A 57,032-nucleotide genomic window follows, 5' to 3' on the forward strand; every position below is an offset into this window, starting at 1 on the left:
CACTCAAAACTCGACTCTTGGTCACATCACTGCTGATACCTCTTGAATGGTATCTTCAATCTCCGTTCCTCGGCGAGGGCGTTCCCGCCCTTCGCCTCGCAGTATCCGGTTCTGAAGGTTCCCGCCGTCCGGCCCCTCGCTCCCAGCTCGGCGCCGCGCGGCAGGGAGATATACTGCCACACGCCCCGGGCCCCGGGAAGGGGCGGATCCGGTCTCCACGGTTTGCACACAAGTCGGCAACATGGCGCGGCCTCCCCCGTCCCCGTCCATGCACCATGTGCGCATAACAAAGCGGGGCACCCGTAGGGCACCCCGCTCAGAATTCCTCATATATGAGATATGAGTCCTTAGGCCTCCAGCGCCTTCTTGGCGATGGCAGCAAGCTCGTTGAAGGACTCGATGTCCTCGTAGGCCATCTGAGCCAGGACCTTGCGGTCGAGCTCGATGCCGGCGAGCTTCAGGCCGTGCATGAACTGGCTGTAGGAGATGTCGTTCATGCGCGCAGCGGCGTTGATACGGGTGATCCAGAGGCTGCGGATCTCGCGCTTCTTGTTGCGACGATCGCGGTACTGGTACTGGAGCGAGTGCTGCACCTGCTCCTTGGCGTACTTATAGGTTCGCGAGGCGGCACCGTAGTACCCCTTCGCGCGATTCATGACGGTGCGGCGCTTCTTCTTGGCGTTCACGGCGCGCTTGACTCGTGCCATTGCTGATCAACTCCTCGTTGTTGGAACTATCGGTAAACGGGCGGCTTAGCGGCCAGCGAGACGGGCGTTGACGAGCTTCTTGTCAGCGCTGGAAATCTCGGTCTCCTGACGGAAGTTGCGCTTGCGCTTCGTGGTCTTCTTGGTGAGGATGTGGCTCTTGAAGGCCTTGGCGCGCATGAGCTTACCGGTGCCGGTGCGGCGGAAACGCTTCTTGGTGCCGCTGTGCGACTTCATCTTGGGCATGAAACTCTCCTTCGATTCCTGTAGTTACTTCTTCTTGCTATCGGTTTCACCATCGGCGGCGTCTTCGTTGTCGAAGGCGCCCTTGATGGGAGCGAGAAGCATGAGCATGTTACGGCCCTCAAGCTTGGGCTGGCTCTCGACCGTAGCGTAGGGCTTGAGATCCTGTGCCAGACGCTCGAGCACGTTGAGGCCCTGCTCCGGGTGCGCCATCTCGCGACCGCGGAACATGATGGTGATCTTGACGCGCGCGCCCTTCTTGAGAAAACGCAGCACGTGGCCCTTCTTGGTCTCGTAGTCGCCCACATCGATCTTGGGGCGGAACTTCATTTCCTTGACCTCGACGCGGGACTGGTTCTTACGAGCCTGCTTGGCCTTCATAGCCTGCTGGTACTTGAACTTGCCGTAGTCCATGACCTTGCACACCGGCGGCTCTGCGTTGGGCGCGATCTCGACCAGGTCGAGTCCCTGGTCATCGGCGATACGCTGGGCATCGCGAATGTCGAAGAGACCGAGCTGGGATCCATCGACGCCGATCAGGCGGCACCGCTTCGCGGTGATCTCGTCATTGATACGGGTGTCATCAGACTTAGCTATCTCGACTACCTCCTTCTTACCTGCCGAACGAATAAAACCCGGTGCCGCAAAGGCAACCGGGTTTCACATCTCGAGGACAGGGCTCACGAAGCGTGAGACGTCAGTCTGAAATTGTGGAACCAGGTAGCTGCCTTATTGGCGCCACGAGGTGGGAACCCGCGGGCTCCACTTCGCTTGCCGCTCCGGATAAACCGGAACAGCACTGCTGCATAATAGCACGAAGCACGTGGCTCCACGCTATCGCCATGGGTTTTTGAGCTGGTGCCCGAGGTGAGATTCGAACTCACACGATGTCGCCATCGGAGGATTTTGAGTCCCCTGCGTCTGCCGTTCCGCCACTCGGGCACATATGCGCTCGGCCATGGTAACACAAAACGCCGCAGGTCCGCGCTGAAGACCAGCGCCGTCTACGCGCGGAAGAGGTAGCGGACGTCGTAGGGCGCGAGTTCCAAGCTGCCCGAGAGCTCCACGGTCTCCTGTCCCAGCAGATCGGTCAGCGCACCCGAGAGCTCGCCGGCGTAGAGCGTGCACGGCTCGGCCACCGCGTTGACCGCCACGTAGACGGTCCCCTGTGCGGACGCGCGCTCGAAGAGCAGCTGCTTGTTCTGGATGACCACGTTGCGATATCCGCCGTGGCAGAGCGCATGGGCACCGGGCCCCTTGGTTCGGGCCTCGATGAGATGCTCGATGAATTCCGTGAGGCCACTCGGCTCCGGCTTCTCGAAGTCCGGGCGAAGTCCCCAGTCGCCGTCTGCCTTGCGGCCCTTCGCACCCCATTCGCTCCCGTAGTACAGGCAGGGCGCACCCGGCATGCCGAAGAGCACCCCGTAGGCGGGGCGGATGCACGAGGAATCGGTGAGGATGCTCGCCAAGCGCTCCACATCGTGGTTGTCGGCAAACGAGAGCAGGTGCCTGCCCTGGTAGATACACCAGGGATCGGAGCCGAACTGCCGGTGCAGCGAGTGCGCGATCTCGAACATGTTCTGGCTGTTGAAGCTCGAGTACAGGCCCTTGTAGCACTCGTAGTTGGTGCAGGAGTCGAGCATGTGGTCGTTCACGAGCTGGTTGTAGTCCCCGTGGAGCGTCTCGCCGATGAGGGCGAAGCCGTCTGGGCGAGGACCGTCGGGCCGGTCGAGCTCGCGCGCAAGGTCATGCAGCCGGTTGAGGAAGCCGTAATCCAGGCTATAGGCCACATCGAGGCGAAGCCCGTCGATGCCGAACTCGCTCACCCAGAAGCGCACGGTGTCGAGCAGGTAGTCGGCGACGGCGGGGTTCTGGAGGTTGAGTTTCACGAGCTCGAAGTGCCCCTCCCAGCCCTCGTACCAAAAGCCGTCGCCGTAGGCGGAGTCCCCATCGAAATTGGTGATGAACCACTCGCGATACGCGCTCTCCCAACGGTGCTCCTGCAGGTCGCGAAACGCCCAGAAGCCTCGCCCTACATGGTTGAACACGGCATCGAGCACCACACGGATCCCGTGGGCGTGAAGCTCGGAAACCACCCGGGCAAGGTCCCTGTTGCTACCCAGGCGCCGATCGATTGTGCGCAGGTCACTCGTATCGTAGCCATGCGAATCGGACTCGAACACCGGGTTCAGGATGACCGCGCCGATGCCCAGCCCCTCGAGATAGCCCGCCCACTCGGCCACCTTGGCCAGCGGGGCCGGAGACGCAGGCTCCGAAGGCGCGTCCACGGAAGCGTTCTCGCGCGGACAGCCGCAGAAGCCAAGCGGATAGATTTGGTAGAAGGCAACGTCATCGAGCCACATAGAGGTGCCTCCAAGCTAGAACGTGACCGCGCGAGGCTCACTGGCGAAGGAGTAGAACGTCGCCGTGGCGTTCGTCAACGCCAACACGGTGCAGTTCCCGTCGTCCGCAGCGTACATATCCTTGAGCTCGGGATAGTCGTCAAGCAATGCCTGGCGCGCCTGCAGGCGGTCATCCTCAACGGCGTCCGCTTCAATGCGCAGCCAACCGCCTTCGGCATCCATGGCGCACATCGCCACACGCGGATGAGCCGCCATCTGCTTGAAAACGCTCTTGCTGCGCCCCGTCTCGATATAGAGCTTGCCATCGAAGAGCGTCGCCGTACCGAATGGCCGCACCTGAGGGTTGCCCTCCTCGTCGACCGTTGCCAAGAAGTACGTCGGGTTCTTCTTGAGATATGCCAGGACTTCTTCGATCGCGCTCATCGATGCTCCTTTGTCTCGTAATGCGCAGGCGATGGAGATCCGCCCTGTCACCTGCACAGAAACCTAGATGCGCTCCGCCATCTCGAGCACGAGCTGCTCGGTCTTGTCCCAACCCAGGCAAGCGTCGGTGATGGACTTGCCGTAGACGCCGCCATCCACCGGCTGGTTGCCGTCCTCCAGGTAAGACTCGATCATGAAGCCCTTGACCAACTTGTTGATGGAGGCGCTGCGACGGCAGGAGTCCGCGACCTCCTTGCAGATGCGCAGCTGCTCGAGCGGGCGCTTGCCCGAGTTGTCGTGGTTGCAGTCGATCACGGCCGCGGGGTTCACGAGGTCGGCCGCCTCGTAGCGCGCAGCCAGGCGCTCGAGGTACTCGTAGTGGTAGTTAGGGTAGTTGATGCCGTCGAGGCCCTGGTAGCCGCGCAGCACGGCGTGCGCGAGCGGATTGCCCGTGGTCTCCACCTCCCAGTTGCGGAAAATGAAGGTCTGCGGGGCCTGCGCGGCGTAGATGGAGTTGAGCATGACGGCCGTGGAGCCACCCGTGGGGTTCTTCATGCCCACCGGGCACGGGATGCCGGAGGCCACCAGACGATGCTCTTGGTTCTCGACGGAGCGCGCACCCACGGCGATGTAGGAGAGCAGGTCGATCAGGTACTGGTAGTTGCTGGGATAAAGCATCTCGTCGGCGGTGAACATACCCGTCTCCTCCACCACGCGCAGGTGCATGTGGCGGATGGCCTTGACGCCCTCGAGCAGGTCGGGCGCCGCCTCGGGATCGGGGTTGTGGAGCAGGCCCTTGTAACCCGTGCCGCGGGTGCGGGGCTTATTGGTGTAGACGCGGGGGATGATGATGAACTTGTCCACCACGCGCTCGGAGAGCTTGGCCAGGCGGTGCATGTAGTCGAGCACCGAGTCCTCGCGGTCGGCCGAGCACGGGCCGATGATGAGCAGGCGACGCTCGGGGTCGGCTCCGGTCAGAACGTCCGCGACCTTGGCGTCGAAGGCGGGCTTGCGCGCGGCGGACTCCACTGAAAGCGGCATCTCCTCGCGAATCTCCTTGGGGATGGGCAGGCGGCGCTTGAATTCCATGGACATGGCAGATCCTCCGTGCAACGGGATGGCAAGAATCGAGTCGGCGCGTCAGGCCGAACGCTCGCCATTATCGCGCGAACCGCGGTCACTGCACAAGAGTAAAGCGGGGATTCCGGCAGTCATTGGCACCCTGCCGTGGTTTTCGGCTATCCCTGCATGAAGGGGTTCGTGGCGATCTCCCTGGCCATAGTCGTGGTCGGGCCGTGCCCGATCAGACAGAGCGTGTCGGCGGGCATGAGCCGCGCCATCTTGGCGAGGCTTTTGAGGATGGTCGCCTCGTCACCACCCGGAAGATCGGTGCGACCGTGGCTTCCGGGAAAGAGGGTGTCGCCTACGAACGCGACGTTCCCGCCGGTCGTCGCCGCAAAGTAGACCATGCCACCCCGCGTATGGCCGGGCACCGAGAACGCTTGCAGGCGGGCGTCCCCCACTTCGATCACGTCGCCCTCGTTCAGCAGGCGGTCCGGCTCGCCGGGATCGGGCGTGTCGATATCCCAGCTTCGCAGCTGTTTCTGGATGGATTCACCCACCGTCTCGACATCGCCCACCGGCAACAGATAGGGAACCTGCTCCCCCAGCACGCGGCGGAGTCCCGCCACGCCGCCTAGATGATCCGCATGGCCGTGGGTGCAGAGCAACGCCACCACGCGGACGCCGGGATGCTTGAGCGCGAATTGCCGCGCGAGCTCGACCCCGTCCCACGCCGGATCGATGATCACGGCCTCGTCACCCGAGACGGCAAAGTAGGTGTTGGTCGTGATGGGACCGTTCGTCACGCAGTCGATGGCGAGCGTGCCGCGAGGCGTGAGGTCGAGCGTGAAATCGGACATGGGAAGAGCTCCTCCGGAACCGGTGACGAATGATGGGCGCGATCGCGGGCGCTACCGCTGCTTCAACTGCTTGGCGCCCTCGCCCGGCATGATGCGGCGGGCGTCGTAGACGCTTTCCACGCGGCTGATGTTCGCGAGCAGCGGGTCCAGGCCGCTGGCATCTGAGATCTCGACCAGGAAGCGCAGCGTGGCGATGCCCTCGCGATTAGTTGCGGTGGCGGCGGAGAGAATGTTGCCGCCCGCCTCGCCAATGGCGATGGTAACGTCCTTCAGGAGCCCCATGCGGTCCAGGCACTCGACCACGATTTCTACCTGGAAGAGCGCGTCGGCCGAGCCGTCCCACTCGACCTCGATCATGCGCTCCGGATGCGCCATCAGGCCCTTCACGTTAGGGCAGTTGGCCCGGTGCACGGACACCCCGCGCCCGCGCGTGACGAAGCCCACGATGTCATCGCCCGCAACGGGGTTGCAGCAGTGCGCCAGGCGCACGAGCATCTCGACGTCGCCGCCCTTGACCAGCACGCCGGAGCTGCCGTGGCGGCGCTTCTCGTCCTTGCCCTGACCGCGCCGGCCGCTGCCGCGCACCTGAGCGCGCGCCTCGGCGACCACCTGCTCGGCCGTCTGCTCGGTGCGCGCCTCCTCGAGCTTGGGCTCGAGGATCGCCTCCACCTTGTTGCCGATGGCGCGCACCGCCTGCTTGCCCGCGCCGATAGCCGCGAACAGGTCTTCCAAGTGCCGGTAGTTCAGGCGCTCCACCACCTGGTTGAGCGCGCGCGTGGTGCGCTGCGTGGAGATGCCGAAGCCGCGCTTGCGCAGGTCCTTGGCGAGCATCTCGCGCCCCGCCGTGGCATCGTCGTCCTTGGTGGCCGCGGCGAAATAGCGGCGGATCTTGGCCCGGGCGCCCGGCGTCCGCACGATGGCGAGCCAGTCGCGCGAGGGCTTGGAGGCCTTGTTGGTGAGGATCTCCACGCGATCGCCCATGGCGAGCTCGTGCGAGAGCGGGGCCACGACGCCGTTCACCTTGGCGCCCACGCAATGGTTGCCCACCTCGGTGTGCACCGCGTAGGCAAAATCCAACGGCGTGGAGCCGGAGCGCAGGCTCATGACCTCGCCCTTGGGTGTGAAGACAAAGATCTCCTGATCGAAGAGGTCGGCCTTGAGCGAGTGGAGGAACTCCTTGGGGTCGCCCATGTCGTCGGACACGGCCCAGTCGAGCGAACGCTTGAGCCAGTTGATCTGGTCGTCCAGACGCTGGGCCTCGTTGGACTTGGTGGCCGTGGAACCACCGGAGCTCTTGTAGAGCCAGTGGGCCGCGATGCCGTACTCAGCCTGCTCGTGCATCTCGTAGGTGCGAATCTGAATCTCGAGCGGGCGTGCCGTGGGGCCGATCACCGTGGTGTGCAAGCTCTGGTAGTTGTTGAACTTGGGCGTGGCGATGTAATCCTTGAAGCGGCCCGGCATGGGGTGCCAGAGCGAGTGGACGGCGCCGAGCGCGGAATAGCAATCGCTCACGGTGTCGACGATGACGCGCAGCGCCACGAGGTCGTAGATCTCGGAGAACTCCTTGCCCTTGCGCTTCATCTTCTGGTAGATGGACCAGTAGTGCTTGGAGCGCCCACTGATCTGGTAGTGCGAGAGCCCCGCGCCCTTTAGCTCGTCGTCCAGCGTCTTGATGGTCTCGGCCAAAAAGCGCTCGCGTGCCTCGCGGCTCTCGGACACCATGCGGGCGATGCGCTGGTAGGCCTCGGGCTCCAAGTAGAAGAAGGAGAGGTCCTCGAGCTCCCATTTGATGCTCGAGATACCCAGGCGCTCGGCCAAGGGGGCGTAGACGTCCATGGTCTCGCGGGCCTTGAAGATGCGACGGTCCTCGCGCAGCGCCGCGAGGGTGCGCATGTTGTGCAGGCGGTCGGCAAGCTTCACGATGATCACGCGGATGTCGCGGCTCATGGCGAGAAACATCTTGCGCAGGTTGAGCGCCTGCTTCTCGTCCATGCTATCGACCTCGATGTTGGTGAGTTTGGTCACACCGTCCACGAGCTCGGCCACGGTGTCGCCAAAGAGCCCCGCCACGTCGGAAAGCGAGGTCTCCGTGTCCTCAACTGTGTCGTGCAGGAGCGCGGCGCACACCACGTCGCAGTCCATCTTGAGCTCGGCCAGAATGATGGCGACCTCGACGGGATGGTTGATGTACATCTCGCCGGAGCGGCGCTTCTGGTCGGAATGCTTCTCCGCGGCGAAGCAGTACGCCCGCTCCACCTTGGCGTAATCCTCACCGTCCATGTACTTGAGGCACAGGCTGCGCAGCTTGTCCCAGTTGTCGGCGCAGATCTCGGGCGGCAGGTCGTCGGCGGAGGGATAGTGGACCATCTGGTCCGTGCGACGCAAGGGGACTTCCTGGTCCACGTACTTGTGTCCCGGGCCCGCGGCACCGGTCTTCGATGCGTTCGATGCAGCGTCCATGGCCATCTCCTCTCAGTCCATGCGCGGAACGATCGGCCTGTTGATGCGATGAAGCATATCACGCGCGGATGCGCCGAGCGCCCAGCTCCTAAAGGCGTCAAACGCCATGCGGGCATGCAAGCCTTCCAGGTAGCGGATGCTCTGCGTAAGATCCACGCGCCCCGGTTCCTCCACCATCTCGATCGTACGGGAGTCCTCGATACCGGCCAGCCGCACGAAGCCGAGCTCCTCGAAGATCGCCAGGCCGCCCGGCACGGCGCGCTCATCCAAGGGCGCGCGGGTGTCGATGGCGAGGCACATACTGGCGATGTCGTGGTCGGAGGCGCTGAAGCGCGGCTCGCCCGTGGCGCCCCGATGCCGGCGCCACATGGTCTGCAGCGCCCGGTAGAGCGTCACCAGCTCCTCGCGCTCGGGCGCCTGATCGTCCAGCAGATGCTCGTTGATGCGGGCGTCGCGCGCGGAATAGAGCAGGTGGATGCGGGCGGGCGCCCCATCGCGTCCTGCACGGCCGCTCATCTGGTTGAACTCCGTGGCGGAGAACGGCATATGGTAGAGCACCACGTGGCGGATATCGGGCAGGTTGACGCCCTCGCCAAAGGCCGAGGTCGAGATGATGCAGGTCAGCTCACCCGAACGGAAGGCCTGCTCCACCCGGAAACGGTCGGCCCGCGAGAGACCGGCGTTGTAGTAGGCGATCGCGGCGCCGTATTCCGGCACCCGGCGGCGGAGCGTTCCCGCAAGGGACACGGACTGCTCGCGGGAGTTGACGTACACCACACACTTCTCGCCGGTCGCGACGATGGATACCAGACGGTTCTCGCGGTTGGAGAGATCGCGTTCGTCCTCGAGGTCGAGGTTCGCGCGAACGGCGTCGTCCACCACCAGCTGGACCGGCGGCAGGAGTTCGCGAATCGCGGCGAGCGTGCGATCGTCCGCGGTGGCCGTGCACGCGAGCACGCGGGGGTGCCCCAGCTTCTCCAGGACAGCAGGCAGCTCCTGGTAGGCGCTACGGTCCCCGCCCTTGGCACCCGCCAGGTGGTGCGCCTCGTCCACCACCACGAAGCCCACGCGCCCGCCGCGCGCGAAGCGGTCCGCGTGAATCGCCAGGAACTCGGGCGTGGTGAGCACGACGTCGAGCCCGCCCGCCGCGAGCCGCGAGAACGAGCGGTCGCGGAATGCCTGGGTGGTCTCGCCGGTCAGCACGCTCACCGAGAGGCCAAGCCGAGCGAATGCCTCGGCCAGCTGGAAGGATTGGTCGGCCACGAGCGCGCGCAGGGGGTACACGAACACGCTCGCGCGATGGTTCAGCACGGCCTCGCGCGCGGCGTGCACGTGGAAGATGAGCGACTTGCCGCGCCCCGTGCCCATGATGGCGAGCACGTTGCGCCCCGCGGCCAGCGCGGAGAGCGCCTCGCGCTGTGCCGCATGGGGCTCGGCATCGCCGATGAAGCTGTGGATGAGCGAGCGCGTGAGCTGGTCGTACGGGATACGGGCAAGCGCCTCGCGCCGATCGGTGCGCGGGGCGGGGGTTTCCGTTGCCTGCGAAGCGGCGGGCGAAGGCGAAGGGGCGGGTTCTTTTGCAGGGGCGTCCGCGGGCGCCTCGCCCTCCGGCGCCTGGGAGGCATCGGCGCAGAGGATGTCCTTCACCATGAGCTTGGTCTTGATGCGGCCCTGCCAGGGCTCCGGAACCGCCTCGAAGACCAGGTCGACGGCGCAATCGCAGGTGACCATGCGCTCGATGTCGGGCACGCGGAACATGATGGCCGGTACGCTCGCCCGCCCGTCCGTGGCGGTGAAGCGCATATGCTCACCCGTACGGCCCACCACGGCGCGCCCTTCCATGGTGACGCCCGAGGCGCCCAGCAGCGGCACGCGGTTACCCTGGCCGAAGGGCTCCAGGCAGGAGATCTGCTGCACGGTATCGATATCCAGCTCGGACAGGTGCACCATCGCCGCGACCTCCTCGCGGTCCTCGAAGTCCTCGGCGGGCAGCTCGGAGAGCACGGCGTCCAAGCGCTCGCGCAGCGCCGGCAGGTTCTCCGTCGGGCAGGTGACGCCCACCGCGCCGGCATGGCCGCCGAATCGGATCAAGAGGTCCTGGCAGCGCTCCACGGCCTCGAACAGATTGACCCTGCCCACGGAGCGGCCGGAGCCGCGCGCCACGTCGCCCTCGATGGAGAAGAGGAGCGAGGGCACATGGTAGCGATTGACCAGCCGGCTCGCGACGATGCCCTTCACGCCCTCGTGCCAGCCCTCGCCGCCCACCACGATCACGCGGCCGCCGTGGTAGGTCCGCTCCACGCACGCCAGCGCCTGCTTGGTGAGGTCTGCCTCGATGTCTCGGCGCTGCCGATTAACGTCCTCGATCTGGGAGGCGAGCCGGCCGGCCTCGTTCGCATCCGTTGCCATGAGCAGGTCGAGCGCGAGCGCCGGATCGGCCATGCGGCCCGCGGCGTTCAGGCGCGGGATGAGCGAGAAGGAGAGAGCATCCGCCTTGATGGTGGAGAGATCGGTCCGAGCGAGGGCGGCGAGGGCGACGTAGCCAGGACGCGTGGTGGTACGCATATGCGCCACGCCGTCGGCCACGAGCGCGCGGTTCTCGGGCGTGAGCGGCATCATGTCGGCCACGGTGCCGAGCGCCGCCACCTCGGTGTAGCGCCGCCACAGATTGGGCTTGCCCAGGCGGCGACCCAGCTCGTGCACCAGCTTGAGCGCCACGCCGGCACCCGCGAGCTCGCGGCTAGGGCCGTCCGCGATCAGTTTGGGATCGGTGAGCGGAACCCCCTGGGGCACGAGGTCGGCGGGCTCGTGATGGTCCGTCACCACCAGGTCGATACCGTGCTCGGCCAGATAGGGCACCTCGTCGCGCGCGGCGATGCCGTTGTCCACGGTGACGATGATGCTCGGAGAACACGCCTCGACCACGCGGTCAAGCGCCGCCTGGCTGATGCCGTAGCCCTCATCGAAGCGCCGGGGAATGAACGGGTGCGCCCGCCCGCCCAGCTCGCGCAGAGCCTCGGTGAGCAGCGTGGTGGACGTGATGCCGTCCACGTCGAAATCTCCGAACACCGCAATGGTCTCGTTTGCGGCGAGCGCCGCCTGGATGCGGTCGGCGACCTCGGCCATGCCGGGGATGACAAGCGGGTCGGCCCAGTCGCGCTCGAGCGAGGGCGTGAGGAAGAGCCGGCCCTCCTCCACCGAGCCGATGCCGTGCGCCACCATGATGCGGGCCACGAGCGGCGCCACGTTCAGGCCGTCTACCAGCTGTTGTTCGAGTTGCGAATGAGGTTGCGCCACCGTCCAGCGGTGCGTCGTCTTGAGCGATGCCATGAGAATCATTTCCAATGTGCGGGCCCGCTACGGCAGGCCGAAGGTGTTGAACGCCTTCATTATACGCATCGCGCGGACATCGCCGGTTGCCACTCGGTTAAGCGATCGCGGCGGGAGATGGGCCGAGATGGGCCTTCTGCGCCGAGCGTGTTACCAGACGTTTAACCGCGGGATGCGGACCCTATACTGTGGAGCCGTGCGCGTTCCCGAGTGAAAGGCTGGCGGTTGATGGAGACCTGGACGCGCATGGGCAAGGCCCTCGCCTCGCACATGCACCTCATCGTTCCCGGCTGTGTGGCCGCCGGTGTGCTGTTTCCCCAGATATTCGGCCCGATCACCGTTGCCGTGCCCACTCTCTTCGCCATCATGACCTTCCAGGGTGCCCTCAACAACACCTTGCAGCAGCTGGGACAGCAGTTTCGGCACCCCAGGCGCCTACTCGTCATCCTGGGCGTCACGCTCGTCTTCATGCCGTGCCTGGCGTGTGCCCTCGCCTTCATCCTCTTCAACGGCAACGCCAACCTGATCACCGGCGTGGTTCTGGAGTACAGCGTTCCCATCGGCGTGGTCAGCTTTATGTGGGTGGGCATCTTCTCGGGCAACGGGTCGCTGGCGCTCGCCGCCATCCTCACCTCCACCGTTCTCGCGCCGTTCTCCATCCCGCTCACGCTGCAGCTGCTGCTGGGCCACGTGGTGCATATCGACGCCGCGAACATGATGATCGAAATGATCTTCATGATCGCGCTGCCGGCCCTTGCGGGCATGGTCCTGAACAACGTGACCGATGGCTGGGGCCACCAGAAGCTCTCCCCCGCCCTGAGCCCGGCCTGCCGCATCATGCTCATCCTCATCATCACCGCCAACTCCACGCGCATGAGCGACTACGTGCTCCACATGACCTGGACGCGTGCGGGCGTTGCCCTCTTCATCCTGCTGTTTGCCAGCACGGGCTTTCTGTGGGGCATTCTGGCCGCCAAGCTGCTCCATCTCCCGCACGCGGACCTGGTGACGATGTGCTTTGACTGCGGGCTGCGGAATATCTCCTCGGGTGCCGTCATCGCAAGCCAGTACTTCCCCGGCGAGGTCGTCTTCCCCGTCATGTGCGGCACCATGTTCCAGCAGATACTCGCCTCGCTCTTCGGTAAGGCGATGAAGCACTTCTCGGACGACGCCAAAGGAGCGCGCGCATGCCCGACCGCATCCCAACGCTGACACGCGAGTTCTGCGCAGAGAACATGACGCACGTGCCCCGGGCAATCCAGGCGGGGGCCGCGCGCATCGAACTGTGCGACAACCTGGCCCAGAGCGGCACCACGCCGAGCGCGGGCGTCATCCGCGCGTGCGTGCGCCGCGCCCATGCCGGCAACGCACGCGTGATGGTGATGATTCGACCCCGCGGCGGAGATTTTTGCTATGCGGAGGAGGAGCTCCTCTCCATGGAGGCCGACATCGCGCTTGCGGCCAGCCTGGGCGTTGACGGCGTGGTCTTCGGCTGCCTGCGCCCGCTCGACGAGCCCCTCCACGCCGCCGCACGAGAATCCGCCCTCGTGGCGGGCGCCCTCCCCGGTGCGGGACCCCTCGCCTATACGGCCGGCTTTGAGCTCGATACCGATGCGACCCAGCGCCTTGCCGCCCTCGCCCACCAGCTCGGCATCGCCGACGTCACCTTTCATATGGCATTTGATGAGCTGGATGAGAAGTCCCAGCTCAGAGCAATCGATACCCTCGCAGGCATGGGCGTCTCGCGCATCCTCACGCACGGCGGCGTCGCCGGCACGCCCATCGAGGAGAGCTATCCTCGCCTGCACCGGCTCATCGACCACGCCGCGGGACGCCTGACCATCCTGCCCGGCGGCGGCATCACGTATCGCAACGCCGAGAGCGTGGCGGATGAGCTGGGCGTGTCCGAGGTGCATGGGACCAAGATCGTCGATCTGGCGAGCGGATCCGGTTCTCCCGCGGCAACCCCGGACGCACACGAGAACCACAGGGAGGTCTCGGCACATGGAAGCATCTCGTCCGCTCGTCTTTGAGAACCGCGCCGCCGCCGGAAAGCCCGACGATCATCGCAGGCCCTCCGGATACTGCCCCTTTTGCGATGTCGACCACCTCACCGACATCATCGCGCGCGAGGACGACCGCATCTGGCTCATGAACAAGTACCGGACGCTCCGCGACACGGTGCAGACGGTCGTGATCGAGTCCGCGGAACACGACGGCGAGCTTTCCCGCTATCCCCGCGAGCAGTGCCGCGCCATCATCCGCTTTGCGCTTTCGTGCTGGGACCAGATGATCGCTTCCGGCGAGTACCGGAGCGTTCTCATGTACAAGAACTTCGGCCCGCTCTCCGGCGGAAGCCTCAACCATCCGCACCTGCAGGTCGTGGGGCTGGTGCACGATGACGGCTACGCCAACGTGGTTCCGGAGAACCTCGACGGCCTGCCCGTCTTTGCCCATGGGGGCGTGGAGGTCACCGTCTCCACCAAGCCGATCATGGGCTTCTTCGAGGTGAATATCGCCATGCCGCGCGCGGCGGGCCCGCAAACGCGCGACGCCTTCGCAGACGCCATCCACGTGACGACGTGGTACCTGCTGAACGAGCACCATGGCGGCCGCGCCACCTCGTACAACCTGTTCTTCTACCACATGGCCGGCAAGACGATCTGCAAGGCGCTGCCCCGCTGGGTGGCCTCGCCCTACTTCATCGGCTACAAGCTCGCCCAGGTGAACAGCCCTGAATGTCTTGAGGATGATGCCCGTGCGCTCCGGCGGCTGCTGGAAACGGGTGTGCGCTGACGGGTGCCGTGCCGGCATGGGCCGCAACGGTTTGGCCGATGCGAAAGGAATTCGCCGCTACATCTTCGGGTAGACGGCGCGGCATGTCCCCCTTGTCGCCGATTTGTCTGGGGAATGGCCGCGCCGGAGCGCAATACCAGCAAGACACGGTGCTTGCCGAATGATTATCCGACCCGCGGGCATTCCTCAGGAGCATTGAGACCGGTGAATACTTCAGAATGTTCGGCATTGAAAACATGCTCGGAACGAACTTTTGAACTCGATGGTCCGCAAACTCATTAAGTAGAAGAACGGCTGGCGGTCTTACTTGAAACAGCAAGACCGCCAGCAGTTTTAAAAATATGTCAATTCTGGTTTAACAGAGACAAAACAAGCGCTGGCCACCAGCTGCCGCCAGGCCGCCAGGCCGCCAGCCCAGCGCTACAGCGTGCCGAAGATACGGTCGCCGGCGTCTCCCAGGCCGGGCACGATGTAGGCGTTCTCGTTCAGGCCCTCGTCGATGGCGCAGGTAAAGATACGCACGTCCGGATCGGCGGAGGTGACGGCCGCCAGGCCCTCGGGTGCGGCCACGAGCACGAGCAGGCGCAGGTCGCGCACGCCCTGACGGCGCAGATAGGCGATCGCCGCGTCGGCGGAGCCGCCCGTGGCGAGCATCGGGTCTACCACCAAGCAGGTGCGCTCGGCGATGTCGGGCGGCACCTTGGCGTAGTACTCGTGCGGCTCGCGCGTGACCTCGTCGCGATACATCCCCAGGTGCCCCACGCGCGCGGCGGGAATCAGGTCGAGGATACCGTCCACCATGCCGAGGCCCGCGCGCAGAATCGGAACGACGGCGACCTTGCGACCGGCCACCCGCTTGCAGACGGTCTCACAGATGGGCGTGGTCACCGGCACGTCTTCCAGCGGAAAGTCGCGCGTGGCCTCATAGCCCTCAAACAGCGCCAACTCGCGCACGAGCTCACGGAACTGCTTGGTGCCCGTGTCCTCGCTGCGCAGGATCGACAGCTTGTGCTGCACCATCGGATGGTCGACGAGCGTCACGCGTGCGGCGTCGTATGCGGCATGCCCAGCCATGGTTCCTCCCTAGGAGATTTCGACGATCTCGATGTCGAAGTTGAGGTCCTTGCCGGCCAGCTCGTGGTTCGCGTCCAGCTTGATGCCGGAATCGGTCTTCTCGACGACCACCACGGGCACGGGCTGCCCGCCGGGGCCCGTGAGGAAGAGCTTGTCGCCCACGGAGATGCCCTCCATATCGGGCACCTGCTCGGCCGGGAAGTCCAGCACCAGGTCGTCGCGACGCTCGCCGTAAGCCTCGGCGGCGGGGATATGGACCGTCTTCTTCTCGCCCACGGCCATGTCCTTCACCGCGGCGTCGAAGCCGGCGATCATCTGGTGGGCGCCGCAGGTGAACTCGATGGGCTCGCCGCGGTCGTAGCTGCTGTCGAACTGGGTGCCGTCGTCCAGCGTGCCGCGGTAATGGGCACGGATCTTCTTGCCTTCGTTAGACATGCGTTCTCGCTTTCATCGGGGTTGGTTCGCATACCGTTTCACTATAGTGGAGAAGACGATGGGTTGGCGCCGGGGATTCCGGATGGTCTTGAAGGGTGGCTGCGCGGTGGTGCGAGCGGCACGGACATACGAGCTTGAGGTGACGTTGCCGGGCGGCGGGGTCAAGCGCGTGGCCGTGACCGAGAAGCGCGTGCGTCGGCTGAACCTCCGCGTGCGGGCCGACGGCTCCGTCGCGCTGAGCGTGCCGGCGGGCACGGCACCTGCGAGCGCGCGGTCGTTCCTCGAGCACAGCGCCGCCTGGCTGGAACGCGCCCTCGCGCGGAGCGTGCGCAAGCGGGCGGCGGCGGAGGAACGGAGGCGGGAGCCGCTCATCTCCCGCACGGGTGCGGACGCCGGTACGCTCCCCCTCTGGGGCAGGCTCGTACCGGCCACCGAGGTGCTCGGCGCAGATGCGCCGCAGCTGGCCGACGACGAGCTCGCCCGGCGCATCGACGCCCTCTACCGCCGCGAGGTGGCACGGGCGCTGCCGGTCGCCGCCACACGCTACGAAGCCGCCCTCGGGGTTCACGCCGCGCGCTGGAGCGTGCGCACCATGGAGACGCGCTGGGGCTCGTGTACGCCCGCCACCGGGTCCATCCGCATGTGCTCGCGCCTGGCGGCCTACCCGCCCGCCTGCCTGGATTCCGTAGTTGCCCACGAGCTTGTCCATCTGCTGGAGCCGAGCCACAACGCGCGCTTCCACGCACTTCTGGACGAGGTTTGCCCTGGCAACCGCGATGCACGCCGCATCCTCAAGTGCTCGCCCCGCGAGGCCTGCGCAAACGGAGGAACCGCCTTGGGAAGCGAGCACGACGGCGAAACCACCCTCCACATATGAAGCGCAAAAGATGGACCTAAGAACCGCCTAAGAGGTCCGAACACGCAAAACGACGCGTAGAGCAGGGGTTATAACTCCTTCGGCCGCAAGGACGAGACGAAGGGGGCCCCATGGGCGCCTCTACACTCATAACCCGGCACAGCGTCGTCATGGCCGCCGGCTTGGCGCTCGCATCGGGCGCGGGCACGGGCGGCAACGCCGCGAACGGCAACAGCCAGGGCGAGCCGCCCGCGCTGCCCGACGGTTCCAGCAACCGTGAACGCGTAGGACCGCAAGCCCGAATAGCCCCAGAACGCGTCTAGACCAAGGACACCTCTCATCGGTTTTTCCGACTCATGAACGCTCCCTTCCCCATAAAAGCCGAGTAGTGAACGCACCGTTCACAACTCGGCTTTTCCCATGACCGTTTACCTGCGGTTTTTCTGCCAGCATGAATCCTCGCCGCTCAACGCTATTCACAACTCGGATAAACCAACGACAAACCGCCCATCATCGGCGAATCCGTGCACCCCGCAGCCACGAAAGGGTTAAGCTAAGGAGGGTGTGTGAATTCGACGGGCTCGTCGATCGCGCGATAGGAGTCCTAACGATGTTCGGAAAGAAAAACGACAGGCCACGCCTGCAGACGATCTTCGGAGCGGGCGCACAGGGCGGTGCAGCCACGGTGTTCAACACAAGCTCGAGCATGTTCACGGTGTCTGGCGCCGGCAACCATGATGGCACCTACTTCCGAAGCGGGAACCTCATCTCCGGTCCAGACGGCATGCATACCGTCATCGGCAGCGGCCCCGTGAAGACCGTCCTCGGACCGAACGGCGAGACGCGTACCGTGATCGAACACGGTTTCGGCGGAACGGTTTTCTAGAACCACACCCGGCAGCAGGCACGCCGGCTCGAACGGCACGCGGGGTCGCCGGCGGCGCCTTCCGAGCGAACTGAGGATTCCTTCCCGAGAAGGCGCGGGAACGGGCAGCGGTATTGGGCACGTAACTGACACGGCGCCCATCCTCGTTTTGCCCGTTCCCGCACCTTCTCGGGAAGGAATTCCAGTCTCGCGAGGACCAGCCGCTGGCGACCCCGCGTGCCGTCCGAGCCGGGCGCGACAGCCGCCGCTACCGTACGCGCAGAATCTCGACGCCGCAGGAGTGCAGCGGCAGCCCCACGGGCGCCCACGGCTTCTCGAGCCGCACGCGCACGCCCAGCACGCGCGCGTACCGGCGCAGCAGGAGCTCGGCAACCCCCTGCGCCGCTGCCTCGATCAACTTGAACGTGTGCTCGCGCAGGAACTCGTCCACGTCGTGGCACACGGCACCGTAGTCCACCGAGGCATCCAGATCGTCCTCGGCACCCGCATCATGTAGGTTGCAGTAGAGCGTGAGCGAGACCACGAACTTCTGGCCGAGCTCGTTCTCGGCGGGGTAGACGCCGTGGTTCGCGAAGACCTCGAGCCCCTCGATCAGCACCTTATCGGCCTGGAGCAGATCCTCGCGCGTCACGCGCACCACGCTCCGCTGCGTTACCGGCAGGCCCCGCTTCGCACGGGCAAGGCCCGCGCCCTCTGCGGGCGTGGCGTTCTCTGGCAGCTGTTTCTTATCCATAGATACATCGTCTCCCTAGACTCTCAGCTGCAGGTTCTTCTCCTCATCCGTCCACTTGCAGGTAGCACGCGCCGCGCAGGCGAAGCACGGGCGCGACGCGTGGTCGGCCCACGCGATCAACCCGGCAAGCTCGCCCTCCGGCTGCGGGGTACCGCGGCGATGCCCGCGCACCGCCGTCAGAATCTCCGCTTGCTCGGATGGGGAGAACCGCATCTCGCCCTCAACCGTACCCAGAATCTCGGCCGCAATCCGCTCACCCGCAACATCGTGCGGAGTCCCCACGTCGTATTGCTCGGCCCGGCCGATATCGTGCAGGAGCGCTGCGGCGTAGACCACCTCGCGATCAAGCCCCAGGCCGTCCTCGAGCCGGCGAATCCAGGCCACGCGGGCAACGTCCAGCAGATGCGAGAGCCCGTGCCGGCAGAACCGTCGGTCGCGCTCAAGCTCCCGCACCCGGTTCAGTTCCCGCATGAAACGCGGATGCGCGAGCACGGCGTCCACGCGGGACATGCCCTCCCCTACCACGGGCTAGCGCCCCAACAGGGCAAAGAAGCGCTGCTCCAGCGCGGGATCGGTCTCGAACACGCCGCGGCGGGCGCAGGTGGCCGTCTGGGCGCCGGGCTTCTGCACGCCGCGCATGGTCATGCACATGTGCTCGGCCTCCAGGTAGACGATCACGCCCTGCGGAGCGAGGTGCTCCATGAGGGCGTCCGCGATCTGGGAGGTCAACTGCTCCTGCAGCTGCAGGCGGCGCGCGAAGGTCTCGACCGTGCGCGCCAGCTTGGAGAGCCCCGCCACCCGGCCGTTCGGCACGTAGCCGATGGCGGCCTTGCCAAAGAACGGCAGCAGATGGTGCTCGCAAAGGGAATAGAACGTGATGTCGCGCTCCACTACCACATCGTTCGAGGCGACGGAGAAGGTCTTTGACAGGTGCTCGGAGGCGTCCGAATCCATTCCCGCAAGCAGCTCGGCGTACATCCGGGCCACGCGCTCCGGGGTCTCCAGCAGCCCCTCGCGCTCCGGGTCCTCGCCCATGCCCTCAAGCAGCAGGCGGCACGCCCGCTCGATCTTATCTTGGTCGACCATTCCGACCCCTCTCGCACGTGAAATGTCCGCCCGTCATGCTACCACGGCGAATGGCGCCCTACATCTCGTGCGTGGCGTAGATGGGATCGTCTTGCCAGAGGACCACCGAGCCCTGAGCGCGTGTGGCGGGCAGGTCGATGATCCGCTGGTTGGAGGAGCCACGGAACCGCAGCGTGATATCGTGCAGGTCCTGGACGAACGGCCCGTCCACCAAGACGTCGATACAGTCGAGCAGCCGGTCCGTGACGCCCTCCGCGTAGTGCCGCCCGCCGGGCACCAGCTCGGTATCGTACACGTCGCCGGTGTAGCACCAGATGGTCCGGCCGGACTCGCGTGGGAACTCCGCCCGCACGCGCTCCACAAAGTCCACGAGCCCCGCCTGGTTCTCGGGCTCCATGGGCTCGCCGCCCAGAAGCGAGAGCCCGTCCATATAGGAGGCCCGCAGGCTCTCGATGATCTTGTCCTCCACGGCGGGCGTGAAGGGCTCGCCCGCCGCAAAGCTCCACGCGCTCTCGTTAAAGCAGTTCTTGCACCCGCGCCGGCAGCCGGAGACGAAGAGCGAAGTCCGCACCCCCTCGCCGTTGGCGATATCGAAATACTTGATTGTGGCGTAGTTCATAAACCGTTCCTAAAGGTGCAGCACGCGGTCGCGGATCTCCTCGGTGCGGCCCTGGTTCCAGAACTGCGTGCCGATGTAGCCGCAGGTACGACGCGCCACGTTGAGCGTCTCCTGGTTGCGGTTGCCGCAGTTCGGGCACTCCCACACGAGCTTGCCGTCGTCCTCCACGATCTTGATCTCGCCGTCGTAGCCGCACTCCTGGCAGTAGTCGCTCTTGGTGTTGAGCTCGGCGTACATGATGTTGTCGTAGATGTACTGCATCACGCGCACCACGGCCTTGAGGTTGTCCTGCATGTTGGGAACCTCGACGTAGCTGATGGCACCGCCCGGCGAGAGCGGCTGGAACTGGCTCTCGAACTTGAGCTTGTCGAAGGCGTCGATCTCCTCGGTCACGTGCACGTGGTAGCTGTTGGTGATGTAGCCCTTGTCCGTGACGCCCGGGATGATGCCGAAGCGGCGCTGCAAGGCCTTCGCAAACTTGTAGGTGGTGGACTCCAGCGGCGTGCCGTAGATGGAGTAATCGATGTCTTCCGCGGCCTTCCACTCGTTGCACTTGTCGTTCATCTTCTGCATCACGGCGAGGGCGAACTCCTGGCCGCCGTTGGCGTCCGTGTGGCTGTGGCCCGTCATGTACTTCACGCACTCGTACAGGCCCGCGTAGCCCAGGCTGATGGTGGAGTAGCCGCCGTAGAGGAGCTTGTCGATGGTCTCGCCCTTCTTCAGACGGGCGAGTGCACCGTACTGCCAAAGGATCGGCGCGGCGTCGGAGAGCGTGCCGAGCAGGCGCTCGTGGCGGCAGCGCAGCGCGCGGTGGCAGAGCTCCAAGCGCTCGTCGAAGATCTCCCAGAACTTGTCCATATCCTGGTGTGAGGAGAGCGCCACGTCGGGCAGGTTGATGGTCACCACGCCCTGGTTGAAGCGGCCGTAGTACTTGGGCTTGCCCGGCTCGTAGTTACCGGCGTTGGCCACGTTGTCAAAGCCGTTGCCCGAGCGGTCCGGCGTGAGGAAGCTGCGGCAGCCCATGCAGGTGAAGCAATCGCCCTCGCCCGGCTTCTCGCCCTTGGAGAGCTTGAGCTCGCGCATCTTCTTCTCGGAGATGTAGTCGGGCACCATGCGCTTGGCGGTGCACTTGGCGGCCAACTCGGTCAGGTAGAAGTACGGGGAGTCCTCGTGGACGTTGTCCTCCTCGAGCACGTAGATGAGCTTGGGGAACGCCGGGGTGATCCACACGCCGGCCTCGTTCTTCACGCCCTCGTAGCGCTGGCGGAGCGTCTCCTCGATGATGATGGCGAGGTCGTGCTTCTCCTGGGGCGTGCGGGCCTCGTTGAGGTACATGAAGACCGTCACGAACGGCGCCTGACCGTTGGTGGTCATGAGGGTGACCACCTGGTACTGGATGGTCTGCACGCCGCGGCGGATCTCGTCGCGCAGGCGCTCCTCCACGATGGCGGAGACCTTCACCTCGGGCGCGTCCACGCCCAGCTCGGCCAGCTCGCGCTCAACGCTCGCGCGGATCTTCTTGCGCGAGACGTCCACGAAGGGCGCCAGGTGCGTGAGCGAGATGGACTGGCCGCCGTACTGGCAGCTCGCCACCTGGGCGATGATCTGCGTGGCGATGTTGCAGGCGGTGGAGAAGCTGTGCGGCTTCTCGATGAGCGTACCGGAGATGACGGTGCCGTTCTGCAGCATGTCCTCGAGGTTCACGAGGTCGCAGTTGTGCATGTGCTGCGCGAAGTAGTCGGAGTCGTGGAAGTGGATGATGCCCTCGTTGTGGGCCTCCACGACCTCGGCGGGCAGCAGCACGCGCTGCGTGAGGTCCTTGGAGACCTCACCGGCCATGTAGTCGCGCTGCACGGAGTTCACCGTGGGGTTCTTGTTGGAGTTCTCCTGCTTGACCTCTTCGTTGTTGCACTCGATGAGGGAGAGGATCTTGTCGTCCGTGGTGTTCTTCTGGCGCTTCAGACCCTGCAGGTAGCGGTAGATGATGTAGTGGCGGGCCACCTCGAACTTGTCCAGGCGCATGAGCTGGTCCTCGACCATGTCCTGAACTTCCTCCACCGAGACGGTGTGGCCAGCCTGCTCGCACTGCTCCGCCACGTTCTGCGCGGCGAACTCGATCTCGCGGGGGCGCAGGCGCTCGCCCTCCTGGACCTCGGCGTTGGCACCCTTGATGGCGTTGACGATCTTCTCGATGTCGAACGTGACCTCGGTACCGCTGCGCTTGATGATCTTCATGGTGCCTCGCTTCTCTTATGGCTGCTCGGTAGCTGCTCTTTGCGTCACTGTGTGCTGAACTATAGTAGCCCAGTTCCCCTCACTAGATACTGTGAGTTTTGCTTGACGCTGCACTACATGTTGTGTTTTTGCAGGTCAGCACCAATGATTTTCTCTGCTGCATTTTCCGGCGGGCGCCAAATCGGGCAAGCTTGGTTAAACCCTCTGCCAACGACCTGCGGCGCGCCGTTGCTTGTGCAGATTTCGAGATGGATGAAAATCCACCATTCAACGGCAGGTGAGCGGCAGGCGGTGGGTTGGACCCAGATATTGTGGCAAGGCGTGGGGCGTGGGCGTTGCGAGTGGGGCAACAGGCGGGTGGGCGCCGAGTACCCCATCGCCTGTAGGTTTTTCCGAGTTGTGAACACTCGAAGCCCATCAAATGCCGATACTACGAGACCACCGACACGATTACTTTACCGATTGAGAAAAAAAGCGGCCTCAAACTGAGACCGCTAGCTGCGCTGCTGGTGGGCGTTACAAGATTTGAACTTGTGACCTCTTCCGTGTCAGGGAAGCGCTCTCCCCCTGAGCTAAACGCCCAGCAGATGTGCAGTGCGCGTCAAGCGCAAGGGTTAATATACGAGAAAGTGTCGACCTTGGCAAGACGTTTTTTGAAATAGTTTGGATGGCCAGTCGGGGGCGGCAATGGCCGATCGGGGGCGGCAATGGCCGATCGGACCCAAGTGCGACGGAAACCAGCCAATCGCAACCGAATTCGACGACGATCTGATACAACCGGAAAAGAAAAGCGCGTGGAATCCCACCGGGGAAATCGCCCTCCCAATGCGGCGCACAACGAGATTCCTCTCAGCACACCCCCGAAATCCTCGGGGAATCCCGCTTCAGCCGGCCCGGGAAAACTTTTTTCAAATTTCCTCTTGCGCACCCCTCGGCATTCGCGTATAGTACTTCCTCGCAAGCGGACATGGCTCAGTTGGTAGAGCACAACCTTGCCAAGGTTGGGGTCGCGGGTTCGAGCCCCGTTGTCCGCTCCATTGCATGATTCGGGCCGGTTGAAAGATCGGCCCTTTTCATTCATGTTGGCGAAGTGGCCAAGTGGTAAGGCAGAGGCCTGCAAAGCCTTTACCCCCGGTTCGAATCCGGGCTTCGCCTCCAGACGGTTCAAGCGAGCCGATCGGTCTTCCGGTCGGCTCGCTTTTGTTTTGACCTTCTTATGAAAGCGGGCGACGTGCGCCGCCCGCCGCTCCCCTAGTACAGTCCGCGGAGCGAATACCAACCTCCGATGTGCTCCACCGCCAGCGGCACGCCGAAGAGCCCGGTCATCACCTCGTCGCGGAGCAGGTCCTCCTTGGCGCCGTCCGCATAGATATGCGCATCGCGGATGAGCAGCACGCGCTCGATGGCCGGAATGATGTCCTCGGGGTAGTGCGTCACCAAGATGACGGAGCGTCCCTCCGCGGCAAGCGTTCGCATGGTCTCGCGCACGTGGTACATGCCCTCGGGGTCCAGTCCCGTACACGGCTCATCGAACACCAGCACCGACGGATCGCGCACGAGTTCGCGCGCCACGAGCGCCCGGCGTACCTGGCCGGTTGAAAGCGTCATGATGTCGCGCTCAGCGATGCCCGCAATGCCCAGCCGGTCGAGCGCGTCCAAGGCGGTTGCCCGGTGCTCAGGCAGCACCTCCTCACGCAGCGGCAGGCCGAGCGTACCGAAGATGCCGCCGATGACGATCTCCACCACCGGCAGGTGCACGCGCACCTGGTCGTGCATGGTAGAGCTCACCACGCCGAGGGTGGAGCGAATCTGGTCCAGGCGCGGCCGTGCCTGCCCGCGAAACCGCACGGGCGGCTCGTCGCGGTAGAGCGGCATGACCTCGCGCGTGAGCAGCTGGATGAACGTGGACTTGCCGGCGCCGTTGGGGCCGAGCAGCGCCACGGACTCCCCCTCCGCGAGCGCGAAGTCGTCCACATGCAGGATGGTCCTGCCGGCGCGCACCACGTCGGCATCGTGAATCTGGAACAGCGGCGTCTCCTCCACGCGCTCCCCTTCCTCTATATAAGAAGCCGGGCCGCCCCGCCGCACCCGCGGCAACGCGCACCCGGCTTCCGGTCGCACGAACCTACAGCGACGTCTGCACCACGCGCGGGTCCAGGCCCGACTGCGCCAGCGCCTCCACGATCTGCGCCTTGTGCTCCTCGCCAAAGGCCTCGATCGTCACCTTGAGCTCCACCGCGGCGTTGCGGTTGGTGCTCACGAACTGGTTGTGCTCGAGCTTGATCACGTTGCCGTTCTGTTCCGCGATGATGCTCGCCACCTTCACCAGCATGCCGGGGCGGTCGGGCAGAAGCACGCTCATGGTGAAGATGCGACCGCGCTGGATGAGGCCGTGCTGCACCACGGAGCTCATGGTGATGACGTCCATGTTGCCGCCCGAGAGGATCGAGACCACGCGGCGACCGTCCGCAGGCAGGTGCTTCAGCGCGGCCACCGTCAGCAGACCGGAGTTCTCCACGATCATCTTGTGGTTCTCGACCATATCCAGGAAGGAGACGATGAGCTCCTCGTCCGGCACGGTGATGACGTCGTCCAGGTTCTCGCGCAGGTAGGGGAAGACCTGGTCGCCCACCTCGAGCACGGCGGTGCCGTCGGCGATGGTGTTGGCGGCGTCCAGGCGCACCGGGCACCCGGCCTCGAGCGCACGCGTGAGGCTGGGAGCGCCCGCCGGCTCCACGCCGATCACCTTGATGTGCGGGTTGTGCAGCTTGGCGAAGGTGGACACGCCGCACGCCAGGCCGCCGCCGCCCACCGGCACCAAGATGGTGTCCACGAGCGGCAGCTCCTGCACGATCTCCATGGCGATGGTGCCCTGCCCCGTGGCGATGACGGGGTCGTTGAAGGGGTGCACGAACGTGAGGCCGCGCTCGTCCGCGAGCTTGAGGGCGTAGTCGCACGCCTCGTCGTACACGTCGCCCGCGAGCACCACCTCGGCGCCGAAGGCCTTGGTGCGCTCCACCTTGATGAGCGGCGTGGTGGTGGGCATGACCACCGTGGCGGGCACGCCGGCCCGCTGCGCCGCGTACGCCACGCCCTGCGCGTGGTTGCCGGCGCTCGCGGTGATGAGTCCGCGCGAGAGCTCGTCGGCCCCCAGGGTCGAGATCTTGTAGTAGGCGCCGCGCACCTTGTAGGCGCCCGTGCGCTGCATGTTCTCGGGCTTCAGCCACACGCGGTTGCCGCACTGCGCCGAAAGGTACGGGCTCTCGACGAGCTTCGTCTCCTGCGTAACGTCCTTGACCTTAAGGGATGCCTCCTCAAAGGCCTCCAACGTAAGCATCTCGGTCATGCGCGATTCCCCCTACAAGTCCGGTAACGTCTCAACCCCGTCACCCCATCGGGTCCTATTGTTCTCTTTCACCAACGCGGCCGTGGCGGTCGGTCGGGTTTCCCTGGGGCGACCTCCGCAGCGAACTGAACAAACACCGAAGGCGTTTGCCAGTCTCGCGAGGACTGAACCCCGGGGAAATCCCGACCACCCCCCACGCCCAGGCCAGCGTTCTTACTTCTTGATCCAGCTGAACATGGAGCGGATCTTCTCGCCCGTCTTCTCGATCGGGTGGCTGTTGATGGCCTCGCGCTGCTCGAGCAGCCACTTGTGGCCGTTGTTGCAGTCGTCCACGAACTCCTGGGCGAAGGAGCCGTCCTGAATGCGGGCCAGAATCTCCTTCATGGCGCGGCGGCTCTCGGCGTTGATGACCTTGGGGCCGGCGTAGTACTCGCCGTACTCGGCGGTGTTGGAGATGGAATAGTTCATGAAGTGGATGCCGCTCTCGTACATGAGGTCGACGATCATCTTCATCTCGTGGTAGACCTCGAAGTAGGCCAGCTCCTCGGGGTAGCCCGCCTCGGTGAGGGTCTCGAAGCCCGCCTTGATCATCTCGACCAGGCCGCCGCAGAGCACGGCCTGCTCGCCGAAGAGGTCCTCCTCGGTCTCATCCTTGAAGGTGGACTTGATGAGACCGGAGCGCGCGCCGCCGAGGCCCCAGGCGTAGCTCATCGCCACATCCCAAGCGTCGCCGGTGGCGTCCTGCTGCACGCACACCAGGTCGGGCACACCGGAGCCCTCGGTGTACTGACGGCGGACGATGTGGCCCGGGCCCTTGGGGGCGACCATGATGACGTTCACGTCCTCGGGGGCCTTGATGTAGCCGTAGTGGATGTTGAAGCCGTGGGCGAAGGCCAGCGTGTCACCGGGCTTGAGGTGTTTGGCGATGTGCTCCTCGTACACCTTGGGCTGGGTCTCGTCCGGGGTGAGGATCATGATGACGTCGGCTTCCTCGGCCGCGGTGTCCACGTCCACCACCTTGAGGCCGGCCTCGCGCGCCTTCTCGGCGGAGGCGGAACTCTCGCGCAGGCCGACGCGCACGTCCACGCCGGAATCCATGAGGTTCAGCGCATGGGCGTGGCCCTGGGAGCCGTAGCCGATGATGGCCACCTTCTTGCCCTGGATGACCTCCGGCTTGCAGTCCTTCTCGTAAAAGATCTCAACGGCCATGGTAAATCTCCTTGTCTCTAGCCGTATGGAACCGAATTCTGGAGCGAGCGGGCGACTTGCCCGCCAGAATCTGCCTCAGTTGTCGTGGCTGCCGCGGGACATCGCGATCTTGCCCGTGCGGGTGAGTTGCTTGATGCCGTAGCCGCGGAAGAGGTCTTCCAGGGCGTCCAGCTTGCTCGAGGCGCCTGTGGCCTCCACGGTGAGGGTGTTCTTGCCCACGTCGACCACCTTGGCGCGGAACAGGTCCGCGATCTCGATGACCTCGTGGCGCCGCTCGGGCGTGGCGAGCACCTTGAAGAGCACGAGCTCGCGCTCCACGGTATCCGTGTCCGTGAGGTCGGACACCTTGAAGACCGAGACCAGCTTGTGCAGCTGCTTGGTGATCTGCTCGAAGCCCATGGGGTCGGCGTCCACGATGATGGTCATGCGCGAGAGCGTCTCGTCCTCGGTGGGTGCCACGGTCAGCGAGTCGATGTTGAAGCCGCGACGGCTGATCATGCCCGTCACGCGGGAGAGCACGCCGCTCTTGTTCTCAACGAGCACGGAGAGGATGTGCCTCATCTCACTCGCCTCCCTTCGCGGGCGCGGCGCCCGGCGCGGCGGCGCCGCCCTGGCCAAAGCCCTTCTCGCTCACGCGCACGCCGCCGAGCGTGACGTCCAGCGCGCCGATGATGTCGTCGATGGGCGCGCCCGGCGCCACCATGGGGTACACGGTCTGGTCCACGGGGATGGCCACGTCCAGCAGGTAGGGGCCGTCCGCGGCGAGCATCTCGTCGAGTGCGGCGTCCACCTCGGCGGGATCCTCGATGCGGCGGGCCTGCCAGCCGTAGGCATCGGCCAGCTTGACGAAGTCGGGGTTCGCCGCCAGCTCGGTGAAGCTGTAGCGCTCGTGGTAGAAGAGCCGCTGCCACTGGTGCACCATGCCGAGCGCGCGGTTGTCGATGACAAGCACCTTCACCGCCACGCCGTTGATGGCCGCCGTGGCCATCTCCTGCGTGTTCATCTGGAAGGACCCGTCGCCCGCGATGCAGACCACCTGGTCCTCCGGGCAGCCGATCTTGGCGCCGATGGCTGCAGGGAAGCCGAAGCCCATGGTACCGAGGCCGCCGCTCGAGATGAACGTGCGGGCGTGCTCGCGGTGGATCTGCTGGTGCGCCCACATCTGGTGCTGGCCCACCTCGGTGGTGACCACGCTCGCCTCGGGGTCGAGCTTCTCGGAGAGCTCGTGCAGCACCACCTCGGGCGCGATCTTGTCGGGATAGTCTTTGAACTCGTCGGTGTAGAACGGCCAGCGCTCGCGCCAGGAGAAGACCTCCTGCGTCCACGCCTCGCCCACCGGCTTGGCGTCCACCTTGGCCAGGCGCTCGTTGATGGCGGCAAGCACCACGCGGGCATCGCCCACGATGGGCACCGCCGGGTCGATGATCTTGCCGATCTCAGCCGGGTCGATGTCGATATGGATGACCTTGGCGTGCGGCGCGAACTCGGAAACCTTGCCTGTCACGCGGTCGGAGAAGCGCGCGCCCACGGCGATGAGCAGGTCGCACTCCGTCACCGCCATGTTGGCGTACTTGGAGCCGTGCATGCCCACGGGGCCGAGGTTCAGCGGGTTGGAGCAGCGCATGGCGCCCTTGCCCATGAGCGAGGTGACCACCGGCGCGCTGATGCGCTCGGCGAGCTCGGTCAGCTCCGCGCACGCATGGCTCGCCACGATGCCGCCGCCCGCGTAGATGAGCGGGCGCGTGCTGCCCTGGATGAGCTGGACCGCCTGGCGCACCTGACGGGCGTTGCCCTTGTAGGTGGGCCGGTAGCTGGGGATGCTCACGCTGTCGGGATAGTGGAACACCATCTCGGAACCCGAGAGGTCGGAGGGGACGTCGATGAGCACGGGGCCGGGACGACCGGTGCTCGCGATGTAGAACGCCTCGCGGAAGGTCTTCGTCAGGTCATCGGTGGACTGCAGGAGGAAGCTGTGCTTCACCACGGGCATGGTGATGCCCACGATGTCGGCCTCCTGGAAGGCGTCCGTGCCGATAACCCCGCGCGTGACCTGGCCGGTGATGATCACCATGGGCACCGAGTCCATGTAGGCCGTGGCAATGCCCGTCACCGTGTTGGTGGCGCCGGGACCGGAGGTGACAAGCACCACGCCCACCTTGCCCGTGGCGCGCGCGTAGCCGTCGGCCATGTGCGCGGCGCCCTGCTCGTGGCGCGCGAGGACGTGGTGGATCTTCTTGCTGTCGTAGAGCGCGTCGTAGATCTTGATAGCCTGGCCGCCGGGGTAGCCGAAGATCGTGTCCACGCCCTCGGCCTCCAGGCTGGCGATGATGGCCTGGGCGCCCGTCATCGTCTTGCCCTCGTGCTCGGTGTTGCTGCCGGGGCCGTTCGGCTTGCCCTCGATGGCGCGCTGCTTGCGCTCGAGCTTCTCCTGGGTGGTCATCATGAGAGGTACGCTCCCTTGTCGGCGCTGGTAACGAGCTTGGCGTAGCGCGAGAGCACGCCGGTGGTGTACTTGGGTGCGGGCGGCTGCCAGGCGACGCGGCGCTGGGCCAGAACGTCGTCCGCCACGTCGAGCTCGATCGAGCCGGCCTCGATGTCGATCTTGATGGTGTCGCCGTCCTCGACGAGCGCGATGGGGCCGCCTGCCGCGGCCTCGGGCGAGATGTGCCCGATGGCGGGGCCCTTGGTGGCGCCGGAGAAGCGGCCGTCCGTGATGAGCGCGCAGGAGTGGTCGAGTCCCATGCCGCAGATCACGCTCGTGGGCGTGAGCATCTCGCGCATGCCGGGGCCGCCGGCCGGGCCCTCGTAGCGGATGACCACCACGTCGCCCGCGTGGATCTGCCCGCCGAGGATGGCCTTGCAGGCCTCCTCCTCGGAGTCGAAGCAGCGCGCGGTGCCGGTGAACTGGTACATATCCGGGGAGACGGCGCTCTTCTTGACCACGCCGCAATCCGGCGCGAGGTTGCCGCGGAGCACCTTGAGGCCGCCCTGCTGCGAGTAGGCGTTCTCCACGTGGCGGACGACCTCGCCGTCGGCCGCGCTCGCCGCAGCGATCCACTCCGCCATGGTCCCGTGGCAGGTGAGCGCGCTGTCGTCCAGCTTGCCCGCACGTCCCAACTCGCCGATGATCGCCGAGATGCCGCCCACGTCGTTCAGGTCCTGGATGTGGAGCGGACCCGCCGGGGCGATGCGGACGATGTTGGGCGTCTCGGCGGCCACGCGGTCCCAGTCCTCCATGGTGACGGGATGGCCGGCGGCGTGCGCGATGGCCGTGAGGTGCAGCATCGTGTTGGTGGAGCCACCGAAGGCCATGTCGAGCGCCATGCCGTTGTGGATGGCGGCCGGCGTGATGAGGTCGAGCGCGGTGACGCCCTCCCGCAGGAGCTCCATCACCTTCATGCCCGCGTGCTTGGCCAGGCGGACGCGCTCGGAGTACACGGCGGGCACGGTGCCGTTACCGGGGAGCGCGATGCCGAGCGCCTCCGAGAGGCAGCAGATGGAGTTGGCGGTGAACATGCCCGAGCAGCTGCCGCAAGTGGGGCAGGCCGTGTTCTCGAGCCAGTGGCACTCCTCCTCGGTCATCTTGCCGGCGGTCACCTGGCCCACGGCGTCGAAGAGGGAGTTCAGGTCGGTCTGCTCGCCGTGGCGCCCGCGACCGGCGAGCATGGGGCCGCCGGAGACGAGCACGGTGGGGATGTTCAGACGGCACGCGGCGATGAGCATGCCGGGAACGATCTTGTCGCAGGAGGGGATGAGCACCATGGCGTCGAACTGATGTCCCTGCACGGCGCATTCCACGGAATCGGCGATGACCTCGCGCGAGGTCAAGCTGTAGCGCATACCCTCGTGGTTCATGGCGATGCCGTCGCACACGCCGATGGTGTTCACCTGCAGCGGGGTGCCGCCTGCCATGCTGATGCCGACCTTCACGGCCTCGGCGATCTTATCCAGGTGAATGTGGCCGGGAATGACCTCGTTCTGCGAGGAGACGACGGCGACGAGTGGGCGGTCGAGCTCCTCGTCCGTCAGGCCGTCCGCCTTGAGGAGGCTCCGGTGCGGGGCACGGGCCAGTCCTTTCTTGATGGCATCGCTGCGAAGCTGCATGTGCTTCTCCCTCTCTTCTCTGGACGCCCGGATGGTGCGGCTGAGAATTGCGAGGGCGAACCCGTACGGGGGCTTCCTCGATGCCTATAACGGTGGCGGCCGGCCCGGGGTACGCGAGCGCTGGCAACCGGGGGTGACCGGTGCGAGCGACGCTTCGCCCAAGCTGCTCGAGGGTGGTTCTGAGCCGTCCGACACAGGTTCTCAAACACTTCCTGCTCTCTGTGGGACGGATGCGGCCCGTACTGGTCCTGTCATCGCAGTTCTCGTGGGTCGGTACTTTACTCCACCAAAGCGGGGAGCGCAACAACGCAATCGGGGCAACTCGCGAACGGCGAATCGCCCCGTTGGTTCCTCGAGGTTTCTGGCGCTCCCGACCCTACAGGTACTCGATCTGCGCGCCGGCGGTATCGCAGGAGAGGATGTGCGTGGCGCAGGCGGGGAACTGCTCGTGCAGGCGCACCTGCAGGAACTTCGCCACGATGGTGTCGTCCGTCACGGCCATGAGGGTGGAGCCGGAACCCGAGATCCACATGGTCTTGGCGCCTCCCGTCAGGCAGGTCTCGCGGATGGCGTCGTAGTCGGGGATGAGCTTGCGGCGGTAGGGCTCCTGCAGGCGGTCGTCGTTGGCGGCGGCGATCAGGTCAGCGTCGCCCGTCTCGAGCCCGCGCGTGAGGCCGGCCACGCGGCCCATCTGCCACACGGCGGTGGAGAGCGGAATCTCGCGCGGCACCACCTTGCGCGCCTCGCTCGTGTGCACCTCGTAGGGAGGGATGACGGTGATGAACTGTAGCTTGTCGCTCACGTCGTAGCGCAGGCAGCGCGGGAGCTCCCCTTCCGGCGTGAACGAGCACACCGCTCCGCCGAGCAGCGCGGGCGCCACGTTATCGGGATGGCCCTCCACGCTCGTGGCGATGGCGACGAGCTCCTCGCGGCCCACGGTGTGCCCCGTGAGCGCCGCCGCGGCCATGATGCCCGCCACCACGCAGGTGGAGCTGGAGCCCAGACCGCGCGCCACGGGCACGTCGGTGGCGATGTCGATACTCACCGGGAACGGCTCCACGCCCCAGGCGGCGAGCGCGTCCACGAACGACACGTAGACCAGGTTGTCCTCGTTTTGGAACTCCTCGGGGCAGCCGGTGATGGTCAGCTCGTCCGCGCGGTCGAAGGTGAAGTGCGAGTACAGGCTCACCGCCATGCCGAGCGTGTCGTAGCCGATGCCCAGGTTGGCCGAGGTTGCCGGTACGGTGATCTTGATCATGTTGGAAGCTCCCTTGAAGGACGGGTCGGGAGCACCGCCCGTCGCTCGGTCAGTCCTGCCCGCACGGAGGCGCCCCAGGCGCCTCCGACTCGTGCGGAATCTACGACGGGCGGCGCTCCCGACCCGTCCGCCTCGTATCCCCTTCTACAGCCTCGCCGCGGCCTGCTCCACGTAGGCGCCCAGCTGGTCGATGTCCTCAACGTCCGCAAAGCGCACGGGCTTCTCGGAGAGCTCGGCGAGCTGGCGGGGCGGCACCGTGCCCGTAGCGCGGGCAAGCACGTCCATGCAGGCGAAGTCGTCGGCCGGCGCGTCCAGGCCGAGCGCCCCCGCCACCGCACGCGGGAACTTGTACGGGCTCGCCGTGGAGAGCAGCACGCGGGCGCGCGCCCCCTCGGCGGCGGACAGCTCCTCCAGCACGTGGAAACCGCAGGCGGTGTGCGGGTCTATCACGTAGCCGTTCTCGTCCCAGCAATGCTTGATGGCGCTCGCCACCTGCTCCTCGCTCGCCCAACCGCCGTCGAAGAGCGCGCGGATGCCCTGGTGAAGCTCCTCGGGCACCTGGTAGCAACCCTCGTTCGAGAGGTCGGCCATGAGCGAGGCCACAAGCGCCTCGTCTCCCCCGCTCACGTAGTAGAGCATGCGCTCCAGGTTGGAGGAGATGAGGATGTCCATGCTCGGCGAGGTGGTGGTGAAGAACTCGCGCCGGCGGTCGTAGGCGCCGGTCTTGAGGAAGTCGATCAGCACGTTGTTGCGGTCGCTCGCCACGTCCAGGCGCGCCACGGGAAGGCCCAGGCGCTGGGCGTAGTAGCCGGCGAGGATATCGCCGAAGTTGCCGGTGGGCACGCAGAACTCCACCGCGTCGCCCGGCTGGATCGCACCCGAGCGGAGCAACTGCGCGTAAGCGGCGAAGTAGTACACCACCTGCGGCACCAGGCGGCCGACGTTGATGGAGTTGGCGCTCGAGAGCACCACGCCCCGCTCGGCCAGGCGCTTCGCCAGCTCGCGGTCGCCGAAGATGCGTTTGACGGCACTCTGGGCGTCGTCGAAGTTCCCGCGCACGCCGCACACGGCCACGTTGCCGCCCTCCTGCGTGGACATCTGCAGCTCCTGCACGCGGGAGACCTTGCCCTCGGGATAGAAGACGGTGATGCCCGTGCCGGGCGCGTCGGCAAAACCGGCGAGCGCCGCCTTGCCCGTATCGCCCGAGGTGGCGGTGACGATCATGATCTTCTGGGCGGCCTCGCCCTCCGCGGTGCCCGTGCGGGCCATGAGGCGGGGCAGCATCTGCAGCGCTACGTCCTTGAAGGCGCTCGTGGGCCCGTGGAAGAGCTCGAGTACGTAGGTGGGAACGTCCCCGCCGTCGGGCGCGTGGTCCAGCCCCACGAGTGGCGTGACCTCAGGGCTCGCGAAGGTGCCCGTGTAGGCCTCGTCAACACAGGCGGCGACCTCCGCATCCGTGTAATCATCTAGCAACAAACCCAGCACGGTGCGGGCGATCTGGTGGTAAGAGAGATCCGCAAGCCCGGCTACGTCGAGTTTCTTCTCTCCCAGCTCATCGGAGACGAAGAGTCCGCCGTCGGGAGCGAGGCCGCGGCGTATGGCATCTTTGCTCGAGCAGGCTAACGTGCGGGAGCGTGTACTATGATAGGTGCCCATGTAACTACTCCTCTGTTGCTCATGGGTGTCGTTTGGCCCCCATGGTATCAGAGCGCGCCAAGCGAGTCGCAACAGCCCAGAAAGGTAACCGCGCCGACATGATAAAGATCGCAAAGTTCGGCGGCTCCTCCGTCGCCGACGCCGACCACTTCCGCAAAATCCGTGGCATCGTCGAGTCGGACTCCGCCCGCCGCTTTGTGGTGGTCTCTGCCTGCGGACGCCGCTTTAAAGAGGATTCCAAGGTCACCGACCTGCTCTACCTGGTAGACGCGCATGTGCGCTACCACGTGAGCTGCGACGACCTGCTCGCGGACATCGGCCAGCGCTACTTCGACATCGCCGACGAGCTGGGCCTCGCCTACCCCATCCGCCAGGAGTTTGCCGACTTCTCCGACCGCGCCCGCAAGGGCGAGTTCTCCACCGAGGAGCTCGTCTCCCGCGGCGAGTACTTCACCGCGCGCCTCATGGCCGAGTACCTGGGCCTGCCGTTCCTGGACGCCGCCGATGTGGTCGCCTTCCACCACGACGGCACCCTCTCCATGAACCGCACCAAGGAGCTCTTCGCCGAGCGCGCGCCCAAGGGCGGCTTCGTGCTCCCCGGCTTCTACGGCGCCACGCGCGAGGGCCAGGTCAAGCTGCTCGACCGCGGCGGCGGCGACATCTCCGGCGCCATCGCGGCCAACTGCCTGGGCGCGGACCTCTACGAGAACTGGACGGACGTCTCGGGCTTCCTCTCCGCCGACCCGCGGATCGTCGAGAACCCCGAGCCCATCGCCCGCATCACCTACTCCGAGATGCGCGAGCTCTCCTACATGGGCGCCTCGGTGCTGCACGAGGAGGCCATCTTCCCCGTGCGCGACGCCGACATCCCCATCGTCATCAAGAACACCAACCGCCCCGAGGACCCCGGCACCATCATCTCCGAGAGCGCCGGCGCCTCGGAGTCCGAGCCTATCATCACGGGCATCACCGGAAAGCGCGACTTCCTGGCCATCAACATCATGAAGACGCACCTGTGCCGCGAGGTCGGCATCATCCGCCGCACGCTCTCCGTCTTCGAGCGCTACGGCGTGTCCATCGAGCACATCCCCTCCGGCATCGACTCGTTCGGCGTGGTCGTGCAGGGCACCGATGTGAAGGATTCCATCTGGAGCATCATCGCCGACATCAAGGCCGAGATTCACCCCGACGAGATCCAGGTCGCGGATGGCCTAGCGCTCATCTCCACGGTGGGCCGCAACATGATCGGCCGCCCCGGCGTGTCCGGCTCGCTGTTCGCGGCGCTGGGCGCGGAAGGCATCTCCATCCGCATGATCGCCCAGGGCTCGGACGAGATCAACATCATCGTCGGCGTCTCCGAGAGCGACTTCGAACGCGCCATCCGCGTGATCTACGATGCGTTCTCCGACGGCGACCGCATCCTGGAGATTTCCGAGCTGGAAGCCACCGTGCGCGCCTCGAACGTGACGATGACGAACATCCTCGGCGGAGAGAACATCGACAAGTAACCCAAACATGGGGCAGGGCCGCGCAGGCCGCTCGCCCCATCGGAGAGGAGCTCTTATGTCCAAGCAGTACACCGTCGCGATTCTGGGTGCCACGGGCGCGGTGGGCACGCAGATGCTCCAGTGCCTGGTTGAGCAGGACTTTCCCGTGGGCGAGCTGCGCCTGCTGGCGAGCGCGCGCAGCGTGGGCAAGACGGTTGAGTTCGCCGGCCGTGAGGTTGCGATCCAGGAGGCCCGCCCCGAGGCCTTCGACGACTGCGACATCGTGCTCGGCGCCGCCGGCGACGACATCGCCAAGCAGCTGCTGCCCGAGGCCGTGAAGCGCGGCGCCGTGGTGGTGGACAACTCCCACGCCTTCCGCCTGGACGCCGATGTGCCCCTGGTGGTGCCCGAGATCAACGCCGACGACGTGAAGTGGCACCACGGCCTCATCGCTAACCCCAACTGCGCCACCATCATCGGGCTCGTACCCACCTGGCCCCTCCACCAGCTGGCCGGCGTGACGCGCATGGTCGTCTCCACCTACCAGGCCGCGAGCGGCGCCGGTGCGCCCGGCATGGCCGAGCTGGAGGAGCAGCTGGCGGCGCTCGGCCGCGGTGAGCAGATCCCCGAGCCCCACGCCTTCGCGGCGCAGCTGGCGAGCAACCTGATCCCGCAGATCGGCGGCGAGAAGTTCGCGGGCTTCACCTCCGAGGAGATGAAGCTGCAGAACGAGGGCCGCAAGATCATGCACCTGCCGGAGCTGCGCGTGAACTGCACCTGCGTGCGCGTGCCCGTGCTCCGCAGCCACTCCGAGAGCATCACGCTGGAGTTCGAGCGCGACATCACCGTCGAGGAGGCACGCGAGGCCCTCGCCGCCGCACCCGGCGTCAAGCTGGTGGACGACCTCACAGCCGAGAACGTGCACGACCGCTGGCCCATGCCGCTGGACACGTCCGATCAGGATCTGATCTACGTGGGCCGCGTGCGCCAGGACATCTCCAACCCACGGCCCGAGCACGGCATCACCTTCTGGTGCTGCGGCGACCAGATCCGCAAGGGTGCCGCCACGAACGCCGTGCAGATCGCCAAGCTGCTGGTCCAGTAGTTCGGAACGGATAGCACCGGCGCCAAACAAGCAGTGGGAACAACGAGCTGCGGGCCGCTACGCCTCCAGGTAGCGCGCCCGTAGCTCGTTTACATCCGCCATGGTGAACTCGAGCTCGTCGAGCACGTAGCCGAGCACACTGCCGTACACCTTCTCGAGCGCATCCACCGCGGCGTTGAACGAACGGAGGCTCGCCGGCGCCTCGCGGGTGAGCTGACGCGGCGCGAAGAGGTTCGTCGCCAGGTAGTCGTTAGCCATATCCTCGCGCGAGACGCCGAGGACTGCCTCGATGAGCATGGACGCCATGCCGCAGCGGTCGCGCCCCACATGGCAGTGCCAGAGCGCCGTACCCTCGTCGCATGCCAGCAACGAGTACAGGAAGCCCTGGTAGCCCTCGATACCGGAATCATCGAGCAGGAGATGCGGGTAGAGCAGCTCCATGAAGAGCACCGGGTCGTCCTCCTCGGCGGCACGGCGTTGCGCCTCCTGCACGCGCGCCACGGCATCCTGCGAGATTCCCGCCGCAGAGGCGCGCAGGATATCCGCCTGGACGAAGCGGACGTCGGGGAAGACGTCGAGCGGGTCGGGCGCCTCGATCAGCTCGTCATCGTTGCGCAGGTCGATGATGACGCGCAGGTCGTAGTCGCGTTTGAGCCGCGCGATATCCTGCGCCGAGCCAAGGCCCAGCGCGCCGGAACGGAGCAGCAGCCCACGCTTGATGCGTCGCCCGTCCAGGCCGGTCAACCCGCCCAGGTCGCGTGTGTTGGCCAGCGTGTCGAACGGGATCAGTCCGTAATCCGGACGCTCCGACGAAGCCTCCTCATCGGGAACCTCCACCTGCATGCCATCCATGTCGACCGTGCGCATCTTCGCTCCCTGCCTGCCGCCGCCTGTACCAAAATCGTCCTCAGTCTAGCGGTTTTACGCCCGCCGCACCGCAAAGTGGATGAAAGGTCTTGCGCATATCGCCGCCGGCGTTAAGACCGCGCCCCCATCCGCGAGCAGTGCGAACGGGGGCGCGGGAAACAGAAGCGCTCGCGATTAGAAGTCGCAGCTACCGACCGTGCGCGGATGCGGGATAACGTCGCGGATGTTGCCCACGCCGGTGAGGTACATCACCAGGCGCTCAAAGCCCAGGCCAAAGCCCGCATGGCGGCACGTGCCATAGCGGCGCAGGTCCAGGTAGTACTTGTACTGGCTCGCATCCATGCCCAGTTCGGCGATACGGCGCTCGAGCACGTCCAGGCGCTCCTCGCGCTGGCTGCCGCCGATGATCTCGCCGATGCCAGGCACCAGGCAGTCCGCCGCGGCGACGGTCTTGCCGTCGTCGTTCAGGCGCATATAGAAGGCCTTGATCTCGGTGGGGTAGTCGGTCACGAACGTGGGGCGCTTGAAGTGCTCCTCGGTGAGAAAGCGCTCGTGCTCGGTCTGGAGATCGATACCCCAGCTCACGGGATAGTCGAACTGATGCCCGGCGGCAACGGCGTCCTCCAGGATCCTGATGGCGTCGGTGTAGCTCACGCGCGCGAAGTCGCTGCTCGCCACATGCGTCAGGCGCTCGAGCAGGCCCTTGTCCACGAACTTGTTGAGCATGGAGAGCTCGTCGGGGCAACGGTCCATGACGTCGCGGATGACGCTGCGCAGCATGTCCTCGGCCAGGTTCATATCGTCCTCGAGGTCCGCGAAGGCGATCTCGGGCTCCACCATCCAGAACTCGGCGGCATGGCGCGTGGTGTTGGAGTTCTCGGCGCGGAACGTGGGGCCAAAGGTATAGACGTCGCCGAAGGCCATGGCGAAGTTCTCGGCGTTCAGCTGGCCGGAGACGGTGAGCGAGGCGGGCTTGCCGAAGAAGTCCTGGCCGTAGTCCACATTCCCCTGCTCGTCCACGGGCACGTTGGCGGGGTCGATGGTGGTGACGCGGAACATCTCGCCCGCGCCCTCGCAGTCGCTCGCGGTGATGATGGGCGTGTTCACGTAGCAGAACCCGCGATCCTGGAAGAAGCGGTGGATGCTCGCGGCGGCCACGCTCCGCACGCGGAACACGGCGCGGAACAGGTTGGTGCGCGGGCGCAGATGCTGCTGCGTGCGCAGGAACTCCACGGTGGCGCGCTTCTTCTGCAGCGGGTAGTCCGGCGCCGAGGCTCCCTCAACGCGAATCTCCGTCGCCTGGAGCTCGAAGGGCTGCGGGGCGTTGGGCGTGAGCTTGAGCTCACCCGTGCAGATGAGCGCCGCGGACACGTTCTGGCGCGCAATCTCGTCGTAGTTGGCCAGCGCCTCGCGGTTCATGACCACCTGCAGGTCCTTGAAGCAGCTGCCGTCGTTCAGCGTGACGAAGCCGAAGTTCTTCATATCGCGAATCGACTTGACCCAGCCCGCCACGGTGACGGTCTGACCGCCGAGCTGCTCCGCATCGGCGTGAAGCTGCGCGATCTTGGTGCGGTTCATGGATGTCCTTTCACTTGTGCACATGTGCCGCGAACCATCATAGCAAGGACGCCCGGGCCGAGCCGCAGGAACGCACTGAACGAATACGTCGTACGCGGTCGATGCCGCGACGGTACCGCAGTGCGTTCCCAGGCTTGGCCCGGGCGTCTTCTCAGTTCGCTCGGAAAGTCGCGCAGCGCCAGGGGACCCTTCGCTGCGCGGGTGCCGGTCAGGTCTTACTCGTCCACCCAGTCGGTCAGGCAGGCGTCCAGACCGGCAACGAGCGCGTCCTTGTCCATGTGACGGCCGATAAAGCAGATCTTGGTCATGCGGTCGCCGGTGACGGGATCCCACTCGGCTGCGATCTGCGGGTTCTCAGCCAGCAGCTCCTTCTGCTTGTCCTCGGGTGCAGAGGCAATGAAGAGCCCTTGCTCGGACAGGCTGAACTGCTTGCCGGCCTGCTCGAAGAGACAGCACATGTCGGGGTTCTCCGAGATCCAGGCCTGTCCCTTGGCGCGGATGATCTCGCGTGGCCACGTGGCAGCAAAGCCGTTCAGCAGCGAGAGGTCGAAGGGGCGACGGCGCTCGTACACGAACGTGCCGATGCCGTACTCCAGCAGCTCGTGGCTCTCGCCGTGATCATGGTCGTGGTGGTGATGGTGATGATGGCCGTGACCATGCTCATGATCGTGCTCGTCATGATCGTCGTCATCGTGGTCGTGATGCTCATGGTCGTCGTGGTCGTGGTCCTCCGGGTGCTCCATGGCGTCCATCCACACGGCGGAACCGTAGACCTTGTCGAAGTCGAAGCGGTTGGTGTCCAGCAGCTCGCTCATGGGAACGTTGCCCTGCGTGGCCTCCACGATCACGGCGTCCTTCTGCAGGCCGCGGACGATGGCACGCAGCTCGTCGATCTGCTCGCGCGTCACCTGGTCGCACTTGTTGAGGATGAGGGTGGAGCAGAACTCGATCTGCTGGATGAGCAGGGCCTCCAGGTCCTCCTCGTCCACATCCTCGGCCAGCAGGTCGCGACCGCCGTTGAACTCGTCCCACATGCGCGCGCAGTCCACCACGGCCACGATGTTATCGAGGTCGAGCGGAGCCGCGCCGTCCCACTTGGAGCGGTCGCAGAAGTTGGAGATGGTGTACGCGATGGGCACCGGCTCGCAGATGCCCGAGGCCTCGATGATGATGTAGTCGAAGTCACCCGAGGCTGCAATCTGCTCGAGCTGGCGCGAGAGATCGTCGGAAAGCGTGCAGCAGAGGCAACCGTTGGTCATGGGGATGAGCTCGCCGTCGACCTGCGAGAGGCCGCCCTTGGCGATCAGGTCGGCGTCCACGTTGATCTCGCCAATGTCGTTCACGAGCACCGCCGCGCGGATGCCCTGGTCGTTGGCGAGGATGTGGTTCAGCAACGTGGTCTTACCCGCGCCCAGGTAGCCCGTAATGAGGATAATCTTGGTCTGCTTGGGATGTCCGGCTTCGGTCATGGATGCTCCTTCTCAGCGGTCCCGAATAGTCCGCACCACCATATACCCAAAACAACGGGGAGGAAAAACCCGGGCCGATGATTCCGCGGAGAACGCAGCAGCGATGCGAAGCGGGTGGGCGGCGGGCGGCGGCCCGGTTTAGCGGCCCGCCGGGACGTCGCCGAGGATCGCGCGGGCCACGCGGATGCCGTCGGCCGCGGCCGACATGATACCGCCCGCGTACCCCGCGCCCTCGCCGCACGGGTAGAGGCCGGGCGCGCCCGCCGCCTCGCACGCACGGTCGCGCACCACGGTGACGGGCGAGCTCGAGCGGGACTCCACGGCGGTGAGCACGGCCTCGGCATCCCCGAAGGCACGGAGCTTGCGCGCGAGCAGGGGAATGCCGGCGCGCATGGTCTCGGCCACGTGTGCCGGCAGGCAGCCGTCGATGGCGCCCCACGAAACGCCACGCGGATAGGTGGGCTTCACGCGACCGGGGCCCGCGCTCGGACGACCGGCTAGGAAATCTCCCACGAGCTGTACCGGGGCCTGGTATCCTCCCCCGCCGAGCTCGAAGGCCGCCCGCTCGCACCGGCGCTGGAGCGCCACACCCGCGAGCACGTCGTCGCCGGGAAGGTCCTGCGGGTTGACGTTCACCAGGAGCGCGGCGTTGGCGTTGGCGCCCGCCCGCGCGTGCAGGCTCGCGCCGTTGGTGACCACGCCGCCCGGCTCGCTCGCCGCCGCCACCACCTCGCCGCCCGGGCACATGCAGAAGGTGTAGAGGCTGCGGCCCGCGGCACCGTGCGCCACCAGCTTGTAGGGCGCGGCGCCGAGCGAGGGATGTCCCGCCGCGGGGCCGTACTGGGCGCGGTCCACGTCGCGCTGCAGGTGCTCCACGCGCGCACCCATGGCGAAGGTCTTGCGCTGCAGCTCAAAGCCGCGGGCGTGCAGGAGCTCGAAGACGTCGCGGGCGGAGTGGCCGCAGGCGAGGACCACGGTATCGCAGGGGATTCGATCGGCCGTGACGGCACTGCCCGCAGGGTCGGCGGCCTCCACGGAGATGCCGCGTACCTCGCCCGACGACCCGCGCTCGATGTCCGTGAGCCGGCAGCGGAAGCGCACCGCGCCGCCCAGCGTCCGGATGCGCGCAACGATCGCCTCCACCACGTCGGGCAAGATGTCCGAGCCGATGTGCGGCTTGGCGTCCCAGAGGATCTCGCGCGGGGCGCCCGCCTCCACGAAGGTTTGCAGGATGAGCCGGTGATCGGGATTGCGCGTGCCCGTGGTGAGCTTGCCATCCGAGAACGTTCCGGCGCCGCCCAGACCGAATTGGATGTTGCACTCGGGGTCGAGTTCTCCCGTGCGATCGAAGCGCGTCACGCGGTCCGTGCGCCGACGGGCGTCGTCGCCCCGCTCGATGAGCAGCGGCTTGAGCCCCGCCTCGGCGAGGGCGAGCGCGCAGAAGAGGCCGGCGCAGCCGGCTCCCACCACCACGGGACGCTCCGCAAGGGCAGCACCGGACGGCTGGAGCCGGGGCCAGGCCGCGGGCGCGGCGTCGAGCACCGCCACGTGCGAAGCGTCGCGTGCGGGAACCTCGGCGACTACCGCGCCATCCGAGAGGCCGCGGCGCAGGGTCAGACGGGCGCTCGCAACAAAGTGGACGTCTTTCTTCTTACGCGCGTCCACGGACACGCGGGCGAGTTCCGCAGCCTCGACATCCGCCGGATGCAGGCCCAGGATCTTGAGCGCTCGCCGACGCGTGGCGGCGAGAAGCCCCTGCTCATCGCGACCGGCATCCAGCGCCACCCGTATGTTCGACACCTCGATCATGCAAAACCCCGTTTCCGTCAGCGCCTGCGTGCGCCTACTATCCTAGCGAATGAACTGCCTGGGGCGCAGACGCAGGCGGCGTTCGCCCATATGCCTCCGCCCGGCACCCAGCTCGAGACCGGCAATGCATCGAGCCTTATTTGGTCGGCTTGTCGGCGTCGTATTCCAAATCGGCGGGATAGCTTCTCGTGAGGCTCCGATACTTGTTATAGAACGCCAAGATGAACGCCGCCGCAGCCTCACGCTTCGCACCGTAGGGGTTACCCTTCGCAAAGCGCGAGACGGGTTTGATGATCTTCCCCACCGAGACGCCCTGATCGGGCACGCTCCCCGTCTCGAACGTTTCGGAGATGAGCTCGCGCGTCTCTTGTGGCTTGAGGTTCTGCTCGCTCACCGCCTCCTCGATCTCTTTCTCCATCGAACGGGCCACGAACTTCTTCCATTCCCCCTGGATATAAGCATGACGCGCCGCGGGGGTATCGCCCGCATCGACCATCAGCTTCTGCGACCCCTCGCCGCCGTCAAAGCCAACCGTCCGTAAGAACGCCTCGATCAAATCGGCCTTGTCGCGCAGCTCCGGTGAGGCGGCAACCGAGCTACGAATCTTCTCCGAGATCTCCTTGTCGCTGGCGTTACCGCCATGCAGGCGCTCCACGAGCATGAGGATGTAATCGATGTTGATGTCCACCTGGCTCACGAGCTCCATCTCGAACACCAGGTCATCAGCGATGCTCGAGAGCTCGGCTTTCTTCTGCCGCTTGTACTTATCGGCCAGGTCGAGATAGTGGCTCTGATAATCCTGCAGCTCGCGCTCACCCATGGGGTCATCCGCTTTATAGGCGTCGAAGCTCTGGAGGATGTTCCGCAACCGCAGGATCTGCCCAAAGAGGATGACGAACGCCCGCTCGGCCTTCTCCCCTAAAAGCATGAAGCCCGAAAGCGGAAACTCCGTGCGCAGCTCATCGAGCTTCTCCGCATACTCCTTGAAATACGACTCATACGGCCGGAGCAGCACGATACCGCCGGCATTCGGGTCGCCAAAGAGCCCGAGCGCCTCATCAACCTGCCGGGACAGGTCCCGGAAGCACACGATGTTGCCGTAGGTCTTAACCGAGTTGAGAATGCGGTTGGTGCGGCTGAACGCCTGGATGAGTCCGTGCATGCGGAGGTTCTTATCAACCCAAAGGGTGTTCAGCGTCTTGGCATCAAAGCCGGTGAGGAACATGTTGACCACGATGAGCAGGTCAAGGCACTGGTTCTCCGGCAGCTTCTTGACCCCGTCATCGCCCTTCAGGCGCATGGAGACGTCCTTGTAGTAGGTGTCGAATCCCTTGGCATCCGTTCCGCAGCTCGTGCCGAACATCGCGTTGTAGTCACCGATCGCGGCATCGAGGAACTCGCGGTCGGCGGCCGGCATGGCATCGGCGTCCATGGACTCATCGGCGAGCATGCCGTCGGCCTCGTCCCCGTTCGCCTCGAACGTGAAGATCGTGGCGACCTTGAGGTTGGGACCGGGACGCGAGGCATCGAGCTCGCGGATCTTCTTGTAATACGCCTGGGCGGTGGGAATGGAGTCACAGGCGAGTAACGCGTTGAAGCCGTTCCGCCGCGCGCTCCCGTACTGGTAGGCCGCCCCGTCACGCTTGGTCTTCTGGGCAAAGTGGTCGAGGATGTACTCGGAGACGAGCTCGATGCGCCGCGGATTCTGCCACGCCGTGTTGGTGTCGATGCCCTCCACCCGCTCGTCGGGCCTGCCGTCCGCATGGTGGAAGGTCTTAACGTAGTCCACCCGGAAGGGCAACACGTTACCGTCGTCGATGGCGTTCACAACCGTGTACTTGTGGAGGCACTCGCCAAAGGCTTGAGCGGTCGTGCGCAGCTCAGGGTCTCCGCCCGTGCCGGCGTTCTTGGCAAAGATGGGCGTCCCGGTAAAACCGAATAGGTGGTAGTTTCTAAAGTACTTGGTAATCGCCTGGTGCATCTTACCGAATTGCGAACGATGGCACTCGTCGAATATGAACACCACGTGACGCGAGAAGACCTCGCCACCGCGCTCGGCTTTCGACAGGTAGACGGCAAGCTTCTGGATGGTGGTGACGCAGATTCGCCGGTCCGCCGCCATGGACTCCAGGTTCCGGCTCAGGGCTTTGGTATCGGTGGAACCGTTGACCGCACCCTCCTGGAACTTGTTGTACTCCTTCATGGTCTGGTAATCCAGATCCTTGCGGTCCACCACAAAGAGCACCTTGTCCACCCCATCCATCCGCGATGCGAGGATGGCGGCCTTAAAGGAGGTGAGCGTCTTGCCCGAACCCGTGGTGTGCCACACGTACCCGCCGGCGTCGAGCGTACCCAGGCGCTTCTTATCGGACTCGGAGATGAGGATACGGTTGAGGATACGCTCGGTGGCGCAGATTTGGTACGGGCGCATCACGAGCAGATTCTCGCTCACGTCGAAGACGCAGTAATGGGTGAGCACCATGAGGAGCGTGCCGCGCGAGAGGAACGACGCCGCAAACGGGGCAAGGTCCATGATCTTGCGGTTCTCGGCATCGGTCCACCAGCTCGTGAACTGATAGGAAGCGCTCGTCTTGCGCCCGCGGTCGCCGTTGGTCTTTTGCCAGCGGGTCGTGTTGGAGTAGTACTTGGTGCGCGTTCCGTTGGAGATGATGAAGATCTGGACGTACTCAAAGAGTCCCGACTCGCTCCAGAAGCTCTCGCGCTGGTAACGCTCGATCTGATTGAACGCCTGGCGAAGCACCACGCCGCGGCGCTTGAGCTCGATGTGCACGAGCGGCAGGCCATTCACGAGGATGGTAACGTCGTAGCGGTTCTCGTGGGTGCCCTCGCCCGCCTCGTACTGGTTCATGACCTGCAGGCGATTGCGGTGGATGTGGTCCCGATCCAGCAGCATGACGTTTTTCAACGTGCCATCCGCCATCTGGAAGTCGATGATCGGCGCGTTCTGGATGCGCCGCGTCTTCTCGACGATGCCCTCGGCGCCGTTGGCGATGTGCTCACGGAAGAACGCATCCCAGTCGGCGTCCGCGAACCTGAAGCCGTTGAGCTCCTCGATGCGCTCGCGCAGGTTGGCGACGAGCCCGGCTTCGTCGTGCACGGTGAGTCTGCCATAGCCCTGGGCGACGAGCTGGTCGATAAGCGCGCGCTCGAGCTCTGCCTCGGATTGGTATGCCGCGGTATCGACGGGCGACGCGGGGTGCCCGGGCGCACACCGTCGCCTCCGGGCCCTCAAGGAGGACGGAGTATGTCATGGCGCCAGACGCGCACCCATCAAGTTCGCGAGACTCCATTGCCATCACCTTGTCCCTCGCGTCGCGACGAACCGTTGATTCTTGCTCTTCGGCTTCTCCGGAATCGTCATCGCGAGCTTTCCATTCGCTACCAAGGGGTTCAGATAGCGCGATCCCATGTAAGAGACACCGATTCCAAAGTGCTCCGCTACTTCGCGCCTGCTTCTGGGAACGGAGCAAAACGCGAGAATCTCCTCCAGAGAAACGCCCCCTGCGGTGACAGCCACACCCTCATGGCCCATCTCCTCCGGCTCGTTGAAGAGCTGCGCGGTAAACGTCCCGCGCACATCCCTAAAGACGGGTGGACGCAACCCGGCACGACGCATCTCGTCCCGAATGACGGGAATCCCCGAATGCCGATTCTCAGCCACCCCCTGGATCTCGAGAATGGACACGAGCGTGGGATTGCGCGTCTGGACGTTCACGTACCCCAAATCCTCCACGCTCTGGCCTCCGTAGATGCCACCCGGATTCCAGACCTCGAGCCTGTTGCTGAACAACATGAGGCGCGTGGGTGTTCCGTTGCTGTAGGGGCCGTAATCGCGATGCATGAGCGAGTTGGCGATGACCTCGCGAACCGCGTTCTCGGGATACTCGGGCACGTCCTCCCGCTTGCCGTCGACGACGACGGTCCGCGTCCTCGTGTTCCGCCGTACGAAGGCGAGCGCATCCTCGACCATCTGGCCGATCGTTCCCTCGAAACGTTTGTTATCCAAGAAGCGGTTCCCTCGTTCATCCTGGCCAAGCTCATTACCCGCCACGGCGACGGCCGTGACGCAGAGGTTGGGATACGCCTGCTGAGGATAGTCCGAGAGCGCGAGCATGCCCGCAAGCGTTGGCGCTCCGTTCCGCACCGCACCGGAAAGAGAGAGAACCTCGTCCGCCGAACGATGCGAGAGATGGGGACGCTCCGCCTTTGCATCCAGCACGAACTTTGCCACGAAATCGTCGCTCAGCATATCGATGGAGGAAGCGGGGCTCACGTCCAGGTCATCGCGAGCGCCGTTCTTGAACGCCTCGATCTCGTAGAGCTCGGGAGCGCCCATATGCAGGTCCTGGTCCCCCACACGCACGTAGGAACCCTTGGTGATGCCGGCGGTCCTGCGATACGCCGGCCGCTGGCCCATGGGAAGCCCCGCAACGTAGCAACCGACGATCACGACGCTCTGGTACTCGACCACCTCGAACACGGGCGACAGGGACGGTTCGATCTCCTTCGCCTGCTCCGCAACCGCCTTCTGCAGAGCCTGCGGGTCGTAGACGCCGACCGCGGCGAATGAGCTGTTCTCATCCAAACCGAAGACGATGACACCCCCGTCGCTTTGGTTCGAAAAACTCGAAAGGGTGTCGTATACCTTGGGGGCACCCTGGGTGGCAGCCTTTACCTCGACCGTCTGCTCCTCGCATTGGCGCCGCTGGATGGACTCGATAAGTTCGATGAGGTTTCGTCGTTCCATGCGTGCCTCCCTGCAATTGAGTTTTCAAAACACTTGAGTAATTTTAGCGAATAGTTGCGAAGTTTTTCTCATATCTTGGACAGTTTTACGCAAATGGTCCGGACGGTTTGCGTAGTTTTGTCTAGATTTGCGTAATTGATGATCTTGTGACGACAAAACCCATAATTTGACAGCTCGGAATGCCGAGCTGTCTGACATTGACGTTATGCAACCTTCCGCGGAAAGTCGAGGAGCTTATCGCGGTAGTGCTCGTACTGTTGGCGGCGCGCCTCGATCTCGGCGGGCAGGCCGTCCGAGAGCGATGTAGTGAGGGCCTCGAAGCGATCGAGGATGTCGACAATGCGGCGCTGCTCGGAGAGAGGTGGTACGGGGATCTCGAACTGTGTGATGCGCTCGGCCGAGAGACGTGTCATCTTCGCCTCGGTCGCATAACGCCTCTTGAAGCGGGCGAAGCGGTTGGTCTGGAACAGGTAGGAGACGTACTTGGGATCCAGCTTGTGATGAAACACGCAGCAGTCGTCATGGACGGCGACGGGCTCGTCGCCGAGCCACGCAACGGCCTTCGCGATGTCCTCGGCGTCCTCACCCGTGCACGCGATGACGAGGTCACCGGGCTGAGCGTAGCGAAGCGCATCTCTCTTCCCCTCGTCCACGAAGGCCACTGCCTTCGTCGCCCACGTGTCGAGCTTCGTGTAGATGTCGGCGTAATGGATTGAGGGAATGCCCTGCTCGCGGTAGTCTGCCTTTGTGAAGCGTCGACCCCGCATGAAGGTTCCCACCTCTCCCAGCTTTTGCCACGAGACGGACTCTCTCTCTGTAAAGTCGAGCAGTTTATCGCGGTAGTAAGCGTATTGCGCCCTACGTGCCTCCAGCTCCGCCTCCAGCTCCGCCTCCAGCTCCGCCTCCAGCTCCGCCTCCAGCTCCGCGAAGGAGTCTAGAATTCTCACGATCTCCTGCTGGATTTCCATGGGCGGGATAGGAATCTGAACCCGCTTAATGCGCTCTTTGGAGATGTTAAAGCGGGTAACTCCGTTAGCCGTTTTCCTAATTTGCTTCCTACAATCTTCTGCTCGAAAAATGTGTTTGCAGTACCCAGGATCCAACTGGATCGCATCGGTCGGTCTCCAGCCAAAGCAGAAACTATTTAGATAGATTGGAAAAGCTGGGGCATCCAACACGACTGAAGACATCCCACAATCGTCAGGGGTCTCCGATGATGCCGTGAACAAGACATCACCAGTCCGTATCTCTCTCTGCCTCTCGCCCTCATTGATGACGACGGGAGTCAGATTAGAATAGTCAACAGCGGAATTGTTATAGACGTTAACGTAAGAGACGAATCGCCCCTCACCCTTGCCAAAGTCAGCTTTCGTCTTACCGGTAAGGCCACCGTAGATAGAGCCAACCTCACCCAGCGCCTTGTACTCCACCCCATCCGGGCAGAGCTCGGCAATCAGCTCGTCGATCTTACCCATAGGATTCCTCCGTCCTCATGAGCCGCATGACGAGATCGATCATCAGGTCTTTCTCCTCTGGTCTGCTCGCAGCAATCAACAGGGTAACTGCCGCGAGATTGTTGTTGGTAACGTGTGGCTCGCATCCCGCATCGAATGACCTGGCATTTGCGTGCAGAAACGCCGCGAACAGCGCCGCGCCGGCTCGCTTGTTGCCATCGCAGAAAGGATGGTCCTTCACCATGAAATACAACAGATGGGCCGCCTTCTCCTCCACGGTCGGATAGGCATCTTGGCCGTCAAAGCCCTGGTAGATCGAGGCGATGATACGCTCCAAGTCATGCCCGCGCTCCACACCGAGCAAACTATCTGCCGGATACGTTTCGCGCAACCGCGCCACCACGGAGCGCGCCGCATCGAGTGTAAGCTCCCACACTGGTTTGGCCTCGGGCTTGGGATTCAAGGTGTGCGCATCGAAGTCGCGCAGGACGGTCAAGCCAGGCAGGTAACTCTGTACGACACCGGCAATACCCTCGGCAAGCGCATTGTCGGTTTGAGCCAGTACTCGCACCACGCGCCCGAGCTGCTCCAAGCGCTGCTCGCTTACGGCATAGCCCTGCGTAAGATACCGTCGCAGCACCTTGGTGGCCCAGCGGCGGAACTGCACGCCCTGCTGAGATTTAACCCTGTACCCCACCGAGATGATGACATCAAGGTCATAGAGGGTTATCGGCCTGTCTGAGCTGGCAATTTGCACTTTTTGCAAATTGCTCTGCCCATCTATCTCCCCTTCGTTCAAGGCGTTTGATATATGCCGCGACACGGCCGCAACCGACCGGCCAAACAGCTCCGCCATCTGCGCCTGCGTCAGCCATACCGTATCGCCGGACACACTCACCTCAAGTTGCACGCTACCGTCGTCGGCGCGGTACAGCTCGATTTGATTCCCCGTTCCTACGGCGTGTGCCGTCACTTCGTCAATCCCACTCATGTCACTTCCACGTCCTGCGGTACTTTTGGTTTCGGCTTCGCGGTTTGCCCAGAATGATGCGCTCTACGAGCCCGCTTTCCAGTGCTGGGTTGAGATAGTTCTTTGCAAAGCTGTTGCGGTCGGAAAGCTCGCCGATAGTGGCAACTCGAGCGAGCATCACAGGGATCAGGCTGCAGGGAGATTCGTACGCCATCCTTAGCCCTCCAGGTCCGCCACGATGGCGTCGATCTGGGAGCGGAGCTGCTGCTCACGCGCCACGATGCCGGCGATGCGCTCGTTCAGCTCGGCAATATCCACCTTTACGCGGGTGTCGCGCTTCTCGACCCAGGTACCCACAGACAGGTTGTAGTGGTTGGCCTCCCCACCGATCTCGGTGATGCCCACGAGCTTGGAGAAGTACTCCTCCTCCGTGCGATCGATAACGGCGTCGGCGATTTTCTCGATATGCTCCGGCATGAGAACGTTCTTGTTGCCCACGTGGCCGAAGAGCTCGCTCGCGTCAACGAAGAGCACCTGGTCGTCCGCCTTGTGTCGGGAAAGCACGATAACGCAGGTAGCGATGGTGACGCCAAAGAAGAGGTTCGCCGGCAGCTGGATGACAGCGTCCACGAAGTTGTTGTCCACAAGGTAGCGGCGGATCTTCTCCTCGGCGCCTCCTCGGTAAAGGACGCCGGGGAACTCGACGATAGCGGCCGTGCCCTCGGTGGAGAGCCATGAGAGCATGTGCATGGTGAACGCAAGGTCCGCGTAGCCCTTGGGCGCGAGCACGCCCGCCGGGCTGAAGCGCGGGTCGTTGATGAGGGTGGGATCGTTGTCGCCCACCCACTTCACCGAGTAGGGTGGATTGGAGACGATGGCATCGAACGGCTCGTCATCCCAATGCTGCGGATTGAGCAGGGTATCGCCACGAGCGATATCGAAGTCGCTGAAGTTCACGTGGTGCAGGAACATGTTGATGCGGGCCAGGTTGTAGGTAGTGGGGTTGATCTCCTGACCGAAGAACCCGCCACGCACGTTCTCGGGGCCCAGGATCTTGGCGAACTTGAGCAAGAGCGAACCGGAACCGCAGGCAGGGTCGTAGACCTTGTTGACGCTCGTACGATGACCGATGACGATGCGCGCGAGAAGCTCAGACACTTCCTGCGGGGTGAAGAACTCGCCGCCCGACTTACCCGCTTGGCTGGCGTACATGTTCATGAGGTACTCGTAGGCATCGCCGAACAGATCGATGCTTGCGTCCCGGACGCTACCAAAGTCGAGGTCTCGAATGCCCTCGATGATCTTGGCGAGGCGCGCGTTCCGCTCCACGAGGTCGCCACCGAGCTTGTTGGAGGTAACGTCCACGTCGTCGAACAAGCCCTTGAAGCTGTCTTCGGACGAGGTGCCCACGCTGGAACCCTCGATAGCCTCGAAGATCTCCTTGACGTGGATGTTGAGCTCAGGGTCCCTGTCCGGTGCCTTGGCGATATTCGCGAACAGCTGCGAGGGCAGGATGAAGTAGCCCATATCCTTGAGAAGATCGGCGCGAGCCGCCTCGGCATCATCGTCGGAAAGCTCGGCATAGGAGAAGGTGGGGTCGCCCGCCTCGTGCTCGCCGGTATCGATGTACTCGGCAAGGTCCTCGGAAATGAAGCGGTAGAACAAGAAGCAGAGGATATACGCCTTGAAGTCCCAGCCGTCCACCGCGCCGCGCACTTCGTCTGCAATTCCCCAGATGGCCTTGTGAAGCTCGGCACGTTGGGCCTGCCTGTCGGATTGAGCCATGGTCAGCTAACCTTTCCCCTGCTTTTAGGGTCGCTGATAATACGCCTGCTAGTCTAACCGATGGAACGGATAGCTGCATTGACCCACCCGCGCTGAAAAGTGGCACGCCGAGACTGTCCAGGCGTACCACTTTCGGGTGAGATCCCATTTACTCGTTCGGTCGTGCGGTGTTGATGGCCGCAGCGGCAGCGGCGCGGCCCGCGCGCAGGCCGGAGAGCCATGCCCATGCCAGGTTGAAGCCGCCGCAGTCCGCGTCTTGGTCGAGCATCTCGCCGCAGACGTGCACGGCGGGCACCACCCCGGAATCGACGGCCAGCGTCTCCAGGTCAACGGCATCGAGCGGCACGCCGCCGCGCCGCACCTGGGCCTGGCGCTCCTCGGTGCGGCCCCGCACTACGAGCGGTAACCGCTTGGCAAGCTTGGCCAGGCGCGTGAGCACATCCCCGCGCAAACCGTCGGAAACGCCCGCGCACGCGGCGGCATCCATCTCGAGCAGCAAACGGGAGACGGGGCGCGCCAGCAGGCCGTCCAACCAGGCGGGATCCCGCCCATCGAAGGTGCCAACCGCATCCTCGCGTGCTCGTAACAAGCCCATCAACTCGCCGGAGGTGAGTTGCGGGAACAGATCGAGCTCGAGCGTATCCCCCGGCGCCACGCGGCGGGAGATGTCGAACGCCACGATGCCCGAGATGCCGTAGGAACGGAAGAGCACCTCCCCCGCCTCGCGGTACACCGTCTCTCCGGAGCGAACGAGGGAGACATCGGCCTCCACACGCAAGCCGTCGAGCCCCCGCAGGCTCACCTGTGCCGGAGCGCAGGCGATGGGGCACAGCACGGGAGCCTCCACCACATGGGGCAGGCCGAAGAGATCAAAGGCGGGCGCGCTGGAACCGCCGGTCGCGAGCACCACGCGGCGTGCGCGCACGGTCTCCTCAACCCGGTGGGCCGCAGCCAGGGCCTTGCGCGCGCGACGCAAATCCCCTTCAAAGCGAACCGCGCGCTCGGGGCGCAGCACGCGGAGCCCCCATGCCGAGCCGTCGTAATCCGCGGTGGCAACCTCGCACCCGCAGGAGAGCTCCACGCCCGCGCGCGCGACCCCGCGGAGCAACACATCTCGCACGGACTCGGCCCGACGCGTCGCGGGATACAACCTGCCTTCGATCTCGCAGGCCAGAAGCCCCAAAGAGTCGAAGAAGCCGGTAACCGCGGCCTCGGGCGCCGGCCCCATCACCGCGCGGGCGGCGTCAGGGTCGTGGTAGCGCTGCGCATCCAGATGAACGTTGGACAAGTTGCAGCGCCCGTTGCCGGTGGAGAGAATCGGCAGGCCGCACGCCACGTCGCGCTCGAGCACGACCACGCGTGCCCCCGCGCGCGCCGCCGCAATGGCAGCCGCGAGCCCGGAGGCACCGCCGCCAATCACGGCAACGTCAAAGCACGGCGCTTCCGATTCCATGCGGCCCGACCGCTGCGTCACCGATTCCGCCCCTCAAGCCCTAGGCGCTCGCGCCTGCGTCATCCGCGTCGTCCACATCGCCCTCGTGCGCCGACACGGCGCGAATCTTGGCAACCGCCTCGGGCAACAGGCCCTCCGGCAGCTCGTTCTCAAAGGTGCCCGCATCGCAGGCGGCAGCGAGCGCCGGATCGATGGGCACGCAGCCGAGCACGTCGACCTGGTACTCCCCCGCCACAGCATCGAGCTTGCTCTTGCCGAAGACCTCGATCTTCTTGCCGCAATCCGGGCAGGTCACGTAGCTCATGTTCTCGACCACGCCGAGCACGGGCACGTTCATCTTCTCGGCCATGTTCACGGCCTTGGCCACGATCATGCTCACCAGGTCCTGCGGGCTCGTCACGATGACGATGCCGTCCACCGGGAGCGACTGGAACACGGTGAGGGCCACGTCGCCCGTTCCCGGAGGCATGTCGACCAGCAGGTAGTCGAGCGGGCCCCAACTCGTCTCGGACCAGAACTGACGGATGGCGCCGGCGATGACCGGACCGCGCCAGAGCACCGGGTCCGTCTCGTGCTCGAGGAGCAAGTTGGAGCTCATGACCTTGATGCCGTGCGCGGAGATCTCGGGCAGCAGCAGCTTGCCCAAAGCCCCCGCGTGGCGCCCGCTCATGCCCATCATCTTGGGGATGGAGGGGCCGGTGATGTCGGCATCCAGGATGCCCACCTTGGCGCCCCCGCGCGCGAGCTCCACCGCGAGCGCGCCCGTCACGAGCGACTTGCCCACGCCGCCCTTGCCCGAGAGCACGGCGATCACGCGCTTGACCTCGGACAGGTTATTCTCCTCAAACTGCATCGGAGCGCGCTTGCCGCCCGCCGCCGCTGCTTCTCCGCACCCCATGGCACGTCCTCTCTCTCGGAAACACGGCCCCATTGTACCCATGCGCGCACGGGCGTGTCAGATGCGCGCGTATGCGCCACGGCACCCCGAACGCCCGCGGGCAACGGGCGAAACCCTATCCGCTACCGGCGACGGAACAGCTCGCGCGCGCGGTCGGCCAGGTTCGTCGCGCGGATGACGCCCTCGTAGGGCAGCATGCGCAGGTTGGGGAAGGCGTTGAAGTAGCGCAGGTCGCGACGGCGCAGCCGCAGCTTGGGCACCGGGCGCGCGGGGCGGCGCGGGCGCTCCGGCATGCGCGGACGCGGCACCGAACTAACTAGGCGCTTCGCCGTCATGCGCAGGCCCTCGCTGCCCTCCACCACAAAGGCGGGAATCTCGAGCTTCTCGCGCAGCGCGTCCATCGCGGCGTCGGAGAGCGTGGCGAGCCAGGCGTTGATGGCGCGTCCCCGCGTGTGCGCGGTCTGCACGGAATCCACAGCCTGCTCGGGCACGTGCTCGAGCAGGCCGTCCGACACGTCACGCAGACCCTCGTTGATGCGCTCGGCCATCTCGGCGCGCAGGTCTTCCAGCTGGGCGGAGAGACGGCGCCAGCTCGCAAGCGCAAAGACGGCATCCACCGCGGTCAGGGCCACGAGCACCATGGCCACCGCCATGAGCGCGGGAGCCGGAACGTGCAGCATCGCATCCAGGAGCGCCGGCTGCGCCACGCGGCACACCAGCAACGCCGCGGTGCCAAAAACGAGCGCCCCGTACAGGCAGATGCGCCCGTGCAGGTTCAGCGGAAAGCGCGAGTAGTCCCAGAAGCGGGCGTTGGTGATCTGCTCGAGCGCCCATCCCACCACGTACTCGATGGCGCAGCACACCACCGCGGCGAGCGCGAACTGACTGGGCACGCTCTCCACGCCGCGCAGCGCGAGCCAGCACGCGATGCCGCCCACGCCGTAGATGGGACAGCACGGGCCGAGCAGGAACCCGCTGTTGGCAAAGCGCCCGTGCGCGAGCATGGCGCAGACGGTGGACTCGTACGCCCAGCCGATGAAGCCGTAGACGAAAAACGAGATGATGAGCGCGGAAAGCGGCGCGCCCGAGATGGTGGCACCGTTCAGGATGAGCGACGCAGCGGCCGCCCCCACCACCGGGGGCACCACGGGCAGGGCAGTGCGAATCATGCGCGGCTCCCGCGAGGATCGGAGCCGGTACGCGTGCGGCCGCGCAGGCGGCCCTCCACGGTCTCCCGCAGCGCGCAGTACTTGTCGGCCAGGCACACGATCCAGGCCTCGCGGCACGTAGGCGGAATCGGCACCAGAGGGAACATGTGGCGGACGATGATGTTGCGCTCGCGAGCCGTCAGCGAGAAGTCTGCCTCGGCATTGCGCAGCGCCGTGAACGGATGGCGGAACCCGTGCAGTCGATGGCTCGGATCGGGATCGTGCCAGTCGTAGAGAAAGTAGTCGTGCAGCAGCGCACCGCGGATGAGGGAAGAGCGGTCGGTGCCGATGCCCACGTGCGCAAGGGCATCGGCCATGCGAGCCGCTGTAACGGCAACGGCGTTGACGTGGGCAAAGACCGTCACATCGCCATGCTGGATGAACTGGCGCGTCAGGCCGAGGCGCCCCTGTTCCTCCAACGCGCTTGCCACCGCGTGAACCTCGGCGACCACGCCCGTTTTGCTCCGACCCATCGATCCTCCCCGCGGCGAGCGCTCCATGGGCCCGCCCTTTCCCGTTAATTGCGACCCATTATCTCCGCAGCACGCCGTGGGACGGCCAGCGCCGGCGCGGCCACACGGACACTACGGAACCCGGCGCCGCCCACACGTCAGCGCGGCGCCACGACCCGGAGCGCGGCGGGCACGACCTCCACGTTGAAATGCGTGCCCCGCAGGCGCTCGCCGTCCACCTGCACCGGCGGCTCCAGGGGAAAATCGAGTTCGATGCGCCGAACGCACCGCAGGCGCACGACGCGCGAACCCGCATGGGCACCGCGCCGCGCCAGGGCGAAGAGCGCCAGGATATGAGCGATCGACGGGCGACGCACGTTGTAGCACACGTCGAGCAAGCCGTCTGCCGGGTCGGCGGCGGGGCAGATACGGAACCCGCCTCCGTAGGTTGGGCCCACCTGCACGGCAAAGACCAGTTCGGAGAGCTCCTCCGGCTCACCCCCGTCAAAGCGGGCCGTGCAGGGCCAGCCCGTACGCGCCCGGCCCATCACCTTCAAGCCTGAGGTCATGAAGAGCGCCTCGCCCCGCTGCCGCGCACCCTCGGCGCGGCGCTCCACTGTGTCGAGCGCAATGGCGGAATCCAGGCCGAACGAAAGCGTCTGCATGAAGTACACGCCGTTCACGCAGCCTGCCTCGAACTCGCGGATACGCCCGTGGCAGAGTTGCTCCAGCGCGCGGCGCAGGCTGCCGCGCGCCATGCCGAGCGTGCGCGCGTAGTCGTTGCCCGACCCCATGGGGATGAGGCCCAGCGCCGGGCGCTCCGCGCGCGGGAGCTCCATGAGCCCGTTCACGATCTCGTGGACGATGCCGTCGCCCCCGAGCGCCACCACGGTGTCGAACCCCTCGACCGCCGCAGCCGCGGCCATGCGCTGGGCATCGCCCGCCGCCGCGGTCGAGCGCACCTCAAACCCGTGCGTCGCCTCGGGATGGGCGGCAAGGAACGCCTCGACCTCCCCGGCCGCGCGGGCACCCTCGCCGCTCCGCGCGGCGGGATTGGCGATGACGAGCGCACGTCCGAGCGCTGATGCCAACATGCAGGACCTTCTTCCTCACGACCGCCGCCGAGATGACGGGCGGCCGCCAACACCCTGGGGCTATTTCTTCTTCCAGCGCTCGGGAAGATGCAGATCGATGTTCACCCTGCCTCCGTGCATGAAGAACAGCACCGCGACCACGATGAGCGCCACGGGCAGCAGCTTGAGGGCGAGGCCCACGACCGCGCCCATGAGCGCCAGCGCCATGATGATGAACGCCAGGCAAAGGCAGGCTATGAAGAGCACGAGCACCAGGCTCATCGAGCGCCACCACCCTCGACGGCGTCCGCACCCACCGACACCTGGCGATAGCGGATGCCGCACGAGTCCAGAATGCGTCGCGAGATGCGGGCGTCATCGGTATCGGCGTATTTGTTGTCCAGGTAGACAACCTCGCCGATACCCACCTGCGCCATGATCTTGGCGCAGTCGTGACAGGGGAAGAGCGTGACGTACACGGTGGCGCCGCCCAGGTCCTTCAGCGAACCGCGGTAGTTGAGCACCGCGTTCGCCTCGGCATGCACCACGTAGTTGTGCTTGTCCTCCAAGGGATCGTCCGAGGTGCCCCAGGGAAAGTCATCGTCGTTCAGAGCTGAGGGCGTGCCGTTGTAGCCCACGGAGAGGATGCGGTGATTGGTGTCGGCGATGCAGGCGCCGACCTGCGTGTTGGGATCCTTGCTGCGCAGCTGCGCCGCGATGGCGACGCGCATGAAGAATTCGTCCCAAGAGATAACGTTCTCGCGTTTGCTCGACATGACCAGCCTCCCGGTTGGGCGTTGCTTGCGTTCACAATGAGGTATCTTCTACCCAGATGCAAGCAGGGCACGGGCGTCGCTTCAAAATCATCGCCGCGCAGGGACGGGAGCAGGGCATGGAGACCAACCAGCACACAGCGTA

At 65.3% G+C, this 57,032-nt stretch carries 50 protein-coding genes and 4 tRNA genes (1 of these 54 running past the window's edge); 11 read left to right on the forward strand and 43 right to left on the reverse strand.

All coding sequences use genetic code 11. From position 1 onward, the window contains the following. Window positions 1-347: 347 nt before the first annotated feature. From rplT to recJ, 10 genes are all read right to left on the reverse strand, one after another. Window positions 348-707, reverse strand: coding sequence for a 50S ribosomal protein L20 (gene rplT / locus GDJ97_RS01190; RefSeq protein ID WP_152069416.1), 360 nt, complete (start codon window positions 705-707; stop codon window positions 348-350). 45 nt (window positions 708-752) lie between these two features. After that, the gene (rpmI, locus tag GDJ97_RS01195) at window positions 753-950 is read right to left on the reverse strand and encodes a 50S ribosomal protein L35 (protein WP_152069417.1); all 198 of its coding nucleotides are present in this window, start codon (window positions 948-950) and stop codon (window positions 753-755) included. Between the two features lie 24 nt (window positions 951-974). Further along, window positions 975-1,577, reverse strand: a complete 603-nt coding sequence (infC, locus tag GDJ97_RS01200) for a translation initiation factor IF-3 (RefSeq protein WP_152069418.1) — start codon at window positions 1,575-1,577, stop codon at window positions 975-977. A 226-nt stretch (window positions 1,578-1,803) separates the two neighbouring features. Further along, a tRNA-Leu gene (locus tag GDJ97_RS01205) sits at window positions 1,804-1,889 on the reverse strand. Between the two features lie 62 nt (window positions 1,890-1,951). Continuing rightward, window positions 1,952-3,310, reverse strand: coding sequence for an alpha-amylase family glycosyl hydrolase (locus GDJ97_RS01210; RefSeq protein ID WP_152069419.1), 1,359 nt, complete (start codon window positions 3,308-3,310; stop codon window positions 1,952-1,954). 15 nt (window positions 3,311-3,325) lie between these two features. Beyond that, complete coding sequence (locus GDJ97_RS01215; RefSeq protein WP_226808696.1) at window positions 3,326-3,733, reverse strand: pyridoxamine 5'-phosphate oxidase family protein; 408 nt, start codon at window positions 3,731-3,733, stop codon at window positions 3,326-3,328. A gap of 63 nt (window positions 3,734-3,796) precedes the next feature. Then, window positions 3,797-4,828, reverse strand: a complete 1,032-nt coding sequence (locus GDJ97_RS01220) for a 3-deoxy-7-phosphoheptulonate synthase (protein ID WP_152069420.1) — start codon at window positions 4,826-4,828, stop codon at window positions 3,797-3,799. A gap of 143 nt (window positions 4,829-4,971) precedes the next feature. After that, on the reverse strand, window positions 4,972-5,655 hold the full coding sequence (locus GDJ97_RS01225) for an MBL fold metallo-hydrolase (RefSeq protein ID WP_152069421.1): 684 nt from the start codon (window positions 5,653-5,655) through the stop codon (window positions 4,972-4,974). A gap of 51 nt (window positions 5,656-5,706) precedes the next feature. After that, window positions 5,707-8,115, reverse strand: coding sequence for a bifunctional (p)ppGpp synthetase/guanosine-3',5'-bis(diphosphate) 3'-pyrophosphohydrolase (locus GDJ97_RS01230; RefSeq protein ID WP_152069422.1), 2,409 nt, complete (start codon window positions 8,113-8,115; stop codon window positions 5,707-5,709). A 12-nt stretch (window positions 8,116-8,127) separates the two neighbouring features. Continuing rightward, window positions 8,128-11,445, reverse strand: a complete 3,318-nt coding sequence (gene recJ / locus GDJ97_RS01235; RefSeq protein ID WP_152069423.1) for a single-stranded-DNA-specific exonuclease RecJ — start codon at window positions 11,443-11,445, stop codon at window positions 8,128-8,130. Window positions 11,446-11,691: 246 nt separating this feature from the next. Between recJ and GDJ97_RS01240 the strand changes: the two genes are divergently transcribed. Genes GDJ97_RS01240 through GDJ97_RS01250 form a run of 3 tightly spaced genes read left to right on the forward strand, consistent with a single transcriptional unit; the run spans window position 11,692 to window position 14,241 of the window. Then, on the forward strand, window positions 11,692-12,657 hold the full coding sequence (locus tag GDJ97_RS01240; RefSeq protein WP_226808698.1) for a bile acid:sodium symporter family protein: 966 nt from the start codon (window positions 11,692-11,694) through the stop codon (window positions 12,655-12,657). After that, complete coding sequence (locus tag GDJ97_RS01245; protein ID WP_152069425.1) at window positions 12,633-13,478, forward strand: copper homeostasis protein CutC; 846 nt, start codon at window positions 12,633-12,635, stop codon at window positions 13,476-13,478. The genes GDJ97_RS01240 and GDJ97_RS01245 overlap by 25 nt, the downstream gene beginning before the upstream one ends. Further along, entirely contained in the window at window positions 13,450-14,241 is a 792-nt protein-coding gene (locus GDJ97_RS01250; protein WP_152069426.1) for a DUF4931 domain-containing protein, read from the forward strand. Before GDJ97_RS01245 ends, GDJ97_RS01250 begins: the two co-directional genes overlap by 29 nt. A gap of 420 nt (window positions 14,242-14,661) precedes the next feature. Here the strand turns inward: GDJ97_RS01250 and upp are convergent, their stop codons facing one another. Next, window positions 14,662-15,315 (reverse strand): uracil phosphoribosyltransferase, encoded by a 654-nt coding sequence (gene upp, locus GDJ97_RS01255; RefSeq protein WP_152069427.1) that lies wholly within the window; start codon window positions 15,313-15,315, stop codon window positions 14,662-14,664. A gap of 9 nt (window positions 15,316-15,324) precedes the next feature. Continuing rightward, window positions 15,325-15,750 (reverse strand): peptidylprolyl isomerase, encoded by a 426-nt coding sequence (locus GDJ97_RS01260; protein ID WP_152069428.1) that lies wholly within the window; start codon window positions 15,748-15,750, stop codon window positions 15,325-15,327. A gap of 82 nt (window positions 15,751-15,832) precedes the next feature. Between GDJ97_RS01260 and GDJ97_RS01265 the strand changes: the two genes are divergently transcribed. From GDJ97_RS01265 to GDJ97_RS01275, 3 genes are all read left to right on the forward strand, one after another. After that, window positions 15,833-16,627 (forward strand): M48 family metallopeptidase, encoded by a 795-nt coding sequence (locus tag GDJ97_RS01265; protein WP_152069429.1) that lies wholly within the window; start codon window positions 15,833-15,835, stop codon window positions 16,625-16,627. A 110-nt stretch (window positions 16,628-16,737) separates the two neighbouring features. Next, complete coding sequence (locus tag GDJ97_RS01270; protein WP_152069430.1) at window positions 16,738-16,929, forward strand: hypothetical protein; 192 nt, start codon at window positions 16,738-16,740, stop codon at window positions 16,927-16,929. A 287-nt stretch (window positions 16,930-17,216) separates the two neighbouring features. Next, a complete protein-coding gene (locus GDJ97_RS01275) occupies window positions 17,217-17,492 on the forward strand; it encodes a hypothetical protein (RefSeq protein ID WP_152069431.1) in 276 nt (91 codons plus the stop codon). A gap of 247 nt (window positions 17,493-17,739) precedes the next feature. Here GDJ97_RS01275 and folB read toward each other — a convergent pair whose 3' ends face one another. From folB to GDJ97_RS01305, 6 genes are all read right to left on the reverse strand, one after another. Then, window positions 17,740-18,225, reverse strand: coding sequence for a dihydroneopterin aldolase (folB, locus tag GDJ97_RS01280; protein ID WP_152069432.1), 486 nt, complete (start codon window positions 18,223-18,225; stop codon window positions 17,740-17,742). Window positions 18,226-18,240: 15 nt separating this feature from the next. Continuing rightward, entirely contained in the window at window positions 18,241-18,735 is a 495-nt protein-coding gene (locus GDJ97_RS01285) for an HD domain-containing protein (RefSeq protein ID WP_152069433.1), read from the reverse strand. 18 nt (window positions 18,736-18,753) lie between these two features. Beyond that, complete coding sequence (gene folE, locus GDJ97_RS01290) at window positions 18,754-19,311, reverse strand: GTP cyclohydrolase I FolE (RefSeq protein WP_152069434.1); 558 nt, start codon at window positions 19,309-19,311, stop codon at window positions 18,754-18,756. A 58-nt stretch (window positions 19,312-19,369) separates the two neighbouring features. After that, window positions 19,370-19,930, reverse strand: coding sequence for an anaerobic ribonucleoside-triphosphate reductase activating protein (gene nrdG, locus GDJ97_RS01295; RefSeq protein WP_152069435.1), 561 nt, complete (start codon window positions 19,928-19,930; stop codon window positions 19,370-19,372). Between the two features lie 9 nt (window positions 19,931-19,939). Beyond that, complete coding sequence (gene nrdD / locus GDJ97_RS01300; RefSeq protein ID WP_152069436.1) at window positions 19,940-22,165, reverse strand: anaerobic ribonucleoside-triphosphate reductase; 2,226 nt, start codon at window positions 22,163-22,165, stop codon at window positions 19,940-19,942. A gap of 507 nt (window positions 22,166-22,672) precedes the next feature. Next, window positions 22,673-22,747, reverse strand: a tRNA-Val gene (locus tag GDJ97_RS01305). Window positions 22,748-23,126: 379 nt separating this feature from the next. Between GDJ97_RS01305 and GDJ97_RS01310 the strand changes: the two genes are divergently transcribed. Continuing rightward, window positions 23,127-23,202: transfer RNA gene (locus tag GDJ97_RS01310), tRNA-Gly, on the forward strand. Window positions 23,203-23,249: 47 nt separating this feature from the next. Beyond that, window positions 23,250-23,323 (forward strand) — tRNA-Cys (locus tag GDJ97_RS01315). A 93-nt stretch (window positions 23,324-23,416) separates the two neighbouring features. Here GDJ97_RS01315 and GDJ97_RS01320 read toward each other — a convergent pair. From GDJ97_RS01320 to thrC, 8 genes are all read right to left on the reverse strand, one after another. Further along, window positions 23,417-24,208, reverse strand: coding sequence for an ABC transporter ATP-binding protein (locus tag GDJ97_RS01320; protein ID WP_152069437.1), 792 nt, complete (start codon window positions 24,206-24,208; stop codon window positions 23,417-23,419). Window positions 24,209-24,290: 82 nt separating this feature from the next. Continuing rightward, window positions 24,291-25,511: a threonine ammonia-lyase gene (gene ilvA, locus GDJ97_RS01325; RefSeq protein WP_152069438.1), complete on the reverse strand. Its 1,221-nt coding sequence runs from the start codon at window positions 25,509-25,511 to the stop codon at window positions 24,291-24,293. A 213-nt stretch (window positions 25,512-25,724) separates the two neighbouring features. Beyond that, window positions 25,725-26,720, reverse strand: coding sequence for a ketol-acid reductoisomerase (gene ilvC, locus GDJ97_RS01330; protein WP_152069439.1), 996 nt, complete (start codon window positions 26,718-26,720; stop codon window positions 25,725-25,727). A gap of 75 nt (window positions 26,721-26,795) precedes the next feature. Then, the gene (ilvN, locus tag GDJ97_RS01335; RefSeq protein WP_152069440.1) at window positions 26,796-27,281 is read right to left on the reverse strand and encodes an acetolactate synthase small subunit; all 486 of its coding nucleotides are present in this window, start codon (window positions 27,279-27,281) and stop codon (window positions 26,796-26,798) included. A 1-nt stretch (window position 27,282) separates the two neighbouring features. After that, on the reverse strand, window positions 27,283-29,163 hold the full coding sequence (gene ilvB / locus GDJ97_RS01340) for a biosynthetic-type acetolactate synthase large subunit (protein ID WP_152069441.1): 1,881 nt from the start codon (window positions 29,161-29,163) through the stop codon (window positions 27,283-27,285). After that, window positions 29,160-30,824, reverse strand: a complete 1,665-nt coding sequence (gene ilvD, locus GDJ97_RS01345) for a dihydroxy-acid dehydratase (RefSeq protein ID WP_152069442.1) — start codon at window positions 30,822-30,824, stop codon at window positions 29,160-29,162. Before ilvD ends, ilvB begins: the two co-directional genes overlap by 4 nt. Window positions 30,825-31,200: 376 nt before the next feature. After that, complete coding sequence (gene thrB, locus GDJ97_RS01350) at window positions 31,201-32,082, reverse strand: homoserine kinase (protein ID WP_152069443.1); 882 nt, start codon at window positions 32,080-32,082, stop codon at window positions 31,201-31,203. A 144-nt stretch (window positions 32,083-32,226) separates the two neighbouring features. Continuing rightward, window positions 32,227-33,738, reverse strand: coding sequence for a threonine synthase (thrC, locus tag GDJ97_RS01355; protein ID WP_152069444.1), 1,512 nt, complete (start codon window positions 33,736-33,738; stop codon window positions 32,227-32,229). A 98-nt stretch (window positions 33,739-33,836) separates the two neighbouring features. On the opposite strand from thrC, the gene GDJ97_RS01360 reads away from it, so the two are divergent. Beyond that, on the forward strand, window positions 33,837-35,246 hold the full coding sequence (locus GDJ97_RS01360) for an aspartate kinase (RefSeq protein WP_152069445.1): 1,410 nt from the start codon (window positions 33,837-33,839) through the stop codon (window positions 35,244-35,246). Window positions 35,247-35,301: 55 nt separating this feature from the next. Next, window positions 35,302-36,330 carry an aspartate-semialdehyde dehydrogenase gene (locus GDJ97_RS01365; protein ID WP_152069446.1) on the forward strand — a complete coding sequence of 343 codons (1,029 nt, stop codon included), beginning with the start codon at window positions 35,302-35,304 and terminating at the stop codon, window positions 36,328-36,330. A gap of 57 nt (window positions 36,331-36,387) precedes the next feature. Here GDJ97_RS01365 and GDJ97_RS01370 read toward each other — a convergent pair whose 3' ends face one another. From GDJ97_RS01370 to GDJ97_RS01445, 17 genes are all read right to left on the reverse strand, one after another. Then, window positions 36,388-37,197 carry a tyrosine-protein phosphatase gene (locus GDJ97_RS01370; protein ID WP_152069447.1) on the reverse strand — a complete coding sequence of 270 codons (810 nt, stop codon included), beginning with the start codon at window positions 37,195-37,197 and terminating at the stop codon, window positions 36,388-36,390. 174 nt (window positions 37,198-37,371) lie between these two features. Next, window positions 37,372-38,775 (reverse strand): asparagine--tRNA ligase, encoded by a 1,404-nt coding sequence (asnS, locus tag GDJ97_RS01375; RefSeq protein WP_152069448.1) that lies wholly within the window; start codon window positions 38,773-38,775, stop codon window positions 37,372-37,374. A 215-nt stretch (window positions 38,776-38,990) separates the two neighbouring features. Then, window positions 38,991-40,244, reverse strand: coding sequence for a GTP-binding protein (locus GDJ97_RS01380; protein WP_152069449.1), 1,254 nt, complete (start codon window positions 40,242-40,244; stop codon window positions 38,991-38,993). A gap of 138 nt (window positions 40,245-40,382) precedes the next feature. After that, window positions 40,383-42,053, reverse strand: a complete 1,671-nt coding sequence (locus tag GDJ97_RS01385; RefSeq protein WP_152069450.1) for an NAD(P)/FAD-dependent oxidoreductase — start codon at window positions 42,051-42,053, stop codon at window positions 40,383-40,385. A 136-nt stretch (window positions 42,054-42,189) separates the two neighbouring features. Then, window positions 42,190-45,306: a type I restriction endonuclease subunit R gene (locus tag GDJ97_RS01390; protein ID WP_152069451.1), complete on the reverse strand. Its 3,117-nt coding sequence runs from the start codon at window positions 45,304-45,306 to the stop codon at window positions 42,190-42,192. 63 nt (window positions 45,307-45,369) lie between these two features. Then, a complete protein-coding gene (locus GDJ97_RS01395) occupies window positions 45,370-46,821 on the reverse strand; it encodes an ATP-binding protein (protein ID WP_152069452.1) in 1,452 nt (483 codons plus the stop codon). 203 nt (window positions 46,822-47,024) lie between these two features. After that, complete coding sequence (locus GDJ97_RS01400) at window positions 47,025-48,296, reverse strand: restriction endonuclease subunit S (RefSeq protein WP_152069453.1); 1,272 nt, start codon at window positions 48,294-48,296, stop codon at window positions 47,025-47,027. Next, a complete protein-coding gene (gene rhuM / locus GDJ97_RS01405) occupies window positions 48,289-49,266 on the reverse strand; it encodes a virulence protein RhuM/Fic/DOC family protein (protein WP_152069454.1) in 978 nt (325 codons plus the stop codon). Before rhuM ends, GDJ97_RS01400 begins: the two co-directional genes overlap by 8 nt. A gap of 1 nt (window position 49,267) precedes the next feature. Continuing rightward, window positions 49,268-49,459 (reverse strand): Fic family protein, encoded by a 192-nt coding sequence (locus GDJ97_RS09745; protein ID WP_373422652.1) that lies wholly within the window; start codon window positions 49,457-49,459, stop codon window positions 49,268-49,270. A 2-nt stretch (window positions 49,460-49,461) separates the two neighbouring features. Further along, window positions 49,462-51,030: a type I restriction-modification system subunit M gene (locus tag GDJ97_RS01410; RefSeq protein WP_152069455.1), complete on the reverse strand. Its 1,569-nt coding sequence runs from the start codon at window positions 51,028-51,030 to the stop codon at window positions 49,462-49,464. Between the two features lie 148 nt (window positions 51,031-51,178). Beyond that, window positions 51,179-52,504: an FAD-dependent oxidoreductase gene (locus tag GDJ97_RS01415; protein ID WP_226808700.1), complete on the reverse strand. Its 1,326-nt coding sequence runs from the start codon at window positions 52,502-52,504 to the stop codon at window positions 51,179-51,181. 19 nt (window positions 52,505-52,523) lie between these two features. After that, window positions 52,524-53,381 (reverse strand): Mrp/NBP35 family ATP-binding protein, encoded by an 858-nt coding sequence (locus GDJ97_RS01420; RefSeq protein WP_152069456.1) that lies wholly within the window; start codon window positions 53,379-53,381, stop codon window positions 52,524-52,526. Window positions 53,382-53,503: 122 nt separating this feature from the next. After that, window positions 53,504-54,550 (reverse strand): putative ABC transporter permease, encoded by a 1,047-nt coding sequence (locus GDJ97_RS01425; RefSeq protein WP_152069457.1) that lies wholly within the window; start codon window positions 54,548-54,550, stop codon window positions 53,504-53,506. Further along, window positions 54,547-55,062 (reverse strand): HD domain-containing protein, encoded by a 516-nt coding sequence (locus tag GDJ97_RS01430; protein WP_152069458.1) that lies wholly within the window; start codon window positions 55,060-55,062, stop codon window positions 54,547-54,549. The genes GDJ97_RS01425 and GDJ97_RS01430 overlap by 4 nt, the downstream gene beginning before the upstream one ends. Window positions 55,063-55,199: 137 nt before the next feature. Beyond that, entirely contained in the window at window positions 55,200-56,135 is a 936-nt protein-coding gene (locus GDJ97_RS01435) for a diacylglycerol kinase family protein (protein WP_152069459.1), read from the reverse strand. A gap of 60 nt (window positions 56,136-56,195) precedes the next feature. After that, complete coding sequence (locus tag GDJ97_RS01440) at window positions 56,196-56,396, reverse strand: hypothetical protein (RefSeq protein ID WP_152069460.1); 201 nt, start codon at window positions 56,394-56,396, stop codon at window positions 56,196-56,198. Next, on the reverse strand, window positions 56,393-56,890 hold the full coding sequence (locus GDJ97_RS01445; RefSeq protein WP_152069461.1) for a dCMP deaminase family protein: 498 nt from the start codon (window positions 56,888-56,890) through the stop codon (window positions 56,393-56,395). Before GDJ97_RS01445 ends, GDJ97_RS01440 begins: the two co-directional genes overlap by 4 nt. Before the next feature lie 116 nt (window positions 56,891-57,006). Between GDJ97_RS01445 and GDJ97_RS01450 the strand changes: the two genes are divergently transcribed. Continuing rightward, window positions 57,007-57,032 carry the beginning of a GNAT family N-acetyltransferase gene (locus GDJ97_RS01450; protein ID WP_152069462.1) on the forward strand. It continues 553 nt past the right edge of the window, so only the first 26 of its 579 coding nucleotides appear in the window; its start codon is at window positions 57,007-57,009; its stop codon lies beyond the right edge, outside the window.

Origin of the sequence: Collinsella sp. AK_207A (genome assembly GCF_902501965.1) — a bacterium.
Classification (GTDB): domain Bacteria; phylum Actinomycetota; class Coriobacteriia; order Coriobacteriales; family Coriobacteriaceae; genus Collinsella.

Bases quoted from the DNA above. Each gene is read 5' to 3' on its own strand.
- GDJ97_RS01400 (WP_152069453.1), bottom strand. From the start codon at position 48,296: ATGGGTAAGATCGACGAGCTGATTGCCGAGCTCTGCCCGGATGGGGTG.
- ilvC (WP_152069439.1), bottom strand. From the start codon at position 26,720: ATGGCCGTTGAGATCTTTTACGAGAAGGACTGCAAGCCGGAGGTCATC.
- GDJ97_RS01370 (WP_152069447.1), bottom strand. From the start codon at position 37,197: ATGCGCACGGTCGACATGGATGGCATGCAGGTGGAGGTTCCCGATGAG.
- rhuM (WP_152069454.1), bottom strand. From the start codon at position 49,266: ATGAGTGGGATTGACGAAGTGACGGCACACGCCGTAGGAACGGGGAAT.
- GDJ97_RS09745 (WP_373422652.1), bottom strand. From the start codon at position 49,459: ATGGCGTACGAATCTCCCTGCAGCCTGATCCCTGTGATGCTCGCTCGA.
- rpmI (WP_152069417.1), bottom strand. From the start codon at position 950: ATGCCCAAGATGAAGTCGCACAGCGGCACCAAGAAGCGTTTCCGCCGC.
- GDJ97_RS01385 (WP_152069450.1), bottom strand. From the start codon at position 42,053: ATGATCGAGGTGTCGAACATACGGGTGGCGCTGGATGCCGGTCGCGAT.
- ilvD (WP_152069442.1), bottom strand. From the start codon at position 30,824: ATGCAGCTTCGCAGCGATGCCATCAAGAAAGGACTGGCCCGTGCCCCG.
- GDJ97_RS01220 (WP_152069420.1), bottom strand. From the start codon at position 4,828: ATGTCCATGGAATTCAAGCGCCGCCTGCCCATCCCCAAGGAGATTCGC.
- GDJ97_RS01285 (WP_152069433.1), bottom strand. From the start codon at position 18,735: ATGTCCCGCGTGGACGCCGTGCTCGCGCATCCGCGTTTCATGCGGGAA.
- GDJ97_RS01440 (WP_152069460.1), bottom strand. From the start codon at position 56,396: ATGAGCCTGGTGCTCGTGCTCTTCATAGCCTGCCTTTGCCTGGCGTTC.
- asnS (WP_152069448.1), bottom strand. From the start codon at position 38,775: ATGAACCGCACCAAGATCGCGCAGCTTCACGCCGATGCGGAGCAGCTC.
- GDJ97_RS01365 (WP_152069446.1), top strand. From the start codon at position 35,302: ATGTCCAAGCAGTACACCGTCGCGATTCTGGGTGCCACGGGCGCGGTG.
- GDJ97_RS01435 (WP_152069459.1), bottom strand. From the start codon at position 56,135: ATGTTGGCATCAGCGCTCGGACGTGCGCTCGTCATCGCCAATCCCGCC.
- GDJ97_RS01430 (WP_152069458.1), bottom strand. From the start codon at position 55,062: ATGGGTCGGAGCAAAACGGGCGTGGTCGCCGAGGTTCACGCGGTGGCA.
- GDJ97_RS01210 (WP_152069419.1), bottom strand. From the start codon at position 3,310: ATGTGGCTCGATGACGTTGCCTTCTACCAAATCTATCCGCTTGGCTTC.
- GDJ97_RS01250 (WP_152069426.1), top strand. From the start codon at position 13,450: ATGGAAGCATCTCGTCCGCTCGTCTTTGAGAACCGCGCCGCCGCCGGA.
- GDJ97_RS01360 (WP_152069445.1), top strand. From the start codon at position 33,837: ATGATAAAGATCGCAAAGTTCGGCGGCTCCTCCGTCGCCGACGCCGAC.
- GDJ97_RS01215 (WP_226808696.1), bottom strand. From the start codon at position 3,733: ATGAGCGCGATCGAAGAAGTCCTGGCATATCTCAAGAAGAACCCGACG.
- ilvB (WP_152069441.1), bottom strand. From the start codon at position 29,163: ATGATGACCACCCAGGAGAAGCTCGAGCGCAAGCAGCGCGCCATCGAG.
- GDJ97_RS01395 (WP_152069452.1), bottom strand. From the start codon at position 46,821: ATGGAACGACGAAACCTCATCGAACTTATCGAGTCCATCCAGCGGCGC.
- GDJ97_RS01225 (WP_152069421.1), bottom strand. From the start codon at position 5,655: ATGTCCGATTTCACGCTCGACCTCACGCCTCGCGGCACGCTCGCCATC.
- GDJ97_RS01260 (WP_152069428.1), bottom strand. From the start codon at position 15,750: ATGTCTAACGAAGGCAAGAAGATCCGTGCCCATTACCGCGGCACGCTG.
- GDJ97_RS01425 (WP_152069457.1), bottom strand. From the start codon at position 54,550: ATGATTCGCACTGCCCTGCCCGTGGTGCCCCCGGTGGTGGGGGCGGCC.
- GDJ97_RS01265 (WP_152069429.1), top strand. From the start codon at position 15,833: ATGGTCTTGAAGGGTGGCTGCGCGGTGGTGCGAGCGGCACGGACATAC.
- GDJ97_RS01240 (WP_226808698.1), top strand. From the start codon at position 11,692: ATGGGCAAGGCCCTCGCCTCGCACATGCACCTCATCGTTCCCGGCTGT.
- GDJ97_RS01245 (WP_152069425.1), top strand. From the start codon at position 12,633: ATGCCCGACCGCATCCCAACGCTGACACGCGAGTTCTGCGCAGAGAAC.
- nrdG (WP_152069435.1), bottom strand. From the start codon at position 19,930: ATGAACTACGCCACAATCAAGTATTTCGATATCGCCAACGGCGAGGGG.
- GDJ97_RS01230 (WP_152069422.1), bottom strand. From the start codon at position 8,115: ATGGACGCTGCATCGAACGCATCGAAGACCGGTGCCGCGGGCCCGGGA.
- GDJ97_RS01270 (WP_152069430.1), top strand. From the start codon at position 16,738: ATGGGCGCCTCTACACTCATAACCCGGCACAGCGTCGTCATGGCCGCC.
- ilvA (WP_152069438.1), bottom strand. From the start codon at position 25,511: ATGACCGAGATGCTTACGTTGGAGGCCTTTGAGGAGGCATCCCTTAAG.
- GDJ97_RS01420 (WP_152069456.1), bottom strand. From the start codon at position 53,381: ATGGGGTGCGGAGAAGCAGCGGCGGCGGGCGGCAAGCGCGCTCCGATG.
- thrC (WP_152069444.1), bottom strand. From the start codon at position 33,738: ATGGGCACCTATCATAGTACACGCTCCCGCACGTTAGCCTGCTCGAGC.
- nrdD (WP_152069436.1), bottom strand. From the start codon at position 22,165: ATGAAGATCATCAAGCGCAGCGGTACCGAGGTCACGTTCGACATCGAG.
- GDJ97_RS01380 (WP_152069449.1), bottom strand. From the start codon at position 40,244: ATGACCGAAGCCGGACATCCCAAGCAGACCAAGATTATCCTCATTACG.
- GDJ97_RS01445 (WP_152069461.1), bottom strand. From the start codon at position 56,890: ATGTCGAGCAAACGCGAGAACGTTATCTCTTGGGACGAATTCTTCATG.
- thrB (WP_152069443.1), bottom strand. From the start codon at position 32,082: ATGATCAAGATCACCGTACCGGCAACCTCGGCCAACCTGGGCATCGGC.
- folB (WP_152069432.1), bottom strand. From the start codon at position 18,225: ATGGATAAGAAACAGCTGCCAGAGAACGCCACGCCCGCAGAGGGCGCG.
- folE (WP_152069434.1), bottom strand. From the start codon at position 19,311: ATGGTCGACCAAGATAAGATCGAGCGGGCGTGCCGCCTGCTGCTTGAG.
- ilvN (WP_152069440.1), bottom strand. From the start codon at position 27,281: ATGAGGCACATCCTCTCCGTGCTCGTTGAGAACAAGAGCGGCGTGCTC.
- recJ (WP_152069423.1), bottom strand. From the start codon at position 11,445: ATGGCATCGCTCAAGACGACGCACCGCTGGACGGTGGCGCAACCTCAT.
- rplT (WP_152069416.1), bottom strand. From the start codon at position 707: ATGGCACGAGTCAAGCGCGCCGTGAACGCCAAGAAGAAGCGCCGCACC.
- GDJ97_RS01410 (WP_152069455.1), bottom strand. From the start codon at position 51,030: ATGGCTCAATCCGACAGGCAGGCCCAACGTGCCGAGCTTCACAAGGCC.
- upp (WP_152069427.1), bottom strand. From the start codon at position 15,315: ATGGCTGGGCATGCCGCATACGACGCCGCACGCGTGACGCTCGTCGAC.
- GDJ97_RS01275 (WP_152069431.1), top strand. From the start codon at position 17,217: ATGTTCGGAAAGAAAAACGACAGGCCACGCCTGCAGACGATCTTCGGA.